The organism is Hymenobacter glacialis (genome assembly GCF_001816165.1).
In the GTDB taxonomy this organism is placed as follows: domain Bacteria; phylum Bacteroidota; class Bacteroidia; order Cytophagales; family Hymenobacteraceae; genus Hymenobacter; species Hymenobacter glacialis.
This window is the reverse complement of the sequence record NZ_MDZC01000133.1, coordinates 1-57671: the sequence shown is the minus strand read 5'-3', so window position 1 is coordinate 57671 and position 57671 is coordinate 1. Positions and strand designations below refer to the sequence as shown.

The window sequence follows — 57671 nt, the reverse complement described above, 5'->3', positions numbered from 1 at the left end:
CGTTTTCCAGCTTCTCAATGCTCAGGGCATCGTCAAAGTCCTTGGCGTCGGCCGGGTCGATGGTGAAGGTGGTGACGTTGCGGAAGTCGCGGCGGCGGGCAATTTCATCTTCCGAAATCACTTCGCTGATGCCTTCCGACTCAGTCTGCACTTCCTCAGGGAATTCAAACGGCAAGCCAAACTCGGCCATGATGGCGTTAATCTCGGCTTCGTTGCCGCCGGCCTGCCCGAAGTTGCGAATGACCTCGCCCACCGGCTGGCGGCCGCTGTCCTCCGGAAACTCGTTGATGCGCACCAGCACCTTGTCGCCGTTGCGCGACTCGTGTAGCAAGTGCGGCGGCACAAACACATCGAAATACACCTTGCGGTTGTCGGCTTTCACAAAGCCCAGCGTGCCCTGAATCTGGATGCGGCCCACTACCTCGGGGCGCACGCGCTTGAGCACTTCCACCACGTCGCCCATGGGACGGCCGTCGCGGGAGCCGCTGCGCAGCCGCACCCGCACCACGTCGCCCTGCAGGGCGAACTTGAGCTGGTCGGTAAACACGCGAATGTCGTCGCCGCCATCCACGCCCTCGGGCACCACAAAGGCAAAGTTGGGCGTAGCCAAATCCACGGTGCCGATGACCGTGTTAGACGGCGCGCGCTCGGGGCGGTCGTCGCCGTCCACGTAATCGAAGCCGGCCGCGCGGCGGCGGTGCACAATGGGGTCCTGGCCAAACTGGGCCTGCACCGAACGGTTGCGGGGTGGCTCCACTGGCGGGTTGGCTTTTTTGGTCGGTTTACGGGCCTTAGAAGGCACGGGGGCCGCCGCCACAGCTTCGGTATCAGCCAGCCGGTATTCGTCGTTCTGCAGCAGGGTAATAAGGCCTTGCTTGCGCAGCGTCTTGATGTGGGCGAAGATTTCCTCGCGCTGGCCCTTGGTCGTGACACCGAGGCGGCGCGAGAGCTGCCGGTAGGCGAGGACCTTGGTAGGGTTTTCGGTAAAGGCGCTCAGCACTTGTTCCTGGCTGATGGCGGTGGGTTCGGGCTTTTCGCGCTTGGCGCGGGGAGCCTTGGGGTTTTCGGGGGTATTCATGTAAAAAAAGCGGCCGCCGAAAGGTTGATTGGTCGCAGGCGGCGAGAGCGGAAAAATGAGGTTGGCGGCGGGGCCGCGCCACGTAGTGAAACGCGAGCCGGGCCGGGAGGTTATTTATTTGAAATGTGGCTGTATTCAGCTTCCCTTTCTCCGTCATGCTGAACGGAGCGTAGCATCTCTACCGTGCAAGTAATTAAATCGGCAGCAACGAAGCCGTAAAGCTGCTTCGGCTACGCTCAGCATGACGAGCTGCTGGCCCCGCCAGACGTTAGGCCCGACTGGCCACGGCGGCTTCGATGTCGGCCAGGCTGTCTTTGGGAATAGCGGCCAGCAAGCCCTGGGTGTATTCGTGCTGCGGCGCGGCGTAGATGGCCGCTGCCGGGCCGCTCTCCACGATGCGACCCTGGTGCATGACCAGCAGCCGGTCGCTCATAAACCGGGCCACCGACAGGTCGTGGGTGATGAACAGATAGGTGATGCCGAACTCGCGTTTGAGGTCGTTGAGCAGGTTCAGGACCTGCGCCTGCACCGAGACGTCGAGGGCCGAAACCGACTCGTCGCAGACAATCAGCTTGGGCTGCAATGCCAGCGCCCGGGCAATGCAGATGCGCTGCCGCTGCCCGCCGCTGAACTCGTGCGGGTAGCGCTGGAAGTGCTCCTCGCGCAGCCCCACGGTGCGCAGCAGCTCCAATACTTTTGCTTTTTGCTGCTGGCGGGTGCCGCCCACGTTATGCACGCGCATCGGCTCCCAGATAGCTTCGCCCACGGTCAGCATCGGGTTGAGGGCAGCGTAGGGGTCCTGAAACACCAGCTGCAAATCGCGCCGACGGTGGCGCAATTCCCCGCTTGACAGCTTCGCCAAATCGGTTCCTTCAAACAGGATGCTGCCCGCCGTTGGTTCCGTGAGGCGGAGCAGCGCCCGGCCGAGGGTGGTTTTGCCACAGCCCGACTCCCCTACCAGCCCAATGGTTTCACCGGGGTACAGCGTGAAGCTGACATCGTCCACGGCCCGCACGTAATCGGTGGCTCGGTGGAAGAAGCCCTTGCGGAGCGGGAAGTAGACCTGGAGGTTTTTTACCTCCAGCAAAGGCGCGGCCAAAACCTCACCCCCTGACCCCCTCTCCAAAAAAGAGGGGGCACCGGAAATGCTCTTGGATATTTCAATTGAAGATTCATCCTCACGAACCGGTGCCCCCTCTTTTTTGGAGAGGGGGTCAGGGGGTGAGGTGAACGCCTGCGCGGAACCGCCCACCCGTGGAACATCCCCCAAAACGCCATGTTCCACGGGGAACGTTTTGGTGGTTTCAGTTTTATCGGCTAACTGCTGGGCTTCCACTTCGGGCGAAGATTCCGCAAGTGCCTCATCTGGAAGCGAAACAACGGGCTCGGGCTGGGCCAGCAACTGCCCGCTGGCGTCTTCCCGCATGAAATCAGCCACCACGGGGAGGCGTTTTTTGCCCACCGAGAGGCGCGGACGGCACGCCAACAGGCCTTTTGTGTACGGATGTTGCGGATTTGAAAAAATATCCAGCACCCTCCCCTGCTCCACCACCTTGCCCCGGTACATCACCAGAATGCGGTCGGCGATTTCGGCCACCACGCCGAGGTCGTGGGTGATGAAGAGGACGGCGGTGTTGCGCTGGCGGCGCAGGTCGTCGATGAGGCGCAGCATCTGGGCCTGCACCGTCACGTCGAGGGCCGTGGTGGGCTCGTCGGCGATGAGCAGGGCCGGGCGGCAGGCCATGGCCATGGCAATCATCACGCGCTGCTTCTGGCCGCCCGAGATTTCGTGCGGGTAGCTGCCGAAGATGCTTTCGGGGCGCGGCAGTTGCGCCTCGCTGAACAGTTCGATGGTGCGGGCCTTGGCGGCGGCCGGGCTGAGGTCGGTATGGAGGTGCAGGGCTTCCACCACCTGGCTGCCGCAGGTGTACACGGGGTTCAGCGAGGTCATCGGCTCCTGGAAAATCATGCCGATGTCGTTGCCGCGCACCTGGCGCAGGTCGGTTTCGGAGAGTTTCAGCAGGTCGGTTTCGCCCAGCTTTTCGGATTGGAAGAGGGCCTGGCCGCTGGCAATGCGGCCGGGCGGCATTGGAATGAGCCCCAGCAGCGCCAGCGACGTCACGGACTTGCCCGAGCCCGACTCGCCCACAATGGCCAGCGTTTCGCCCCGGTGCAGCTCAAACGACACGTTGTCGACGGCCCGAACGTCGCCGCGGTGGCTGGAGAAGTCGATGGTGAGGTTGGAAACGGTGAGCAGCGGGTTGGGCACGGAGGGAATTATGGGCAGATTTGGGGGTGGTTTTGGATACGCAAGAACGTCATGCAGCGCATAGCGAGGCGCTATTATCTGAGATAAAGCGTGCTGAGCAGTATTGATTTTACTTTAAATGGTATTCGTTTAAAATCCTACTTACTTTGGCGGGGAACAACTTTTTAAAAAAGAAGCCATTGCATTATGAATAGCAATAAAATAATTATTTGTTTATCAGCCTTCTTAGTAGCCTGTTCTACCAATCGCAAGCCAGTCGATGATAACAGTCAACATGTAAAGCTTCTCTGGCGAAACCCCAAACTCAACTGGATAACCTCTTCGCTGCTTCTTAAGGATAGTCTGCTCTATTTTGGCAGCTTTAATAACGTGTTCTCCGCGGCGAATATAGCCAATGGCAAAATCAAGCTAACTTTTAAAACGGGTGATAACCCTTACTATCCGCCCATTATTTCCGGAAACAGAATTTACTTCTCCAGCTTTGATTTAAATGTGTACTGCCTAGACTCCTCAGGCAATCTGGTTTGGAAGCGGAAGACGGCTGGCCGCGTTAAGAATGCCTTACTCGAGCGAGACAGCATTCTCTATATTCCAGTTCGTGCTGATGGCTTATGGGCAATAAAGGCAAGCAATGGCGAGACCGTTTGGCACTTGCCGCAACCCGCAGTAAGCTTATCAACTAACCAGCCGCTATTACGAGCAAATAAGCTTTATGTAGGTATGTGGGGACTATCGGACAGCTTATTGGCAGTAGATAACAAGACAGGTAAGATAGATTGGGCTACTAGTTATCCAGACTATGCTAGTTCGGACCCTGTTGCCTCTCCCGATGGGCTGGTGGTATGCAATGATAAATATTACAAGGGCGGGAAGGTTAAACTACTCAACTATACTAACGGCAGAGAGATTTGGAGTACGGTTTTGAAGTGCGAGGCTCTGTTCCAACCACTCGTGCAAGCAAGTCAGGTTATCGTTGCTACTTATGATGAACAAGTAGTTTGCCTAAGTACTGGTACGGGACAAATTTTGTGGACTACCAAATTACAACCTAAGGAAGAGGTATCGACGCAATTTTGTCGCTTCCAGCAAGGCGTCTACTTTGGCACTACGGCTCGCAATCTGTACTGCCTAGATAGCCAGACAGGAAAGCTTCTTTTCAAAGAATCTTTTAACTACGGTATAGCGGACCCACTCGTGGCAAACAACACGCTATATATTCCTACTGGGGGCAACGAATTATGGTGTTTGAAATAATAGCTCTGACTTCGCCCAACTGAAGCGCTGCTCCTCCCCTACTACGCCAGCTTCTCAGCGTCTGGAGCGACTAAGGGCGCGCTTTCCTGGTGCGGGGCGGCTACTGGCTGCGATTCGTTGAAAAAGCGGCTCTGGTTGAGCAGAATCAGCGCTACGCCGATGAAGATGGAGGAATCGGCGATGTTGAAGATGGGGAAACCGCTGCTGTAGCTGCCGCCGATAAGGGGCCATGATTCGGGGAAATACCCCACGTACAGCGGCACGAAAATCATGTCGATGACCTGGCCGTAGAACCAGCGCGTGGGCGACCCTACAGGGGCGTTATCGTAGATAATTCCGTAGAAAACCGAGTCGATGAGGTTGCCGAGCGCGCCGCCCAGAATCAGGGCCATGCAGGCGATGTATCCTGCTGCCACGCGCTGGCGGCACAGGTGAATGATGTAGTACACCAACCCCACCACGGCCACGCTGCGGAAGGCGGTCAGAATCAGTTTGCCGTAGGGGGCGGGCAGTTGCGCACCGAAAGCCATACCGGGATTCAAAATGTAATTCAGCTTGACAAACTCTCCTAAAAGCGGGATTTCGCCGGCCGAACCGGGCTCCATGTAGGTATGCACAGCCCACTTCGAGAGCTGGTCGATGGCGATGATAAACAGGGCCAGCAGGAAGAACTTGACGGCGGAATGTGGACGGATGGTCAGGGCTGGGTGCATTGCAAGCGGGATGGGGCTGCAAAGAACGGTAGGAAGTGTCGCCCCCCGCGTCAACCTCACCCCCTGACCCCCTCTCCAAAAAAGAGGGGGCACCGGAAATGCTTTTGCGAGTTTTAAAACATAAAAAGAGCCCGACGCAATGCGCTGGGCTCTTTCTCTTTGTCACTCTTGGTCCGAACCGGTGCCCCCTCTTTTTTGGAGAGGGGGTCAGGGGGTGAGGTGAACGCGTGTGCAGCTACCCCAGATTCTCCGAATCCGGAGCTACCAGTGGCTCGCGGTGGGCAACCACCGGCTCGTCCTGCTTGAAAAAACGGTTCTGATTAAGCAGAATAAAAGCTACCCCAACAAAAATGGAGGCATCAGCAACATTAAATATAGGCCAGAGCGACACATACTTACCTCCCAGCAACGGCCAGTTTTGGGGCAGAAACCCTTCGTAAATGTCCACGTAGAGCATATCAATCACTTGGCCGTAGAACCAGCGCGTGGGCGAGGCAAAAGGGGCATTATCGTAGACGATGCCGTAGAAAATCGAGTCAATCAGGTTGCCCACGGCCCCGCCCAGAATTAGGGCCATGCAGGCGATGTAGCCGCCCGAAGCGCGCTGCTTGCAGAGGCGGATGATGTAGTAGCTCAGGCCAAAGACGGCCACCAAGCGAAAAGCCGTGAGCACCAGCTTGCCATAGGGCGCCGGTAGCTCGGCCCCGAAGGCCATGCCCGGATTAAGCGTGTAATGCAGCTTGAACCAGTTACCGAAAACGGGGATTTCGCCCGCCATACCGGGCTGCATGTAGGTGTGCACGGCCCACTTCGAGAGTTGGTCGATGACGATGATGAGCAGGGCCAGCAGGAAGAATTTAGCGGCGGATTGCTGGCGATTGGAGAGAGTTGGGTGCATTCAGGCGGTGCCAAAAGTAGCGGGAGCAACGGACTGTGTTATTACCATCTTTTTATACCTTTTATAACTGACTGTCTGTGGTTTTAGACCACCAAAGACGAGCTTATTGAGTGTTTGTGCGACCGAGGACTCGCTGGGAATTTTCACCCCCAGCGAGTCGTTCAGCATCAGGCAGTTGCGACCTCCAACAGAACCGGCACCGAGTATTCGTCGAATTCAAGCACCGAGCCACCATTCACGTCGGCGGCGAAGGTGAGGGCGAGGGCCTGCGTTTCGGTGCGGATGTAGTCGCCGAAGGCGGCCACGGCGGCCGTTAGCTCAGGCTGCTGGTCGGCCAGCGTGACGCGGATTTTGTCCTGCACTTCCAGGCCCGAGTCTTTGCGTAGGTTCTGGAGGCGGTTCACCAGCTCGCGGGCGAGGCCTTCCTGGCGCAGCGCGTCGGTCAGGGTCACGTCGAGGGCCACGGTGAGGGGGCCATCGGTAGCCACGAGCCAGCCAGGCAGGTCGTCGGTGCGGATTTCCACGTCGTCGGGCGCCAGCGTGATGGGTTGGCCATCCACTTCCACGGCGAGGCTTCCCTCCTTCTCCAGCGTGGAGATTTCGGCGGCCGTCATGGCCTGAATGCGGGCACCCACGGCCTTCAGGCGCGGACCGTATTGCTGGCCGAGGCGCTTGAAATTGGGCTTCACCGATTTTACCAGCACGCCGCTTTCGCTCTCGTCATCGAGGAATTCGATGTGCTTCACGTTGATTTCGGCACAAATCAGGTCCTCCACGAGGCCGACTTGCTCCTTGGTCGTGTCGTTCAGCACTGGCACTAGGATGCGCTGGAGGGGCTGGCGCACCTTCAGCACCGACTTTTTGCGCAGCGAGTGGGCCAGCGAGCTGATGCGCTGGGCCAACTCCATCCGCTCCTCCAGCTTGAGGTCGATGAGGTTGGTTTCGGCTTCCACCAGCAGCGTCAAATGCACTGATTCCGGGGCCAGGGGCGTGTTTTTGGCCACGGCCTCGGCGCGCATGCCGTCGGTCATGTTCTTATACAGCCACTCGGCGAAGAAGGGCGCGATAGGCGACATCAGCTGGGCCACCACCACCAAGCATTGCTGCAGGGTTTCGAAGGCGGCCTGCTTGTCGGCGGTCATTTCGCCCTTCCAGAAGCGGCGGCGCGAGAGGCGCACGTACCAGTTCGAGAGCTGGTCGGTCACGAAATCCTGGATGGCGCGGGCGGCCTTCGTGGGGTCGTAATTATCGAGGTGACCGCGCGCTTCCACAATCAGCGACTGCAGCTTGCTGAGAATCCAGCGGTCAAGCTCGCTCAAATCGGCCAGCGGAATCCGGTCAAATTCGCGGGTCTGAAACTCATCCAAATTCGCGTAAAGCGCATAGAATGAGTACGTATTGAAGAGCGTGCCGAAGAAGCGGCGCTGCACTTCGGTCACGCCGGCGGGGTCAAACTTGAGGTTGTCCCACGGTGGTGCGTTGGCGATAAGGTACCAGCGGGTGGCATCGGGGCCGAACTGCTTGATGGTGGCAAACGGGTCCACGGCATTGCCGAGGCGCTTGCTCATCTTCTGGCCGTCTTTGGCCAGCACGAGGCCGTTGGCAATCACGTTTTTGAAGGCCACAGAGTCTTCCAGCATCACGGCCAGCGCGTGCAGCGTGAAGAACCAGCCGCGCGTCTGGTCTACGCCTTCGGCGATGAAATCGGCGGGGAAATTCTTGGCAAAAACGTCGGCGTTTTCAATTGGGTAGTGCCACTGCGCGTAGGGCACGGCCCCGGAATCAAACCACACGTCGATGAGGTCGGCCTCGCGGTACAGGGGCTGGCCGGTGGGGCTGACGAGGAAAATATCGTCGACGTAGGGGCGGTGCAGGTCTACTTTTTCGCCGTTGGCGTAGGGGTTGTGGGTCATGACTTCGGCCGCTACGGCCTTGTCAATCTCCGCCTTTAGCTGCGCGATGCTGCCGATGCAGATTTCCTCGGTGCGGTCCTGGCTGCGCCAGATGGGCAGCGGGGTGCCCCAGTAGCGCGAGCGGCTCAGGTTCCAGTCTACTAGGTTCTCCAGCCAGTTGCCGAAGCGGCCGGTGCCGGTGCTTTCGGGCTTCCAGTTGATGGTTTTGTTGAGCTCGATGAGCCGGTCCTTCACCGCCGTGGTCTTGATGAACCAGGAATCGAGCGGGTAGTAGAGCACGGGCTTGTCGGTGCGCCAGCAGTGCGGGTAGGTGTGCTCGTACTTCTCCACTTTGAAGGCCGTGCCGTCGCCCTTCATCTTGATTACGATGCTCTCGTCCAGCGTCTTGTAGTCTGCCCCGGTCTCGTCGTGGCCGTCGTAGTTTTTCACCCAGCGGCCCGCAAACTCGCCCATTTGGGGCACGTAGCGGCCCGTCCGGTCCACGATGGGGCCAAGCGTGCCTTCGGCATCCGGCACCATCAGCGCCGGGATATCCGCCAGCTGCGCGGCCCGGAAGTCATCGGCGCCAAACGTGGGCGAGATGTGCACGATGCCAGTGCCGTCCTCCGTGGTTACGAAGTCGCCATTGATGACGCGGAAAGCCCGCTCCTCTCCTTCAAACGGCGTGAAATCAAACAGGCGCTCGTACTTGATGTCGATGAGGTCAGCACCGGTGAATTCGCCTTCCACACTCCAAGTCAATGCTTTTTTATAGTTGCCTGAAAGGAAATCAGCAGGCATGATAAACTTGCCAACCTTTTCCTTTTCCAGAAAATATCGGCCCACAAGTGACTTAGCCAGTACTACATGAATTGGCTCAAAAGTATAGGGATTGAACGTGCTGATGAGTTGGTATTGAATGTTCTTACCCACTGCCAAGCCCGTGTTAGCGGGCAGCGTCCACGGCGTGGTCGTCCAGGCCAGGATGTACACGTTCGCATCAGCACCAGCAGCGGCAAAAAGCTTCTCAGCAGCTTCGCCATGCTTCACCTTGAACTGCGCCACAACGGTCGTGTCCTTCACGTCCTTGTAGGTGCCGGGCTGGTTCAGCTCGTGCGACGAGAGGCCGGTGCCGGCCGCCGGCGAATAGGGCTGGATGGTGTAGCCTTTGTAGAGCAAACCTTTGTCATAGAGCTTCTTGAGCAGCGCCCAGCAGCTCTCGATGTACTCCGGCTCGAAGGTCACGTAGGGGTCGTCGAGGTCGACCCAGTAGCCCATTTTCTCGGTCAGGTCGTCCCACTGCGCCTTGAAGCGCATCACGGTTTCCTTGCAACGCTGGTTGTAGTCGGCGATGCTGATTTTGTGGCCGATGTCCTCCTTCGTGATGCCCAGCTCCTTCTCCACCTGCAGCTCGATGGGCAGGCCGTGGGTATCCCAGCCGCCCTTGCGGGGCACCTGCTTGCCCAGCAGCGTCTGGTAGCGGCAGAAAATGTCCTTCACTGTGCGCGCCATCACGTGGTGGATGCCGGGTGCGCCGTTGGCGGAAGGCGGGCCTTCGTAAAACACGAACGTGGGCTGGCCTTCGCGGCTGCTTACGCTCTTTTCAAAAATGCCGTGCTCCTTCCACCAGGCGAGGATGTCCTCGCCGAGCTGGCCGTAGTTGAGCGGCTGCTTGTATTCGGGGTATTTCATGAATTGGGTTGTTATCAATTCTTTAGCACGTCATGCTGTGTGTTAATTCTTAAATCTCATACGTGCCTACGTCGCCTTCCTTTCTCATGCGGGCCAGGTTCAGTTCGGCATCGTCGTCTTCTTCGTGGTACGACTCGTCGTAGTGGCGAATCAACGCGTTGTTGTCAATCAGGTTGCCTTTGCCGTGGTCGAAGGTGATGAGCATGGCGGGCAGCAAAATCAGGTTGGAGAAGTTGGTGATTAACAACGACGCCGACATTAACAATCCCAGTGCCTTGGTGCCCCCGAACTCACTGAAAGCGAAGATGCTGAAGCCCACAAACAGCACGATGCTGGTGTAAATCATGCTGGTGCCGGCCTCGCTCAGTGTCACCGACACGGCTTCGCGCACGCGGTTGCCGTTGAGGGCCATTTCCTGCCGGAACTTGGCCAACAGGTGAATGGAGTTGTCGCCGTCGATGCCCAGCGCAATCACGAAAATCAGGGCCGTGCTGGGCTTGAGCGGGATGTTGAAAAAGCCCATGATGCCGGCCGTGAGCACCAGCGTCACGGCATTCGGTATCAGGGCAAACAGCACCGTGCGGGCCGAGCGGAACAGGATGAGCACTACCAGGCCCACCAGCCCAAAGGCCAGAAACAGGCTTTCGCGCAGCGTGTGTATGATGTACTCGTTGCCCTTGGTGAAGATGATGGTGGTGCCGGTGGGCCGGATGTCCATGCCCGAACCCTTGAAAATGCGGTTCATCTCGGGCAGGATGCGCTTGTTCATCAGCGAATCGAGGTTTTGCGAGCCGATATCGGCGATTTTCAAACTGATGCGGGCCTTCTGGCCAGTGCTGTCGGCGAAGGAGCGCAGGAGCTTGCTGTTCATGCCCGCCTCGTTGCCGGCGCCCTTGGAGTTGGCCAGGGCAGTGAGGATAAAAGGCCGCTCCGAATTATCGGGCAGCCGGAAAAACTGGGGGTCGCCGTTGTAAAAAGCCTGCGTGCTGGCCTTGAGGAAGGTAACCAGGCTGACGGGCGGCGACAGTTCCGGCTGCGTCCGCAGAAACTTCTCGAACTGGTCGATTTTTTCCAGGTTCTTGAGCTTCAGCAGGCCGCGCTTTTTGTGGGTATCGACTTCAAATTCCAGCGGCATCACGCCGTTGAAGTGACTTTCGAAGAAGGCCAAATCGGCATTAACGGAGCTTTTCTTGGGCAGGTCGTCCACCATATACGACACGGATTCGATGCGCGAAATGCCGAAGGCCGCGCCCGCAATCAGCACCAATGCCGCCACGTACACGGTGGGCCGTCGGTCGAGCACAAGGTGGTCGAAAAACTCCAGCAGCTTGGTGAGCGGCTTGGCGTCGAGGTGCTCCAGCTGCTTGGGCGTGGGAGGCGGCAACATGCTGAACACGGCCGGAATCAGAATGAAGCTGATGACGAAGGCCGCGAAAATATTGACCGTGGCCACCAGCCCGAACTGGTAAAGAATGGCAATATCGGTGAAGGCAAACACGATGAAGCCCACGGCCGTGGTCGTGTTGTTCATGAGCGTGACGAGGCCAATTTTGCGGATTACCCGCGTCATGGCCAGCATCTGGTTGCCCGATTTTCGGTAGTCGTAGTGGTAGCGGCTCAGCAGGTAGGTGCAGTTCGGTATACCGATAACGACGATAATACTGGGAATCAGCCCCGTAAGTAGGTTTATTTTGAAGCCCAGCAGCACAATGGAGCCTATGCACCATACCACCGTGACGCCCACCACAATGAGCGGAAACACCACCGCCGACCACGTTCGGAAGAACACCAGCAGCGTGAGCCCCGTGACCACCATGGCCAGAATGGTGAAAAACTTCATTTCCGAGGCCACCTTGCTCGTCATGGTGGAGCGCACGTAGGGCAGGCCGGCGTAGTGTAGCTTGATGCCCGTCTTCTTCTCAAACTGCGTGGAGAAGCCCAGAATGTTGTTCATCACCGCCTGCCGGCGCGACGAATTCAGGTACTTCGGGTCCATGGTGAGGGCCAGCAGCGTGGCCCCGGTGACGGGGCTGATGAGCTGGCCCTTGTAGAATTCCACGCTGTTCACCACCCGCATCAGGCTATCCAGTTCAGCTTGGGTGCGGGGCGCGGTGCCAAAAATGGGCGTGGCCCGGAAGCTGTTGGTAGCCGTGTCTTTGCTGATGTTCAGCAGCTTGCTCACGCTAAGCACGCCGTTCACGCCTTCTATTCGGGCAAGAGTATCGGTGAGGCGACGGAACTCATTAAAGTTGCCCAGCTTGTACACGGAGCTGTCCTGCAGGCCCAGCACCAGCACGTTGCCGTCTTCCCCAAAAGTCTTCTTAAAGTCCTGGAAATAAATCATGTCCGGGTCGTTCGGACTCACCACCTGGGCAAAGTCGTAGGTCATCTCCACATCCTTGGCTTTCCAGGCCATGAACACGGTGATAACGGCCAACACCGCAATCAGCGACAGACGAAACCGGATGATGAAATAAGCGAGACGCTCCCACATAAAACCCTGCAAAAAGGCAAAGTTACATTAAGGGCCTGACGCGGGAACCTCACCCCCGGCCCCTCTCCAAAAGAGAGGGGAGCCTGACGTCACCCAAAATTTCCAGAATGCGATGTTATAATCACCAAAAAGCCCCAACTCTGGATTGAGTTGGGGCTTTGATAAAGGCTACCGCAAGATTCATTAGGCTCCCCTCTCTTTTGGAGAGGGGCCTGCCCCACAAGGGTCTCGTGAGGTTTCCGCGTGCGCCGGTCAACTTTCTACAGTTGCTCAAAAATCCGCTTGAAGCTCACGGCCTCGCCGATGTAGCTCTTCAGCTCCGAAATCGGCATGCGAGTTTGCTCGCGGGAGTCGCGGTGGCGCACGGTCACGGTGTTGTCTTCCAGGGTCTGGCCGTCTACCACAATGCAGAAGGGCGTGCCGATGAGGTCCTGGCGGGTGTAGCGCTTGCCGATGGCGTCGCGCTCCTCCAGCACAAGGCGGAAGTCGAACTTCAGGGCATTGAATATTTCCTGGGCCTTCTCGGGCATGCCGTCTTTGCGCACCAGCGGGAAAATGGCCGCCTTCACCGGGGCCACGGCGGGGTGCAGCCGCAGCACGGTGCGGGTTTTGGTGGTTTGGGCATCGCCCTCCCCTTCCGTAATGGTTTCCTCCTCGTAAGCATTGCAGAGCGTGGCCAGAAACAGGCGGTCGGCGCCCACCGAAGTTTCCACCACGAAGGGCACGTAGTTGCCGTAGGCCTTGCCGGTGGCGGGGTCAATGTCGGCGTCGAAGTACTGCTGCTTCTTTTTCGACAGCGCCTGGTGCTGGGTCAGGTCGAAGTCGCCGCGCGAGTGAATGCCCTCCATTTCCTTGAAGCCGAAGGGGAATTCGTACTCAATGTCCACGGCGGCCTTGGCATAGTGGGCCAGCTTGTCGTGGTCGTGGAAGCGCAGCTTGGCGGCGGGCAGGCCCAGCGCCTCGTGGAACTTGCGGCGGGCCGCCTTCCAGGTGTCGTACCACTCGCCTTCGGTGCCGGGGCGCACGAAGAATTGCATCTCCATCTGCTCAAACTCCCGCATCCGGAAAATGAACTGCCGCGCCACAATCTCATTCCGGAACGCTTTGCCAATCTGGGCTATGCCGAACGGCACCTTCATGCGGGCCGATTTCTGCACGTTCAGGAAGTTCACGAAAATGCCTTGGGCCGTTTCGGGGCGCAGGTACACGGGCGGCGCGTCCGAATCCACGGCCGAGCCCTGGGTCGAGAACATCAGGTTGAACTGGCGCACTTCGGTCCAGTTGCCGGTCTTGGACACGGGGCACAGAATTTTCTCGTTGAGGATGAGCTGGCGCACGCCGGCCAGGTCGTTGGCCGTGAGCAGGCGGCCCATCTCGGCGGTGAGGGCGGCCCCGCGGGCAGCATCGCTGGCATTCTCATACTCAGCGGCTTTTTCTTCGAGCAGCACGTCGGCGCGGTAGCGCTTCTTGCTGTCGAGGTTGTCAATCAGCGGGTCGTTGAAACCAGCTATGTGGCCGCTGGCCTCCCAGGTTTGCGGCGCCATGAAAATAGCGGCGTCGATGCCCACCACGTTGTCGTGCAGCTGCGTCATCGACTCCCACCACAGGCGCTTGAGGTTGTTTTTCAGCTCCACGCCGTTGGGGCCGTAGTCGTACACGGCGGCCAGGCCGTCGTAGATTTCCGATGACTGAAATACGAAGCCGTATTCCTTGGCGTGGGCCACTATATCCTTGAGCTGGGTGGTTTCGAGTGCTGGGTTCATGCCCACAAAAGTAGGCCGATGTGGCCCAAGCTGAAACTTGTGCGTACAAGGCGCGCCCACTTGTCATCCTGAGCGCGCGAAGGACCTTCTCACCGCCGCGCAATTTGCATCGAGCAGTGAATCACCCGTGAAAAGGTCCTTCGCGGCGCTCAGGATGACCACGCGTTTTATCAGTGGTCACAATTCGGTAACATAGCGTCCGTAAGCTACCGCCCTACCTTTGTCGTATGATTCAATTTAAGTACTCACTAATCCCTTCTTTATGTTTGGTTTAGAACCTCACGTGCTCTTGCTTCTTGGCGTATGCCTGCTGGCAGCCTGTGCGTTCGAGTTCGTCAACGGCTTCCACGACACGGCCAACGCCGTAGCCACGGTTATTTACACCAACACGCTGCGGCCCTGGGTGGCGGTGGTGTGGTCGGCGTTCTGGAACTTCATCGGCGTGTTTGCCGGCGGCATCGGCGTGGCCATGGGCATTGTGTACCTGCTCCCGGTCGAAAGCCTGGTCGATACCAATGTATACCACGGCATTGCCATGGTGGGCGCCCTCATCCTGGGCGCTATTATCTGGAACGTGGGCACGTGGTACTACGGCATTCCGGCGTCTAGCTCCCACGCGCTTATCGGCTCCATTCTGGGCGTGGGCATTGCGTTTTCGCTGCTGCCAGAATCCCGCGGCGCGGCCGTGAACTGGGGCAAAGCCGGCGAAACCGGCCTGGCCCTGCTGGTGGGCCCGCTGCTGGGCTTTGCCTTCACCATCGGCATGATGTTTCTGTTTAAGCGTTTTGTGCCCAACAAAGCCATTTTTAAAGAGCCGCACAAGCGCAAGCCCCCGCCCCTCTGGATTCGGCTTATGCTGATTGTGACTTGCACGCTGGTGAGCTTTTTCCACGGCTCTAACGACGGCCAGAAGGGTGTGGGCCTCGTCATGCTGATTCTCATCGGCATCGTACCCAGCTACTTTGCCCTCGACCAATCCAAGAACCCGCTCGACCTGCGCGAGTCCCTCGCGCAAGTGGAATACGTGATGACCCGCGTGAACCGCAACGAACTGAGCCCGGCCGACACCAAGATGCTGGCCGAAATCCAGATCCAGACCAACGACCTCGACCGCATCTTCGCCAATACCACCAACATTGAAGACCTGCCCCGGCAAACCCGCTTCGAGATTCGCCGCGACATCCTGCTCATTGCCAACCGCGCCAAAAAGCTGCTCGGCTCCGAAAAAGTAAGCCTAAGCACCCAGGACCGCAAAACCTACGACGCCTCCATTGCCGACATGCGCACCTTCACCGACTACGCCCCGTGGTGGGTGCTCTTGATGGTGAGCGTTTCGCTGGCCATGGGCACCATGATAGGCTGGCAGCGCATCGTTAAAACCATTGGTGAACGCATCGGCAAGGAGCACCTGAGCTACGCCCAGGGGGCCTCCTCGGAGTTGGTTACGGCCGCCATGATTGGCGTTAGTACCCAGTTTGGTTTGCCGGCTTCTACCACGCACGTGCTCACCTCGTCCATTGCGGGCAGCATGGTGGCCAGCCGCGGTGTGAAGAACATCAACCCCGGCATGGTCCGCAACATCGCCCTGGCCTGGGTGCTCACGCTGCCCGTTACCATGGTGCTGTCGGGCCTGCTGTTTCTGCTGTTCCGCGCCATCCTTGGCTAGCGTTCCCCACCACCCAAAACACAAAAAAGGCTGCCCTTCACCGGGGCAGCCTTTTTTATTCCCGGTTCATTAGCAAACGAGCGTTTGCTACTAAAATGGAAAATCTGGGGGATAACCCCACCGTTTTTAGTGACTTGTCCACTTATACACAGTCAAAACCGCGACAAATGTGGATAACCCGGCCTTATTTGGGCCACTGCACTTCCATGTCGTCGTTGATAAACACCCCGAAGTTCACGAACTGCAGCTCGCCTTCTTCGAAGTATAAGTCAATCATCGACTTCTCGTAGGACAGGCGCACTGCTCCTTCTTCCATGGTTTCCAGCTCGGGCTCAAGCTGGTTGTGGCGCTGCATAAGGGCCTTTATTTGGTCCACGCTCTGGCCGTAGATGGCCTCGCCGTAGAGGCGCATGCCGGGGTTGTCGGTCTCAATGCAGCTCAGGCGGAAGTCATCTTCGCGGTCGAAGTAGAGCGAGAGCAGGTAGTCTTCTTCGTGGTAATTCCAGGCCTGGTGCTCGAAGTCGTCGTCGTCGTCAGACTCTTCAATCTCCTCGGGCTCGCCCACCAGGGTGCGCACCTCGTCCATGGTGGCGCCAAAGCGCAGGGGGCCCATGCCGGTGCCCAGAATAATTTCGTTTTCCTCGATGCTGGAGGGTTGAGTAGTGCTCATGGGGTTGGGTTAAAAGGGAAGGTACAAAGGTAGGCAGTGTCACAGAACGTCATACGGCAGGCCGTCATGCCGAGCGCAGTCGAGGCATCTCGCGTGGGGCAGTAATTCAATCGTGATGACGAAGCGAGCAAGATGCCTCGGCTGCGCTCGGCATGACGTTCTACTTGCCGTACTTCTCCACAAATGCTTCTTTCTGTCGGATGTATTCGGGGTGGGCTTTGGCCTCGTCCCACTTCTGCTTGAAAATGGCCGCGGCTTCCACCTTGTCCACATCGGGGTGGGTGGTGCGCGGGAGTTCGGCGCGGCCGTGGGCACCGCTCTGGCCTTTCTTGTCGTCGGGCACGGGGCCGTCGTATTTCTTGCCGCCGCGGTGGTTGGCGTAGCGCCGGGCCCGCGTAAAGCCCATCTGGATAAATTTCCGGGCCATGTCGGCGCCCACGAAATCTTCGGCCTTCAAATACGCCTCAAACAAGCCGTAAATCGTCTCCGACGACTCGGTGGCTGCCGCGGCGTCTTTGAAGCGCCAGTGGGGCAGGATTTCGCCCTTGTAGGGCTGCACCAGCAGCACGCCCTGCTCGCCGCGGCCCACGCGGTATAGTTCGGGGTGTTTTCGGAAATCGAGGGTGTGGAAATCGAGGGTATAGTCGAAAGGCATGGACTACTATACGCAAAGTGCCCAGCGTGGGGATAACCACGCCAGCTTTCCACTTTTTCAGCTGGGTAGCGGCACTAGACCTTTTGGTGTACCGTTTTTTTTATTAACCCTTTACTTGGGACCAAACCCTTGAACCGGGTTTTCCCCAACCTTAATTTTTTGTTAAATCTTTTTTCTAAAAAACCCTTCTTATTCCCACTCATTAGGTCAGTTGATAAGTGGATAAGCTCGAGAGGTTATCCCCAGCGTGGAAAACGTGGGGGTAAGCAGAGCCTTATCCACGCGCTATACACCCCGATTGTGGAAAATAAAATATTTTATATCAGTTAGTTAACTATCTTTTCAACATATGGGCCCACTGTCCACATTTTCACTATCCCCCGGCAAATGGGCGTGTGGGAAGGCGAAATGAGGTGGAGAAGTTATCCACGGTTATCCCCGCGGCTTTTGCCCTGTACGGGTCCGGAAAGCACCAAAAAAACTTGTGCCCCACTTATCCCCGTGTGGCTGCCGTGTTTCCCCCGGGTTATCCCCGAAATTAGCCACAGCGCAAAATGGATGTGGAAAACCAGTGGAAAACTAGTGGATTACCCCTGTAAAAGGCCGTCAGTAACTGGATTCAATGATTAGTTATCCACGATTGGGGGTAACTGAGGGTAAAACGGTGGTTTTTGAGTGGCCAGTAGGGTTAAAGAGTAGCCGTGAGTAGAGGAGGCTGGCTTCGAGCCTGTGGCTCGGGAAGGCAGTTTTTAATGGCCCGAACGCGCGTAGTTCATCAGCGAGCCACAGGCTCGATACCAGTCGGCAGCGCGTCGCAGACGCGCGCCAGCCTACTGCTGCTACTACTGCCGCGTACTGCCGTTAAAACTGAATGGCTTCCACAATGTCGAAGCCGGCCCGCACCTGCTGGGGGCGGGGGTGCAGGTACACGGGCTCGGGGAGCACCAGCAGGTTGGGGTCGCCGCCGCGCCAGCGGCCGTCGCCGTTGCTATCTATCAGCACGCGGAGGCGGTAGGTACCGGGCGGGATGTTGGCAAAGGAATACGTGCCCTTGGGGCTGGCCAGCGTAGCTACCACCTGCAGCTTGTCATCAAGTAGCTGCAAATCAAAACTTTTGGCAGTAGTAGCGATGGTGCCCGACAAACTATTGGACACATCCTGCTCGCTGATGCCCAGGCGCAGGGGCTGCAGGCGCAGGGGCTGGCCCGTAACAGCGCTGATTACGGTGCTGTCGAGCACCACATCCAGCCGGTTTTTGGCCCGGGCATTGAAGCGCACAGTGAGCTGCGTGCGGTCGGGGCTGAGGGTGCGTCGGCGGGCAAGCGCAGGGGGCGACGCCGGATGGAGTCTTCCACGAGCGTACCGAACGGCTTGCCAGCTGCCAGCCGCACCGGCACCGCGAACTGAAACACCACCTGGCCCTTGGGAAACACCGAACGTGGCCCGCCCTCAACCGTGTACAGTGGCGGGGCGGCAGACTTCTTGGCCGTGGCCGGCGGGGCCGAGAATTTCACCTGCAGCGTGTCGCGGCCCACGTTGCCGGTGCTGTCGGTGGCGGTGAGCAGGTAGCGGCCATCGCCCACGTCCGGGGTTTTGAAAAGCACCACCGTCCGGCCGCGGTCGGTGAGTTGCAGGGCTTCGGATACGGCACCTGCGGCCTGGCTGGTGCCCAGCGGCGAGAGTCTGGCGTCGCGCAGGCCTTCGTTGAAACTCAGGCGAAGCTGCGTGGGACTGGCCTGCCGGGAGGTGGCCAAGGGGGCGCGCTGGTCGGGTTGGGTGAGCAGCAGCGCCACGGGCGGGCCGGCGGGGCTGCCCGCAATGGTGATGGGCTCGGGCAGGTAGGCAATTTTCTCGCCTTCGTCGTAGCGGCCGTTGTTGTTCTTGTCGGCCAGGGCGTAAATTTTGTAGGGCCCGGACTTCAGGAAGCTCAATTCAAACTTGCCCTCCTTGTCGGTGAGCACGCTGTAGTAGGGCCGGCCACGCTTCACCCCGGCAGTATCGGCCGCGCGGTACAGCCCCACGCTGGCTCCGGCCACGGGGGTAGCCGTGAGCAAATCAGTCACCACGCCGTTCACCTTGCCTGAGTCCAGCACGGCGCCGGTGCTGAAGTTGAGGTACGCATTCTTGGCAGGCAGGCTTTCGGTGATGTCCACCACCGCGTCGCGAAAATTGAAGCTGTAGGTGGTGTTTTCGTCCAGCGGCTTCTCAAAAAGCAGCGTGATGGTGTTGCGGTCTTCGCGGAGCTTGTAGGGGTTGTCGGGCGGGAGCTGGGGCGTAATGAGCAGGTTTTTGCTCAGCTCTTTGGTAATAACTGCCTCCGAAAACTCCAGCCGCACAAACTTCTGCTTCACGTTGCGGGCCGCGCTATCGGGCGAGCTCGCAATGAGGCGCGGGGGCGTGCGGTCGCGTGGCCCCCCCAGGGGCGGGGCCACGGCGGCGCAGCTTTCCAGCAAGGCAACCAGCGCCAGCAAAGCCAGCAGTTCAGCGCGAACGGACATTATACAACAACAACAGCGTGGTGAATAGAACAACAAACGACAGCCGCGCCGATGCGCAACACCCAACGACGGGACCCGCCCGGGCAGTATCGGCCACAAAGGTGGGCGGCATAGGTTATAGTACCAGCCGCCGCGTTCGGGGCTAAGCTACAAGTGCCGGCAACCCGCCCACTCGAACCAGCGCAACTGGCCGCCCGGTACAGGCAGCCCGCGCCGCATCAGGCCGCCGGGGTGCGGCGCCCGACCACGTACAGCAGGCTCGAATACTGGCCGGCGTGCTGCTGCGCGTATTGGTTGGATTTGTAGCCAGCTTTGAGCACTGTGAGCAGGCCACCGGCCCGCTCCGCCTTGTGCTTTTCGCTGAGCATGCTCACGTAATAGGCATCCAGGGGCATGGGCAGGGTTTGGCGAACCACCAGCTTGTGCTTTTTGAGCAGCTGGGCCATGGTTTTGGGCGCGAAATGGTAGAGGTGCCGGGGTACATCGTATGCCGCCCACAGCTCGCGGTAGTGCTGGGCATCCAGGCTTTCCACGTTGGGCACGGCAATGAGCAGCACCCCATCAGGCTTGAGCAGCGCCAGTAGTTGGGTCAGCGTTTCGTTGAGTGTATGCACGTGTTCGAGCACGTGCCAGAGCGTGATGGCATCAAACGTACCGGGCTGAAACGAAGTAAGGCTGCCCTGCCCAATGGGCTGGCCCAGGCGCTGGCTGGACTCTTCGCGGGCACGGGCATTGGGCTCCAGCCCCGCCACCTGCCAGCCCGCCGACTTGGCCGCCGCTAGAAAGTGGCCCGTACCACAGCCGTAATCCAACAGCTTGCCGCGCCGGGGCGCCAGCTTATTGAGCAGGCCCACCTTGCGGCGCATGGTGAAAAACCGCGCCACTTTGTAGGCCTGGTTGATGAGGCCCGCCGCCGCACTGTTGTGCGACACGTAAGCATCCGACTCGTAATACTTGCCAATTTCCGCCTCGCTCGGCCGCGGGTTGGTGAACTGGAAGCTGCACGCCGCGCACTGCACAATGGCGAAGCTTTCGTGGCTCACCGTGCGGTCTTCCACTACCAGCTTATTCTTGAAATCGGTTTTGCCGCAAACCGGGCAATTATCAATTCGTTCGTAGGACACAAATTCTAATTATAAATTATGAGTTATAAGTTATGAGTAATTGGCTACGAGCGGCAGATAGGCCAACTCATAATTTATAACTCATAATTCATAACTCACCTGCCAAGGTACACCATCAGCACCGACACATCGGCTGGGGAAATGCCGCTGATGCGCGAGGCCTGCCCAATGGTTTCGGGCTGAATCTTGAGCAGCTTTTCGCGGGCTTCGTGGCTGAGCGCGGGCATGGCCCGGTAGTCGAGCCGGCCCTGAATCACGAAGTTTTCCAGCTCCTGCTGGCGGGCGGCCTGCTGGTGCTCCTTCTGCAGGTAGGTTTCGTATTTGATGTTGATGATGGCCTGTTCCAGCGCCTCGGCATCAAAAGCTGCCAGGGCCTCGTCCAGGGTGGGCAGGGCCCGGCGCAGGTCGGCCAGTTCCACGTTGGGCCGGCGCAGCAGGTTCACGGCGCGGGTTTTCTCGTGAATTTCAGCCGAGCCAAGCTCCACCAGCAGCGGATTGATTTCAGTAATTTCGATAGCGAATTTTTGGAACAGCTCGGCCAGCTCGGCGGCCTGCGCTTCTTTCATCCGCACGCGCTCCAGCCGCTCATCCGAGGCCAAGCCCAGTTCGTGGCCCAGCGGCGTGAGGCGCAGGTCGGCGTTGTCCTGGCGCAGCAGGATGCGGTGCTCGGCCCGGCTCGTGAACATGCGGTAGGGCTCGTCGGTGCCCTTGTTCACCAGGTCGTCGATGAGCACGCCGATGTAGGCCTCGCTCCTTTTCAGGACGAAGGGCGCCTTGCCGTTGACTTTGTTGTGGGCGTTGATACCGGCCATCAGGCCCTGGCAGGCGGCCTCCTCGTAGCCCGTGGTGCCGTTTATCTGGCCCGCGAAGTACAGCCCCGCAATCAGCTTGGTTTCCAGCGTGAGGCTGAGCTGGGTAGGCGGGAAAAAGTCGTACTCAATGGCGTAGCCGGGGCGGAACATCTTGGCCCGCTCAAAGCCCGCTATTTCGCGCAGGGCACGGTACTGCACGTCCTCGGGCAGCGAGCTGCTGAAGCCGTTGATGTAGCATTCCACCGTGCTCCAACCTTCGGGCTCTACGAAAATCTGGTGGCGGTCCTTGTCGGCGAAGCGGTTGATTTTGTCCTCCACGCTGGGGCAGTAGCGCGGCCCCAGGCCCTTGATGCGGCCCTGGAACATGGGCGACTTCTCGAAGCCCTCGCGCAGGATGTCGTGCACCCGCTCGTTGGTGTAGGTAATGTAGCAGGGGCGCTGCTTGGTGAGGCGCGGCGTGTCGAGGTACGAGAATTTGGTGGGCACTTCGTCACCGCCCTGCATTTCCATTTTAGAATAGTCCAGGCTGCGGCCGTCCACGCGGGGCGGGGTGCCGGTTTTCATGCGGCCGGCTTCAAAGCCCAGCTCCAGCAGCTGCTCCGTAATACCGCGGCTGCCCTTCTCGGCGGCCCGGCCACCGCCAAAATTCTTTTCGCCAATGTGGATGAGGCCGTTGAGGAAGGTGCCATTCGTGAGCACCACCGACTTGCCCCGGAACTCAATGCCGAGCTGGGTTTTCACGCCCACGCAGGTGCCGTTTTCCACCACGATGCCGGTCACGGCTTCCTGCCAGAAATCCACGTTGGCGATGCCTTCCAGGGTCAGGCGCCAGGCTTCGGCAAAGCGCATCCGGTCGCTCTGGGCGCGGGGGCTCCACATGGCGGGGCCTTTCGAGCGGTTCAGCATCCGGAATTGAATCATGGTCTGGTCGGTGATGATGCCCGACTGGCCGCCCAGCGCGTCGATTTCGCGCACAATCTGGCCCTTGGCCACGCCGCCCATGGCGGGATTGCACGACATCTGCGCGATGGTGTTCATGTTCATCGTCACCAGCAGCACCTTCGAGCCCAGGTTGGCCGCGGCGGCCGCAGCCTCGCAGCCGGCATGGCCCGCGCCCACTACAATAACGTCGTATTCTTCTTGCTGAAACATAGAGCGCGAGGTTTCGCTAATTTTTAAAAATCAAGTTCCGCAAAAGCGACATGCGGAGCTAGGGTTGAACCACACTTAGCGAAACTTGATTTCATCTTAGCGAAACGCTGCGCAAAATTACGCCATTCCCCGCAAGTCTTCCGGCAGCCAGTCGGCCAGCAACTCAGCCGATTGTGCGGCCACTATTTCCCGCGAGAAAGGCACCCACAGGCCATTGACGCTGTCGTACACTTCGGTAGCGGCGGGGCAGGCAAAGAGCTTGTAGTCGAATTTTGGGTAATTGTGCACGACGTAGCCGGGGTAATAATAGTCGAGCCCTAGGCGGCGGGCATGGTCGGTTTTCAGCAGCAGCAGGTACTTGCCCAGGCTGAATTGGCGGCAAGCAGGGTCGTAAAAATTGAGGATGCCCGCCAGGGTGCGCTCACCGTGGTCGAAGATGCCGGCGGCTATCAATCGGTCACCGTCGCGCAGCTCAATGGTGTACGTGTTGAACACGTTGTGGGCCTCGCCACCCAGCAGCACGGCCTCAATGGTAGGCGCGGCATCAAAGGTGATGGCCGCCCGGTAGCGGGCATACAGCTCTTCGTACTCCTCGGTGAGGCGGAAGGGACGCACCGCGGCGCCAAACCGGGCATTGCGGCGCAGCAGCCGGCGCTGCTCCGGCCCCCACACAATGCGGGGCATGGCCAGGCGCAGCCAGTGGGCGCTAAAGAGGCGGCCGTCAAAGGGCACAAAGTGGCAGGTGAACAGCTCCTGCTGCATGCGGTAGTAGCCCTGAGCCAGGTAAAAATCCAGGGCGTCGCCCCGAATAATGGGTTGCGCAGATGAGGAGGCAGACATAAAGCTAGACTGGCAACAGCAGACGATAAAACGTCATGCTGAGCTTGCCGAAGCATCTCTACCGCAATACTAAATCAGATTAGTTGCGCGGTAGAGATGCTTCGGCAAGCTCAGCATGACGTTCTTTTATTTTGAGCAAATAGCTCGGGCTCACTCCTAAAACGTGCGCAGCGACAGGCAGTGGTCTTCTTTGGCGCGCATGGCCGTCTGGCTCAGCAAGTCCTTGTCGTGGTAGCCCAGCAGGTGCAGCACGCCGTGAATCATGACGCGGTGCAGCTCGTCGCGGAAGCTCACGCCCAGGTCCTGGGCATTGTCGCGCACACGCTCCACGCTGATGAAAATGTCGCCTTCCAACATGTCGGCATCGTCCGAATTATCGAAGGTGATGACGTCCGTCAGCGTGTCGTGGTCGAGGTACTCCACGTTGAGCCGGTGCAGGTAATCGTCGGAGCAAAAAATGTAGGTGAGCTGCACAATGCGGTGCTCGTGCACCGCCGCCACGCGCTCAATCCAGCCAATGAGGTCCTCGGCGTCGGAGAGCTCAAACTCGGGCACGTCTTCCACCATGAACTCGATGCCGGGGGCCTCGTGGTGCAGGTCGCCGGGCGGGGTTTCGTGGTGGGGAGGCCCCACCGGCGGGTGGCTGTTCATGCGGATTTAGGCGGCGATTTGTTCGGCAGTCGAGGTCTCGTCGGCCGGGGCCGGGGCAAGCTGGAAGGTGAGGTGCACGCAGCGCCCGTCTTTGCTGAACTCTACCTCATCGGCCAGGTGGCGAATGAGGAAAATGCCGCGGCCACCGGGGTTTTCCAGGTTTTCGGGTGCCGTAGGGTCGTCCAGGTCGTCGAAATTAAAGCCCGCGCCCTCGTCTTCGATTTCAAATTTGAGCTGCTGCGCTTCCACGAAGAGCGACAGGTAGACGTTCTTGTCTTTGTCGAACTTATTGCCGTGGCGAATGGCGTTGTTCACCGCCTCGGTCACGGCCACCATGATGTTGCCGTAGATATCGTCCTCAATCTGAAAGGTATCCTTGGAGTTATCGATAAAACTCTCCACCACGCGGATGTTTTCAACGAGCGACGGAATCTGAATTTTTACCTGCTTCATAGTGCGGTTTGATAGGAAGAACGGCGGCGAGTTCGGGGCGGCAAAAATAGTCTTTTAAATGGCAAAGCGCCACAATAATTTATGTTGCTCCCAGATGCCTGGTTTCGTTAGAACACAAAAGGCGCTAACGAAAAATGAACAGTTTTGGATGAACTACAACGCGCTGCTACTTGATTTTTTGAAAATATTCCCCCACTTCCCGTTGGTAGTAAGGGGTGAGGTTGGGAGGACTACTACGTAGTAATTCGGCCTGGCGTTCCTTGCTAAGGCGGTATTTATCAAAAGCTGGCGGAAACACCGGTGGTTTATACTGAGCCGATTGTGCTTCGCGCTTCGTGTCTTGGTCGCGTTCGCGGGCCGACTTCTCTACTTCGAGCAGGCGGGTGAGGATTTGCTGCTGGCGCATGATGGTTTCTTCGCTCAGGCGCTTATTTACGAGGTCGGTCTCGGTCTGTTCCATCATTTTTTTGATGTCGCCGGTGCCACCGCCGCCCTGTTCGCCCTTGCCGTCTTTGCCGTTCTGGCCTTCCTTGCCGCCCTCCTTACCATCCTTGCCCTCGCCGGCCTGGGCGCCGCCGGGCTTGCCGCCCTGCTGCATTTTGTCGAGCTGCTGCATGGCCTGGCGCAGCATCTGCTGCTGGCCGGCCAGCTTGGCCAACTCCTGCGACATCTCCCGGCCTGACTTCCCGCTCTGCGAGAGCTTCTGAATCTGCTCGTTGAGCTGCTGCTGCATCTTGCCCATATCGCCGGGGCCGGGCTTGCTGCCCTGGCCCTGCCCTTTGCCCTTGCCCTTTTTCTTGCCGGGCTTGCCCTTGCCGTCCTGGGGCTGGCCTTTGCCGGCCTGGGCCTCCTGCTGCATCTGGTCGAGGGAGCCTTGCAGCATCAGGGCCAGGTTGTTCATGCTGGTCATGGCCTGCTGCTGGGTGGCGGTGGCCCGGCTGGGGTCGCGCTGCTGGATGTGGGTGAGCGACTCGTCCATGCGGCCGTTCATCTCGCCCACTTCGCGGGTCACAAAGCTTTGTATTTTAGGCTCCTTCTTGGCCAGGGCGTACAGCGAATCCTGGATAATCTTGGCGTCGTCGCGCAGCTTGCGCTGGGTCTGGCCCAGCTGCACGAAGCGCGGGTCGCTCTGGTTCACCTTGCGGAAATCCTTCATCAGGTTTTCCTGGTCGAAGCTGAGCGTGAGTAGGTTTTCGAGGATGTCGCGCAGGTCGTCGATGTTCTGCTGGGCCTGGTCGCTTTCCTCCTCGCTCATCTGGTCGCGCATCTTCTGCGCCATCTTTTTCATGCGGTCGGCGGCGCTTTTTTGCTTGGCGGCAGCCTTGGAGTTCTTGTTTTTGCTGAGCTCCTGCTGGCTCTCTTCCATGTCCTGGTCGGTCTGTTCCTGGTCGGGTTTCTGCTCGTCCATGCCGTTCTGGTCGCCCAGCTCCTTGTCCATCTGCTTCAGCTCCTGCAGCTCCTTTTTCAGGTCCTCAAACTCCTTTTGGTTCTCAGCCTGCTCCTGCTTCAGCTGCTCCTGCCGGGCTTTCTGCTCCTGGTTCGAGAGCTTGTTGTCGGGGTTTTCCTTGTCGTTCTGCGCGGTTTTTTCAGCCAGTTTTTCTTCGTCCTTGGCTAGTTCGTCCAGCTTGTTGGCCGTTTCTTCCACCTTCTGCTCCAGCTGCATTTGCTTGAACATTTCGAGCGCGCGGTCCAGCTCCTTCTGCAGGGTGTCTTCCTTGTTTTCGAGCTGCTGCAGCAGTTTTTGCATCTCTGCATCGGGCTGTTTCTGTTCTTCCAGCAGCTTTCTCAGCTTCTCGTAAAGCTTCTTCGTCTCGGGGTCGAGCAGGTCGTTCATGAGCTTTTTAAGCTCCTCGGCTTTTTTAGCCAGCTCCTCGCTTTTAGGATTGAGTTGGTCCTGCTTCTGCTGTAACTGGTCAAACATTTTCTGCAACTGCTCTACCTGCTCGTTCATCTGCTGCTTCTGGTCCAGCATGTTTTCCAGCTGCTTGCGGTCCTGAAAGCTCAGGTCGCGCTTTGTTTTGAGCTTGTCCTGGGCCTTGGCCAGCTCGCGCTCCAGCTTCTCGCTTTGTTTGGCGGCCTTGCTCATCTCGCTGGCCACCGATTGTGCCTGGGCGGTGAGCTCGGCGCGCATTTCGCGCTTGCCAGGCAGGCGGAACTCGGCGGGCCGGGTCCGGGCCGACTTGGGGCCGCGCACGCCGTCGTTATCCCACGCCTCCACGTAATATTCGAGGCGGTCGCCGGGCTGCATATTCAGCGGGTTCAGGTTCCAGGTGTAGGCATAGGTGCCGGCGCTTTCGCGGGGCAAGGCCAGCGGGCGCGAGGCATAAGCCCCCGCCGCCCGGGCGTTGCCGCCGCGCAGCAGGCGGTAGTGCAACTCCAGGCGGGTGAGACCGTAGTCGTCGCGCACGGTGCCGCCCAGCGCCAGGTAGCGTCGCGTAACGGTGTCCGGAAAGGCTTCCAGGGTGAGGGTCGGCACCAAATCCGGCACCGCGGTCAATTGATAAGAAATGGGGTCCTTGTTCAGGCTGACGGGGTTTTTCAGGCGCAGCAGGTAGGGCTGCGACCGCAGGATGCGCCGCGAGGCCACGAAGGTGCCGGCCGTGCCGCTGGCCGTCAGGGTCTCATCGGGGTTCTGGAACACCAGGGCCAACTCGTCGGTGGCGGCCGTGGCAAATTCCCAGCGCACCGTGCTGCCTTCGGGCACCGTCAGGTTACCGCCGTTTTCGATGGTTTCGGCGGCCTTGCCGGTATAGGCCGGGTAGGTGATGTTGACCTTGAAGTCGCGCAAATTGGGCCGCTCCAGCACCGTGAGCTGGTACTCGGGCGAGTTGAATCCGGCGCCCTTCAGCTGAAATGTCACGTCCTCCTGCGGCTGCTCGAAGGTGTAGCGGAACTGGTCGCCCCGGCCGGCCACTTTGCTCAGCCGCCGCTCGCCCTCGCCGAAGGCAATGCTGACATCAGCAGGCAGGGCCGCGCCGGCCACGCCCACATCCAGCGTAAAATTCTCGCCCCGAAACGCCGTCAGCTTCGGATTTTTAATCACAAATTCAAACGGTGCCGGCGGCGAATAGGCCCGCTTGTAGTGCCAGATGCGCTCGGTGCCCTGCACCAGAAAGCTGGGATAAACGGCCAGCAGCGCCAGCAGCACTACCACCGGCACGGCGGCGTACTTCCACAGCGGCCGGCTTTGCTGCCTGATGTCGATGCCCTGGGCAAACGAAATGCTGCCCATCTGGGCGGCGCGCTGCTCCAGGCTGGCCGCCACCAACTCGTTTTGCAGGGCCTGGCCCTGCAGCTGCAAGGCGTTCAGCAGGCGGTCCTGCACATCGGGAAACAGCTCCCCTACCCTGCGGGCGGCCTGCTCGTCGCTCAGTAGCCGGCGCAGGTTGGTGAGGGCCGCCAGGGGCGTCCAAATCCAGCGCACAAAGCTGTAGGCCACCAGCGCCAGAAACCCAAACAACAGCCCCGCCCGCACCGCTGTGGGCAGGTACAGAAAGTACTCAAGCACGTTGAACACCACGAAGAACGTGAGCAGCAACCCACCGGCCACCAGCAGCCCGCGCACCAGCAGGTTGAGGTAAAACTTGCGCTTAAACGCTTCCAGCTCTGTTCGGACCCGCGCCAGGGCCGGGTATTGGCCGCCAGCGGCTCCGCCCTCCATCGTCATCTCCATAAGTGAGGTCTTAGTCAGGAAAGATACAACGTAGCACCGCTTTGGTTTGTGGCAGAACCACTCACTCAAACGATTGTAAGCCCAAGCGTAACGCCGTACCACAACCCTAACCGGCGAAGCGGGACAAGTAGTTTCCTGCTAGGCACCAGTTGGCGCTGGTTCTATTCCACCTCCACCCAGGCCGGACAGTGGTCCGAGTGCACCACGTCCGGCAACAGACCCGCCCCGGCCAGGCGGGGTTGCAGGGCACTGTCGGCCAGCCAATGGTCGAGGCGCCAGCCCACGTTGCGCTGGCGCGAGCCCGCCCGGTAGCTCCACCAAGAGTACTGCCCCACCGCCTCGCCGTGGTGGTGCCGGAAGGTATCCACAAATCCATCGGCCAGGAAGTCCCGGAACCACTGCCGTTCTTCCGGCGTGTAGCCGGGGCTGCTCTGGTTGGACTTGGGGTTGTGCAGGTCGATGGGCGTCTGGCAGCAGTTGAAATCGCCGCCGATAAGCAAGGGCGGCGCGCTGCCGTCGGCCCGCAATTTGGCTACGTAATCGCGGAAAAAGTGCAGCCATTCTACTTTAAACGCCTGCCGCTCCGGGCCGCTCGTGCCCGAGGGCATGTAGGTGTTCAGCACCGATACATTCTCGAAATCGAGCCGGAGCACGCGGCCTTCGTCGTCGTAGCAGCTCTGGCCGCAGCCGTGAATCACGGCCTTGGGCTCCACCTTCGTAAAGGTGGCCACGCCGCTGTAGCCCGGCTTTAGGGCCGGATGCAGATAAGCGCGGTACCCCAGGGCTTCAAAGCCCGAAACGTCCATCGCCTCGCGGCCGGCCTTTATTTCCTGTAGGCACAGCACGTCTGGCGCGGCTTCGGCCACCCATTCCAGCAAGCCCTTGCTCAGGGCCGAACGCAGGCCGTTGACGTTGTAGGAAATGATTTTCATGGGTGGGTTTAAGGAAGAAAGGCCGTCATGCTCATCTGGCGTCCGCGCAGCCGAAGCATCTCTACTGCGCAAGTGACTCATTTACAATTGCGGTAGAGATGCTTCGACTGCGCTCAGCATGACGTTACATCAACATTATGTGCATTCTGTTTGAATCACAAATCATCGCCTGGGTCCAGCAGGAAATACTCCAGCACGTGCCATTTGAGCATACGTTCCTGCTCCTTGAGGTTGGCGAAGGGCACGGGGCGCAGCAGCTTGTAGTGCGGCCAGCCGTCCTCGTCCACGCGCTCCAGCTCGTAGTGGCCGCTCAGGCTGAAAAGCCGGCAGGTGGCGATGTGCATCAGGTCCTGCTTCTGCTCTTTGGTGAACGTGGTGATGCCCTGGTTCAGCTCCTGAATGCCGATGAGAAGCAACAGCGCGTTTAAGTCGGGCCGCTTGCCGAAGCGGGCCTCCATCTCCTGCATCAGCTCGTTCCAACGGGCCTCAAAGTCGGCTTCCGATTCGTGGTTTTCGGCGGGAGCCGTGTGGTTAAGGTCCTCGCTCATGCGGCGTGCTCGGCGTGGGGTGGCGCGGGCGCTACGGCCTCGGTCTTCAGAATCTCCCAGTACTCTACCGCGCGGCGGAAGTGCGGAATCACAATGCTGCCGCCGATTATGTTGGCAATGGCAAACACTTCGTAAATCTCCTCGTCGTTGATTTTCACCTCAAAGCACTTGCCGAGGTGGTACTTAATGCAGTCGTCGCAGCGCAGCACCATAGAGCAGGCCAAGCCGAGCATTTCCTTAGTTTTTACGTCGATGGCACCGGCCGCATACGTGTTGGTGTCGAGGTTGAAAAACCGTTTGATGACCTTGTTATCAGCCGCCAGGATGGTTTCGTTCATCCGCTGGCGGTACTCGTTGAATTCGGTTACTTGGGACATTGATTGGAACAACTTAAAAGAACGTCATGCTGAGCTTGCCGAAGCATCTCTACCGCTTCGTTATGTTAATTCAGGCGAAGCGGTAGAGATGCTTCGGCAAGCTCAGCATGACGGCCACGTGAAGAGCAACGTACATTGCTCCTCCAAAATTACTTCCCAAATCCTCCCCTTTCCTTCTGCCGTGCTGCGCTCCCTAGCTGCCGATTTTGTGGGCCTGATTTTCCCGCGCCTGTGCCTGGCCTGCCGCGAACCTCTGGTGACGGGCGAAACCCACCTCTGCACCGGTTGCCGGGCCGAGTTGCCCTACACCGATTTCCACCTGCTGCCACCCGAACAGAACCCCATCGGCCGGCGCTTTTGGGGCAAGTTGCCCATTCGGCACGCCCTGAGCTACCTGCGCTTCGTGCGCCACGGCCGCGTGCAAAACCTGCTGCACGAGCTCAAGTACCAGGGCCAGCGCGACGTGGGCACCGCCCTAGGCCAGCTCTACGGCGCGGAGTTGCACGCCGCCGGCTTTGCCACCGACTTCGACCTCATCGTGCCCGTGCCGCTGCATCCCAAAAAGCTGGCCCGGCGCGGCTACAACCAGGCGGCGGCCTTCGCCACCGGCCTGGCTACCGGGCTCAAAGTGCCTACCAGCGCCACCGCGCTCCGACGCAATGCCAACACCGCAACTCAAACCAAAAAGAACCGCGCCCAACGCTGGGAAAACGTAGCCACGGTGTTCGAAGTAGAAAACCCCGCCGCCGTTATTGGCCGCCGCATTCTCGTGGTTGACGACGTGCTCACCACCGGTGCCACGCTCGAAGCCTGCGGGGCCGCGCTCCTGGCCGCCGGAGCCGCCGAAGTCAGCATCGCAACCATTGCCTGCGCCGACCGCTAGGACCACGGATTAGCTCGGATTTTAGCGGATTTCACGGATTTTGTGGACGGTGCTATTTCGAATTCGATACAGAAAAAAGGCCACCCAATTGGGTGGCCTTTTTGTTTTTCGGCGGGTTTTCACGTCCACAAAATCCGTGAAATTTGCTAAAATTCGAGCTAATCCGTGGTCTTACTTGTTGCTGCCGGCGTTAATCATGGCGCAACGGAAACCGATGGTAGCCGTGGCCGAATCCTCGTCCATGAAGCGACGGGTACCGGGCGAGAGCCAGTAGGCCACATCGCGCCACGAGCCGCCTTTGTACACACGCACGTGGTCGTCAATCAGCGACTGGTAGCCTTTCTTGTCGTACTTGTCGGCGGGGTCAGCCACGCCGTTGCGACGGAAAGGGTTCAGGTCTTCCACATCCTGGTACGAGAGGGGGCGGTACACGTCCTGCACCCACTCGTTCACGTTGCCGGCCATGTTGTAGAGGCCGTAGTCGTTGGGGGGGTACGAGTAGATGTACTCCGTAATCATGGCGCCATCGTTGAGGCTACCGGCGATGCCGGCGTAGTCGCCGCGGCCCCGCTTGAAGTTAGCTAGGAACTGGCCCTGCTTTTTGCCGTAGGCGTTACGGGTCGACTTACCATCCCAGGGGTAGATGCGCTTCTCTTCCTGGTTTTCGTTGCCCGTTTCCTGCGTGCCCACGAGGGCCTGAGCAGCGTATTCCCATTCAGCCTCGGTGGGGAGGCGGTAGTTGGGCAGGGTGTTGCCATTTTCGATAGAAGCAGCTGGTCTGCCATCGCCGGCGTTAGCCGTGCCTTCGGCGCCATCAGCAGCCTTGTTTTTTTTGCGGCCGAATAAACCTTTTTTGCCTCCCGACTTGCTGCTGCCGCCGCTAGCCAAGCGCTGGTTCACCTGCGCGGTGCGCCAGGTGCAGTAGTCGTCGGCCTGCAGCCAGCTCACGCCCACCACGGGGAAGTAGCGGAAGCCGGGGTAGCGCAGGTAGTAGGTTACGTAGGGGTCGTTGAAGGAAAGGTCGCGGGCCCACACGGTGGTGTCGGGCAGGGCAGACTCATAAAATTCCTGCACCGAGTCGGTGCGGATAAAGTGCAAGTATTCCAGCCAGTGAATGTTGGCTACTTCGGCTTCGTCCATGTAGAACGAGGCGATGGTCACCGTGCGCTCGATGTTGTCGTGCGTCATGGATACGTCTTCCGACTGCGAGCCGAGGACTGTGCGGCCGCCTTCGATGAAGATAAGGCCCGGACCCTCAGGTACGGACTTGAAGTTGGCGACGGCCATTCCCTTCTCGGTATTGTATTCAATGCCCGTAGTAGAAGAATATTTACCTGGCTTTTGGGCAGTGGGCGGTCCGCCTTTGCCGCAGCCGGCCAAGGTCACGAGGCCCACCGCGGCCAAGCATAGATAATTAGTTAATTTCATAACAAAGTTAAAATGAGTATGAGGGCTGAGGGGTTATCTAGGGCAATTAGGACACAATAGTACAAAAAATTAGAATGCCGGACAAGGGGCCTTTGGGTAAACACGCTTTTTTAGGCGACGATAGGCATTTTCTAATCGGTCAAATGAGCTAAGTGCAAGTGTGAGTTCGTGCGCGCCACCCAAATCGGAGCTCAGGGTGCTCAGGCCTACGTCGTAGCTGTAGCCCACGCGCAGGCCCCCCGCCTGAATGCCCGCCACCACGGCCAGCAGGTGCTGAGAACCAACGTTGCTAGGGGATAGAATATTGCGATACACGGCGCCCAATGTGACGGGCGAAGCCGTAAAATAGGCGCCCGTTTCGGTGCGCTGCGAGCCGCCCTGCCGCGTATAGGCCCCCACAGGCGTGAAACTCACTTCGCGCGCGTCAGTTCCTGTTGATGGCTGCACCAAAAAGAGCTTGTAGCCACCGGATATACTCAGCGAAACAGGCAGCTGGGCCTGCCGCCGAAAGCCCAGGTTGGGCTGGTTGAGGTGCTGGCCGGCCACACTGAGCCACGCCTGCTCGGTGTAGAGCACGGCCCCGGTACCCAGGCTCAGGTAGTTGACGGGCTGGAAATCCAACGATTCGGCGCTGGGACCAACGACGCTGCCGTCTTCCAGAATCTGGTCGCCGAACACGAAATTGTCATATCCCACACGCTGGCGGCCGTAGCTGGCCCGCAGGCCCCCGCTCAGGGCTACGGTTTGGGTGAGACGGGTGTGGTAGGCATAGAGCGCACCGGCTTCGAAGCGGGTGTAGCCCACGCTGCCGCTGCGGTCCTGGTTGAGAAGCAGGCCCAGGGCGTGGTGCTGGCCGGGGGTGTCCAATCGCACATCGGCCCCGAGTTGGGTGCTCACAAAGGAGCCCGCCAGGCTGGGAAACTGGTTGCGGTAGCTGAGCGTGACGCCGTAGTCGTCGAACAGGCCGGTAAACGCCGGGTTGGTATGCAGCCGCGTGGCAAAGGGCTGGGAAAAAAACACGTCCTGCGCCCGGGCCCCGGTTGCGGCGCCCAGCAGCAAGCAGGCCGCAAGGCCAAGGCGCATTTGGGCACGCAACGTAGGGTACAGCACTGGCATAGTGGATAGCATGGCGCCGCAGCCGCATGTGTAGCTAAAGGCCACGCAAAGGTACGGCCTGCGCTCAGCTACTGCCCGCCCCGGGCAACCGACGCATTATTTCTGCAGCACTTTCAGGCTCAGGCGGCGGTTCATGGCGCGGCCCTCTTCGGTGGTGTTGGGCGCAATGGAGTAGCGCGGGCCATAGCCCCGGGCGTCCATGCGGTTGGGGCTGATGCCCATGTCTACTAGCGTGGCCCAGGCGGTGCGGGCGCGGGCATCGCTCAGCTGCCGGTTTACATTGCTGGTGCCGGTACTGTCGGTGTAGCCGCCTAGCTTAATGCGGGTGTTGGGGAAGGCCTTAAGCACGGTGGCAATATTGCGCAGCTGCTCGATGGATTCTTTGGTGAGCGTAGCCTTGCCGGTGTTGAAAAACACACGGTCGAAATTGTACCAGCCCCGGGTAAGGTCTACGGTATCAACCTGCACCTTGGGGTTGGAGAGGAATTGGTAAAGGTTGCTTTCGGTGGAGCTGACGCCCACTCCTTGTATGGCGTCGCCGGAAGGCAGTCGCAGGGTGGTGGGAGTGCCGGTTTCGTAATAGTAATTGCCGCTCTTGGCATCGAAGTGGCCGGACACAATGGGGTCTTTGGCAGCGGGGCGGCGGGTGGAGGGGTACCGGCTGTAGCGCGCCGTGGGTGCTGGTGCAGGGCTAGCTGCAGGCCCGGCGGACGCTGGTGCCTCCGCAACCGGCGCTGGTGCGGCCGTGCGTGCGGACGGCACTGCGGACTGTCCTGCCCCAACCGACCGGGACTGACTGGAGACAGTGAGCACGGGACCGCCTGCTACGGCGTCATCGGCCAGCGCCAAGGCAGTTTCAGGCACTTGATTGTTGCGGCTTTTACCGGTAAGCTTGCCCAGGGTGACCGTGAAATTGGCGGTTTTGCCAGGTTTCAGAAAAATATTCTCCACCGTCTGGGGCTGGTAGCCGCCCTCTCCTACGCGGATGAGGTAGGGGCCGCCCACCATCAGGTTGGGCACCACAAAGCGACCGGCCCCGTCGCACGAAACGGCGTGGCGTACCCCCGACGGAACGTGAATAACGGTAATGGCTGCGCCGGGCAGGGGCTTGCGGTCGTCGCTCTGCACACGGCCCATAAGGCTCATGGCGAGGTTCTGGGCCCGGGCGGCCCCCGATGCGCCCAGCAGCCAGGCAACTAGCAGCAGGTGTAAAAAGTGCTTCATACTAATCGGCGTAAAAAGTAAATAGGACGGCACTGGGAGGTGGCTGGCAGGGGCATCGCAACCCTGGCAAAAAGTCCGCATTGCTGAGGGTTGCCATTGTATCGCGCCAAACAAAGCAGACCGGGGAATGAAAGCCGGATTTACTTGAGCAGGGGTCAAATATACTGATTAATCGGGTTTGTAATAATTCTTCAATAATTTATAATTAATCCAGCGTTGAAAATTGATTTATAGTAAGGGTAAAGCCGATACGACCTGCTACAGATGACTTGTGAATAGCACTCTCCAAAAAGAAAGCACTGCGTGAATGCCTCGCCATAATGCTGCCAACGGACGCACAAGGTGAAAAGACCGGGTCCATAGGGAAATTGTGGCGCCGCGTTTGGGGTTGTAGTCAAAGTAAGGCGCGGTTTTGGCCGTGGTGCCTGGAAAAATGCGGCGGGTAACGACTATACCTTTGCCAGTAACTAATTATATCCTGCTATGCGGAAATTTTTGTTGGGTTTCGGTGTTTTTTTGGTGGTGCTGGTAGCGGCCCTGGCCTTGGCGCCGGTGCTCTTTAAGGACAAGCTGCGGGCCCTGGCCGACGAGCAGATTGCCCAGCGCGTGCGGGCCACGGTGCAGTACGACCCCGCCAACATCGACGTGAGCCTGCTCCGCTCCTTTCCCGACATGACGGTGAACATCCGCGAGCTGCGCGTGATTGGCCTCGATTCGTTCCGCCGCGACACGCTGGCCTACCTGCCCAACCTGCGCGTGGGCCTCGACATTATGAGCGTGGTGCGCGGCGGCCGCATAGACATTAAAACCATTGAGCTGGAACAGCCCAACCTGAGCCTGCGGGTGCTGAAAAGCGGCCTGGCCAACTGGGACGTCCTGATTTCGGATTCGGCAGCCGCTGCCAAAGGGCAAGACACCAGCCAGGTGCACCTCGCCATTAAGAGCTGGAAGATGACCGACGGCCGCCTGCGCTACGAAGACCTGACCCTGCCCTTCTCCATGCAGGCCGCTGGCGTGAACCACCGCGGCAGCGGCGACTTTGCCAGCAACGTGTTCGATATGGTTTCGCAAACCACCGCCACCGACCTCGACATGACCTACGACGGCGTGGCGTACGTGAGCAACAAGCAGCTCGACGCCGATGTGACGATGGAAATGGACCTGACCAAAAGCATTTACACCTTCAAGGACAACAAGGTAAAGCTCAACGACTTTCCCTTCAGCTTTGCGGGCGCCATTGGGCTTCCTAATGAGAAGGATATTACTTACGACCTGACGTTTAAGGCGCTCGAAACAGATTTTAAGACCTTGCTGAGTTTGGTGCCGGGGGCATACACCGATAAATTTAAGGACATTAAGACCAGCGGGGCGGTGGCTTTTGATGGCTACTACAAAGGCACGCAAAACGACTTGGTGATGCCCGGCTACGGCGTGAACCTGGTAGTGACCAACGGCCAGTTCAAGTACCCGGATTTGCCGCAGGCCGCCAAAAACATCAACCTTAAAATGAAGGTCGATAACCCCTCGGGCTTCACCAACAACGTGAAGGTGAGTATTCCGCAGTTTCATCTCGACCTGGGGCCCAACCCCGTGGACGGCAACGTGACCATTGACGGGCTGGCGCCGATGCGTGTAGATGGCCGCGTGAAAGCCAACGTGAACCTGGCCGAGGCCCTGAAAGTGTATCCGGTGAAAGACCTGGCCATGCGCGGGCAGCTGTTTGTGGACGGCACGGCCAAGGGCATCTATTCCAAAACCCGGATGCCGGTGGTGAACGCGGCCATTCGCCTCACCAACGGCTTCGTGAAATCGGCCCAGTTTCCGGCGCCCATCGAGAACATCAACCTGAGCGGCACGGTGGTGAACACCACGGGCCAGGTGAACGACACGCAGATTAACCTGCCGCAGTTCCGGATGGTGTTGGAGGGCGAGCCGCTGGAAGGCCGCCTCACGGCCCACAACATCGACAAGCCGGTGTTTGATGCCAACGTGCGCGGCACGGTGGACCTGACCAAAATCACCAAAATTTTCCCGCTGGAGGGCATGACCGTGACGGGCCGCGTGGCCGGCAACATTGCCGCCAAGGGCAACATGGCCGACGTGGACGCCGGCCGCTATCAGAACGTGGTGGCCAGTGGCACCGTGAAGGCCACCAACGTGACTTACAAGAGCAAGGACCTGCCGCAGGGTGTAAAAATCAGCACCGGCACAGCCACCTTCAACAACAACCAGATTGTGGTGCAGAGCCTGAACGGCACGGCTGGCAGCTCCGATTTTTCGGCTTCGGGCACGGTGAGCAACTACCTGGGCTACCTCTTCACGCCGGGCCAGTCGCTGAAAGGCAACATGGACGTGAACTCGCGCAACTTCAACGTGAACGAGTGGATGGTGGACGAGGTGAGCGCCAAGCCCACCGCCACCGGCGGCAAAGCCCCATCCAAAGCCGAAGGCGTGCTTCAGATTCCCAAGTACTTCGACCTCGTGCTGAACAGCAAGGTGGACAACGTGACCTACGACAACCTGAAGCTGACAAATGCCAAGGGCACCGTGACCGTGCGCGACGAGACAGCCAGGCTCAGCAACATGACCTTTAACACGCTGGGCGGCACCTTTGGCACCACGGGCAGCTACAGCAGCAAGAACCTGGCGCACCCCACGTTCGACTTTGGGCTGGATATCCAGAACCTGAACATTCAGAATGCTTTCTCGGCCTTTACTACCATTAAGAAGCTGGTGCCGCTGGCGGGACAAGTCGAGGGCATCTTCGGCACCAAATTCAGCTTGAGCGGCGAAATGGGCCCCGACATGTTCCCAAACCTGGCCACGCTCACGGGCAAGGGCGTAATTGACGTGGTGAAGGCAGCCATCAACCAGTCGGAGGTGATGAGCAAAATTGCCAGCCTCACCACGCTGCCTGAGCTGAAAACCCTGCTGGTGGTGAACAAGGCCATTCAGGCCAATATCGTGAACGGCAACCTGGTGGTGCAGCCCTTCGATCTGACCGTGGGCGACGTAAAAATGACCTTCGGCGGCTCCAACAGCCTGAGCGGCGCGCTGGCCTACGTCACGGCCCTCAACGTGCCCACCGGCAAGCTGGGCAATGCCCTGAACAGCAAGCTCACGCAGCTCACGGGCGTGAAGGACATTCAAGGCACCGAGCGCGTGACGCTGGGCCTCAACATTGGCGGCACCATGGCCAACCCCGTTGTGCAGCTCACCAGCGGCAGCGTGAAGGACCAAGGCAAGGCCATTGTGACCAACGTAGTGAAAACCAAGCTCACCGATGCGCTTATGGGGCTGGCCACCAAGAACAAAGCCAAGCAGGACAGCACGCAGGTGGTGACTGATGCCGCCGACCAGACCGCCGAGGAAAAAGCCCGCATTGCCACCGAAAAAGCCAAGCTCGAAGCCGAAGCGCGCTTGCGCAACCAGGTGGGAAAAGGGCTGAACAGCCTGTTTGGCAAACCCAAGCCCGCACCAAAGCCCACCCCCAAACCGCCGGTTGATTCGTCGCCTGCCGACACTACTAAACCGTGAAAACCCACGGTTTCATCGAAAGTCAGGCTGCACCACTGAACTGCTTGGTGAAGCTGAGCGTACATTAGCCTAACTGTTTTACAGCCTGTTATTCATCATAATCATTTCCTCATGTCCTTTAATCGTTTATTCCCATTTGCCTGCTTCGCCCTGCTGGGGCTGGCCAGCTGCTCTAAAGAGTCCGATTCGAACGGAGCTGAGTCGTCGAAGCTCGAAGTGCGGCTGATGGACGCTCCCGGCGACTTCCGTAGCGTGGTGCTCGACGTGCGCCAGATTGAGGTGCACCTGAAAAAAGAGAAAGACGCGGAAAAGCTCCGCCTCCTCACCTTCACGCCGCAGGCCATCAACGTGTTGGACTACGTGAACGGCAAGTCGGCCCTACTCGTGAGCGAGGACTTTGCTCCTGGCGACCTGGATGAAGTTCGCCTCCTGTTGGGACCGAATAGCTACGTTATTGGCCGCGATGGCCAGCGGTACGACCTCAAAACCCCCAGCGGGCAGTCGTCGGGCGTCAAACTAAAGCTGGACAAAGCCTCCCTGCGCGAGCGCGAGACGTTCCAGCTGCTGCTCGATTTCGACGTGGCCAAGTCCATTAAAGAGCGCGGCAATTGGAAGTCCGGCGACGACAAAAAAGAGCGTTACTTGCTGAAGCCCGTTATTCGGGTGGTGGCCCAGGACCTGCGCGCTGGCATTCGCGGCACCGTGAGCCCGGCTGCAGCCCTGCCCCAGATTCTGGCCATCCGCTCCACCGTGCTCGGCCCCGATACGGTAAGCACTTCGGCTGACGCTTCGGGCGCCTACCAGATCAACGGCCTAGCCGCTGGCACCTACCGCGTGGAATTTTTCCCCAGCACCACAGCACCTACTACCCTGCCCGCGTACCGCAACAACGTGCGCACCGGTGTGGTAGTAACCAACGACAACGTGACCGACCTCGGCACAACTTCGCAGAACTAATCGGCCAAGTTGGAACACAAAAAAGGCCCAACCTCGCAGGAGGTTGGGCCTTTTTCATGCACGATGTGGCGACTACAGTTGCTGAAGCAGCGCCAGCAGTTCGCGCTGGGTGCTCAGGGTGCGGTCTTTGGAATACCAGCCATGGAGCTGGGTGGCGAAGTCCTCGTACGACACGCCTTCCTGCTTGAGGCGCTTGAACAGGTCTATGGCAGCTTCGGGGCGGGGGCCCCAGGTAGCGGCTTCGGTGAGGGTGTCGGCGTGAAGCACCACGAGCTTCGGGATGGAGCGGCCGCCGTTGGTCAGGTAGCGGTCCATGAGGTCGAGGTTTTCGTCGCGCAGCACATAGCGGGTCGCGATGGTGCCGTTGCTGGCTTGCGCCGCTGCTTCGAGCACCGGCACCACCTGGGCCGCATCGCCGCACCAGCCTTCGGTAATGATGAGCCACACGTAGCGTTGTGCGTTTTGGGCCAGGGCCTCTTTGAGTTCGGGCAGGAGCTGCACGGTCTTGTCCAGGCGCTGCATGCGCTGGATGTTGAGGCGAGCGTACTGAACAAGATGCTCGTCCTGGTTGGGGCCAGTGGTGCGGTTCTCGGCCATCAGCTGGTTGATGAGCTGGCGGTAGCTGGCGTAAGTATAGGCGTTGTCGAGGCGCTCGGCAGTAAGTACCGGCACAGCAGCAATTGATTCTGACATAAGATAAAATCTTCAATGAGAGGAAGCAGCCGAAAACCCTCTTCAGGCCAAAAGAGTTTTCATGCGTTCATGCGGGCCGGGTTGCTTACAAGCTGGGCACTGCCCGCCGGGCTGCCGCCGACAATTCACGGCAGTAGGTGATGAAGTCCGAATTGACGGGCTCCAGGCCGTGGTCGCGCAGGCGGGTAGCCACCTGGGCGCGGTGGTAGCTGGCGTGCACCACGGCGTGGGTCAGGATGTCGTGCACCTGGCTTTCGTAGCTGTCGCCCAGGGAGTTGGTGTAGGAAATAAGGCGCTGCAGCTCGGTCTCGTCAGCATTCACCATAAGCTGGTGCAGGGGCTCCGAGGTTTGGGCATGCAGCTGGTGGCAGGCGGCGAGGCCGTGTTCCTGCCACACCTTCACGGGGCTGGCCGTGCCGCCAATGCGCGAAATCCAGATGGCCTGGGCGTTGAGCACGTGGCTGAAGAGGCGCATCGCCACAGGCGGAATTTCCTGGCCGGTAGCGGCCACTTCGTCGAGTCGCTTGAGCACGGTGGTATTGGCCCACACATTAAAAGCACCGAGTTTTTCTAAGGTATTCATAAAGGAGTGTTGAGTTATAAGTTACGAGTTACGAGTGTTGGGTTATGAATTGGCAGAATAGCAACTCATAATTCAACACTCAACACCCATAACTCCTTCACCGGGGGTCTTGCCAGACCAGTTTTTCGTTGGTTTTCTTTTTTTCAAAATCACGGCATTGGCCGTCGCCTTTGCCGGTAATGCCGCCGTCGGGCTGGCACACCAGCTTGCCGCGGGTGTCGTACACCTGCGAGTATTGGTCGCAGCACGGGGCCGAGATGTAGTACACCGTCTGTCCGCCGTAGTCGTAGCGCAGAATGCGCGTGATGGGATTGCGCTTGCGTTCGGCCAGCACTTCAGCAATGCGGGCCTTGAGCCACGCCGGCCGGGCCGTGGTGTCGGACTCCACGATGCGGGCCGATGCCGGGCTGGTGGTGCTGCCGGGAGTGCTGACGGGGGTAGAACGGTTGTTGGAGGGGCCAACGTCTGGCATCGTCTTCGACGGACGTGCGGGCGTGGTCACGCTCACCTGCTTGGGGGCACAGGCCGTAGCCAGCAGCAGCGAAACGGTAACGGCAAGGGAAAGCGGGTGCATGGGGCGGGGGAATAGGAAGCCGGGCCCGCCGATAGGCCAGTGGGCTGGCTATGGGTACGCCCACCACGGGCAATGGTTCCGATGAGGGCGTTTCTTACTGCGGAAAAAGCTTCGGGCCGAACACCAGCGCCCCCACCACCAGCGCGCCCAAGGCGGCCAACAGCACGGCGCCGGCGGCCACGTCCTTGGCTTTGCCCGCCAGTGGGTGGTAGGCCGGCGAAGCCAAGTCGGTGAGGGCTTCAATGGCGGTGTTCACCAGCTCGGCGGCCCACACGCCGGCCACGGCCAGGGCCACCAGGGCCCACTCCAGGCGGGCCAGGTGGTAGTAGAACCCCAGCCCAACCACCACCACCGTAGCCACGGCATGTACTTGCAGGTGCACTTCGGAGCGCAGGGCGGCCCATACGCCGCGCACGGCGTGCCCAAAGCTGGCCACGCGCCGGCGCCACAGTCCCTCCGGTGGCCGCAGGCGCGGGGAGGTGGGCGAGGCCGGCTCAGCCATGGTATTCAAAGGGATGAAAAACCGACTGCCGCAGCTCCGACCACTCCGATTTGAGCACGCTGAAAATGACGGTATCGCGCCGGAAGCCGCCCTGCGTGATGCGGTGGCTGCGCAGCGTGCCCTCTTCGGTGGCGCCCATGCGGGCCATGGCGGTGCGGGATTTGTGGTTGCGCGCATCGGTTTCCAACTCCACCCGCTCGTGGCCCAGCTGCCCAAATGCGTGGCTGAGCAGCAGGTGCTTACAGGCCCGGTTCAGGCCCGAGCGCTGGAAGGCCCGGCCCACCCAGGTGTAGCCAATGCTGATGCGCTGGTCGGCTTCTGCCTCGCTGTAGTAGCTGGTGCAGCCGGCGAGGTGGCCCGTTTCGCGGTCGATGATGACAAACGGGTAGCGCAGGCCCTGCTCCCGCGCCTCCAGGGCCTGGCGGATGTAGGCAGCCAGGCTCACGGCGTCGTCGCCGCGGGTCAGGGTGTACTGCCACAGGTCGGCATCGAAGGCCACCAGCTTGAGGGCTTCGAAATCACCAATTTCCAGGGGCCGCAGGCGAACACGGTTGTTTTCGAGAACGATGTTAGAAGAGAAGTCCATCGGCGCAAAGGTGCTGGTGAAAAAAGGAAAGGACTGCTTTTTAGGGAGATTTTGCCCAATTAGAAGAACGTCATGCTTATCTGGCGTCCGCACAGCCGAAGCATCTCTACTGCGCAACTAATCAATTTTAGTGGTGGCGGTAGAGATGCTTCGGCTGCGCGAACGCCAGATAAGCATGACGTTCTTTTATGATTGAGCCTTACCGGCCCACCATTTCTTCGGGCTTCAGCCACTCGTCGAACTCGGCCTCGGTCACGTAGCCCAGCTGCAGGGCGGTTTCCTTCAGCGTGGAGCCGTTTTTGTGGGCGGTTTGGGCTATTTCAGCGGCTTTGTAGTAGCCAATGTGCGGGTTGAGGGCCGTCACCAGCATGAGGCTGCTGTCGACGTGCTTTTTGATGTTGGCTTTGATGGGCTGGATGCCCGAGGCGCACTTGTCGGTGAAGCTCACGCACACGTCGCCGATGAGGCGGGCTGAGTGCAGGAAGTTGTAAATCATCATCGGCTTGAACACGTTCAGCTCGAAGTGGCCCATGGAGCCGCCCACGGTGATGGCCACGTCGTTGCCCATTACCTGGGCGGCTACCATGGTCATGGCCTCGCACTGGGTGGGGTTCACCTTGCCGGGCATGATGCTGGAGCCGGGCTCGTTGTCGGGAATGTCGATTTCGCCGATGCCGGCGCGCGGGCCGGAGCTGAGCATGCGGATGTCGTTGGCAATCTTCATCAAACTCACGGCTACCGTTTTGAGGGCGCCGTGGGCTTCCACGATGGCGTCGTGCGCGGCCAGGGCCTCAAACTTGTTTTCGGCCGTGATGAAGGGTAGGCCAGTGAGGTCGGCAATGTGCTTGGCCACGCTCACCGAGTAGTTGGGCGGGGTGTTGATGCCCGTGCCCACGGCCGTGCCGCCCAGGGCCAGCTCGCTCAGGTGCGCCAACGTGTTTTTGATGGCGCGCAGGCCGTGGTCGAGCTGCGACACGTAGCCCGAAAACTCCTGGCCCAGCGTGAGCGGCGTGGCGTCCATGAAGTGGGTGCGGCCGATTTTCACGATGTCCATGAACTCCTCGCTCTTGGCTTTCAGCGCGTCGCGCAGCTTCTCGATGCCGGGAACGGTGTTCTCGGTCAGGATTTTGTAGGCCGCGATGTGCATGGCCGTGGGGAAGGTGTCGTTGCTGCTCTGGCTCTTGTTCACGTCGTCGTTGGGCGCCAGGGCTTTCTTTTCGTCGGCGAGCTGGCCGCCGTTCAGCACGTGGCCGCGGTAGGCAATCACCTCGTTCACGTTCATGTTGCTCTGCGTGCCGGAGCCCGTTTGCCACACCACCAGCGGGAAGGCGTCGGCGAGGCCGCCGGCCAGAATTTCGTCGCACACCCGGCCAATCAGCTCGGCCTTTTCGGCGGGCAGCACGCCCGCGTCGCGGTTGGTGAAGGCGGCGGCCTTTTTCAGGTAAGCGAAGGCAGCGATAATTTCCTTGGGCATCTTGTTGATGTCCTGAGCAATGGGAAAGTTCTCGATGGAGCGTTGGGTTTGGGCGCCCCAATATGCGGTGGCGGGCACTTGCACGGTGCCCATGGTGTCCTTTTCGGTGCGGAAATCCATCGGTTCTTTAATGTGGAGAATGTGAAGAATATGAAGAGGTGTAAATACAACGGGGCGGGAGCGTCGGGCGCAAAAGTACGTTAGCGCCGAAGCACGGATTTTGTCGCGACCAGCACAGCCACCCGCGCCCGGCTGGCGTACACACAGCAAACAGAACCGACGGCCCCACGTTTTTATTCTCCCATTTTCACATTCACCACCTTTTTACCCTTAAAAAGCATGTCCTCCATCAAACAAGTTATTGAAATCCTGGCTTCCTCCGAAAAAAGCTTCGAAGACGCCCTGCAGCGCGCCATAGAAAGTGTCAGCGCGTCGATACCCAATATTTCGTCCATTTACATAAAGGACCAGAGCTGCAAAGTGCGCAACAACCGCATCGTGGAGTACCGCGTGACGGCCAAAGTGAGCTTTGGCACCCCCACCGACGGCCCGGCCAACTTGGACCTCTCCGAACTGGAGCGCACCTTTGTGGAAGCCCCCGTGCCCGCTGGCAACGGTGCCCCCGACTACAGCCACGTGGCCGTGAAAACCGAGCCCGAGCTGCCCCGCGAAGTAGAGCCCGGCGGCAGCGCCACCGAGCCCGAGAGCGGCGGCGGATACAGCGGATAGCAGCACCCACCGGCTCCTCTTCCGCGTAAGGGCGAGCGAGATGTATTTATCAACCAAAGAAGGCTCCCTGCTATTTGGCAGGGAGCCTTCTTTGCAAAACATCAGTGTCCGGGATACATCTGATTTGCGCTACCTTTCACACGCCCAACGCGGCTACTTGCGCGGCCCGGCCCAACCCCGCACCTCGTTTCCTCATTCTCACTCATGAAAAAACTTCTCCTTGGACTGCTGTGCTGCGTAGCCGCCAGCCCGGCCTACGCCCAGCAAGGCCCCGAGCCGGTGAAAGTAACCGACTTGCTCAAAATCAAGCAAATTGGCAACATCACCCTCACCCGCGACGGGCGCAAGGCGGCCTTCACCGTGCTGGGCATCGAGCCGGATGAAAAAAATAAGGCCGATTACAAAAACGTAACCCAGCTATATGAAATAGGCACCGAGGCGGGCGCCAGGCCCCGGCAGCTGACCGCCGCTCGGGAAGGCGCTTCGCAGCCCGCCTGGAGCCCCGACGGCCGCCAGCTGGCCTTTGTGCGGACCGTGGACGAGAAGCCCCAGGTGTTTGTGATGGCCGCCAACGGCGGCGAAGGCCGGCAGCTCACGCGCTACAAGCACGGCGCCGGCAGCCCCAAATGGTCGCCCGATGGGCGGCAGGTGCTGTTTTCGGCGGCTATTCCGCTGCGCGAACTATTGAATGACTCCCTGCTGAACGCCGCAAAAAGCCTGCCCCGTTGGCCCTTCGAGAAGCCGGGATTCGATAAAAACGACCAGCTGGCCGCCACCACCGCCAAGCCCAACGCCGACGGCAGCCTAGCCGAAATCCGGGCCTACCTCGACAAAAACGAAACCGACAAAAAGGCCAAGGTGCTCACCAAGCTCAACTTTCAGGACGAGCGCGACGTGTCGGCGGAGCAAAGCTTTTCGCAGTTTTTCCTGATTGACGCCTCGGCCCCGGAGGCCAAGCCAGTAGCCGTCACCAACGGTTTCTACCGCTTCAACCAAGCCGCTTTCACCCCCGATGGCAAGCACCTGCTGCTCTCGGCCGACATCGACTCGCTGCAGCATCCCGACCGCTCGCTGGAAAACGAAATTTACTTGGCCGACCGCGACGGCCGCCGCCCCCGCCTGCTGCTGGGCCAGGACAACACCGTGTATTCCAGCCCGGAAGTATCGCCTTCCGGCAAGTGGCTCGCCTTCCAAATGAGCCCCGCCACCGGCGTGAATGTGCCCGAGCTGGCCGTGATGCCGCTCAACGGCACCGCCAAGGACATTGTCATCATTCCGTTTGACCGCAGCAAGGGCAACCTCACGTGGAGCGACGACGACAAGTACCTCTACTTCACGGCCCAGAGCAACGGCGGGGCGCCCCTCTACCGAGCCAATATTAAAACCCGGAAAGTAGAAAAGCTCTCGGCAGCCGACACGGGCATCACGAGCTTCGACGTGGCCCGCGACAAGGTGGTGTTTTCCCAGACCGGCGTGCTCAACCCTTCGGAGTTGTTGGTGGCCGATGCCGGACTGAAAAAGGTGCAGCCCGTGGGCAATTTCAACGACTGGGTGAAAACCAAGCGCCTCTCGCTGCCCGAAAAGCACTCCTTTGTGAACGAAAAAGGCCTGGCCGTGGAGTACTGGGTAATGAAGCCCACCGGCTACCAGGCCGGCCAGAAGTACCCGGTGGTGCTCGAAATCCACGGCGGCCCTTCGGCCATGTGGGGGCCGGGCGAAACCAGCATGTGGCACGAGTTCCAGTATTTCGCGGCCCAGGGCTACGGCGTGGTGTACAGCAACCCGCGCGGCTCGGGCGGCTACGGCCAAGACTTCCTGCGGGCCAACGTGCTGGACTGGGGCACCGGCCCGAGCAGCGACGTGCTCACGGCCCTCGACAAAACCGTGGCCGAAGGCTGGGCCGACCCCGCCAAGCTCACCGTGACCGGCGGCTCCTACGCCGGCTACCTCGTGGCCTGGATTATCAGCCACGACCAGCGTTTCAAGGCCGCCTGCTCGCAGCGCGGGGTGTATGATTTGGCCACGTTCTTTGGCGAGGGCAATGCCTGGCGTTTGGTGCCCAACTACTTCGGCGGCTACCCCTGGGAGCCCGCCGTGCGGCAGGTGCTCACCCGCGAGTCGCCCATCAGCTACGTCGATAAAATAACCACGCCCTACATCCTGTTCCACGGCGACAACGACCGCCGCACCGGCTTTGTGCAAAGCGAAATGATGTACCGCAGCCTCAAGGTGCTGGGCCGCCCCGTGGAGTACGTGCGCCACCCCGGCGGCACCCACGAGCTCACGCGCTCCGGCGACAATCGCCAGCGCATCGACCAGATGCTGCGCACGTTCGAGTTTTTCGAGCGCTACATCAACACCAAAGGCGAGGTGAATTAGGCCGCCCCATCTCGCATGTCTGCCTCGCCCGCCTAACCTGTCATGCTGAGCTTGCGAAGCATCCTCTCACCGCAGAACGAAGCGTTCCAGAATTTCTCGGCGAGGCGTTCAGACGTGATAGGATGCTTCGCAGGCTCAGCATGACAGGTGGTGCAGGCGGCGTTAGTGTCAAGTGAAGCAGGACGGTTCTCCATTTACAACTTCTCATTCTTCAGGTCAATGAAAAAAATCTCCTCCGTCTTAGCAGCTACGCTGTTGGGAGCTGCCCTGTTCACCGGCTGCAACACGCCCGACACCACCACTGCCGGTGCCAGCACCACCGCTTCGGCCGGTGTGCCAGCCAGCTACTTCGAGCCCACCGAAACCGGCGTGCAGGACGGCGGCGTGCGCGTCATTCCCATCACCACGCCCAAGGGCAAGTTCAACGTCTGGACCAAGCGCTTTGGTAATAATCCCAAAATTAAAGTGTTGCTGCTCAACGGTGGGCCGGGCGCTACGCACGAGTATTTCGAGTGCATGGAAAACTTTCTGCCCAGGGAAGGCATCGAGTTTATTTATTACGACCAGCTGGGCTGCGGGCTTTCCGACAACCCCAAAGACACCGCCATGTGGAGCCTGCCGCGCTACGTGGAAGAAGTGGAGCAGGTACGCCAGGCCCTGAACCTCACCAAGGACAACTTCTACCTGTTGGGCCATTCCTGGGGCGGCATCCTGGCCGCCGAATACGCCTTCAAGTACCAGCAGCACCTTAAGGGCCTCATTATTTCCAACATGATGATGAGCTGCCCTGCCTACGGGCGCTACGCCGACGAAGTGCTGGCCAAGCAAATGAAACCCGAAGTGCTGGCCGAAATCCGCGCCATAGAAGCCAAAAAGGACTTCGCCAACCCGCGCTACATGGAGCTCCTGATGCCCAATTTCTACGCCGAGCACGTGCTGCGCCTGCCCCTCGACCAATGGCCCGAGCCCGTGAACCGCGCCCTGGGCAAAACCAACCAATCGCTCTACGTGACCATGCAGGGTCCCAGCGAGTTCGGGGTTTCGGGCAAGCTGGAGAACTGGGACCGTGTGGCCGACCTGCCCAAGCTCAGCGTGCCCGTACTGTCCATTGGCGGCAAATACGATACCATGGACCCCGAGCACATGCGCATGATTGCTGCCAAGGTGCAGAACGGCAACTCCCTCATCTGCCCCCAGGGCAGCCACATGAGCCTCTACGACGACCAGCAAACCTATTTTACGGGCCTCATCAAATTTCTGAAATCAGTGGACGCAGGCACGCTCAAGCCGGGCGCGGAGCTGTAGTGCAGGTGGCCGGCCCGCCACTCCGTTGCTTCAACAAAAAAAAGGCAGCCATGCGGGGCTGCCTTTTTTTTGTTGAAGCAACGGAATGCCTTACAAATGGGCAATTGGGTCAATCACACCATCGGGGTCGTTCTTCACGCTGCCGCTGGTGGTGAAGGACTTGCCGCGTAGCAGCAGCACGCCAGCCATGTGGGGCGTGGCCATGGAAGTGCCGCTGATGGTGTTGTAGCCATCTCCTATCCAGGTTGAGTGGATGCTCACGCCGGGCATGCAGTAGTCTACGGGTGGGTTGCCGAAGTTCGAAAACGAGGCCCAGGTATCGGTGTTGTCCATGGCCGAGATGGTGAAAACATTGGGCCCGTTCACCCGCGCCGGCGAGTTGAGGGCCGCGTTGCCGCTGTTGTTGCCCGCCGCAATGGCAAACAGGATGCCTTTGTTGGAGGCGTTGAGAACGGCATCGTCGAGGGCTTGCGAAGCGCTGCCACCCAAGCTCATATTGGCCACGTCCCCGGCCCGGGCGTTGGCGCCCACGTAGTCGATGCCCGCAATAACGCCCGAGGAAGCGCCGCTGCCCGAGGCATCAAGCACCCGCACGGCCACCACGGTGGCGTTGGCGGCCACACCCACCACGCCATAGGTGTTGTTTTTGGCTGCAATGGTACCGGCTACGTGCGTGCCGTGGCCGTTGCCATCCTCAGGGGAGGTACTGAGGCCCAGAAACGAGCGGCTGCGATTCACGTCCACCAGCAGGTCGGGGTGGTTCAGGTCGATGCCCGTGTCAATGACCCAGGCGGTTTTGCCGGTGCCGTCGCCCTGGCCCACCCGGGTAACGCCATAGGGCACGGTTTGGGTGCTGGTGGTGGGCGTATTCCCACCCTTCACAGGCTTGCCCAACGAAATAATGCGGTCAGGCTCCACATAGCTCACCCGGCCATCGCGGGCCAGTTCGGCTGCTTCCTTGGGAGTGAGCACGGCCGCAAACCCTTTCAGAACGTGGCCATAGGCCACGCCCACTGCCTCGGCCCGCAATCCCCGGCCACGCAACAAGCCCTGGGCCGCCGTTTTCACCTTCCGTACCTTGTCATCGTAGCTATCCGTTGTAGTCGTAGCCACGGCTCCGTCATTCAGTACCACAATGTATTGGCCCGGAATTACGTCGTTAAGCCGCGAATCGGCTGCTACGAACGTTGGTTGCACAGAGCTCGATGGGGCAACCGTTTCACGGGAGCACCCCACGAACAGCAAGCCTGATGCGAGCAAAGCCCCATTCAAAAACAAAGAATTGAAGCGGATACTGGAAAAGCGGTTTTGCATACAGGAACGAAAGATGGGAAAAAGGAAAAAATGGATGATAAGAATTCCGACAATTCAACAGCCGAGGCTGCTAGGAAATACACAATATTCGGTGCGCGGTTAAAAATTCGGAAAAAGCGCGCAAATCAAAAAAATGCCGCATAAAACCTTATTAATTGTTCGATGGCTGGCAAACTGTACCTGTAAAAGAATGATTCATTATAGAATAGCTGTACCGTTATTTTTCCTGGAGTATAGCATATAAAATCAATTTAATGCTATTTTTGGTTGCTGAGCCAGAGCGAGCAGTGGGGCACCGTCATCTGGGCCGCCACCGAGCAGCTAGCCAACGGCGCCCGCGCCGGTGAGCCTCGTGCGCCTGGCGCAAGGCCTGAGTCACAGCAATCCCGTAGGCGTGCGGTGACAAGCGGGGAGTTGAAGCAAGGGCCAAAAGCCACCTGTTTACAACCAAAAAGGCCCCTCCGTTGCAGCGGTGGGGCCTTTTGATAATATAGCTAGGATACTTGCGCTAACAATAAGTGAAAATAGATAAGTGGACTAGAATGGCTGATAATCAGCTTAAAAAGAGAAGTTTGCGCCTATTTTAATCACCCGGTTCTGGGCGTCGAAGCGGTTGTTGTTGTCCAGCGAGGTCAGGCCGTAGTCGTAGCCCGCGCTCAGGCCGAAGCCGTTTTCAAACTGGTAGCCCAAGCCGCCCACGGCCGAAAAGTCGACTTTGCGGAGCTGGTTGGAGATGTCAAAATCGTCCTGGTAGGCGTTGATGCCGAGGGCACCGGCCTGCACCCGCGCCTTGCCGCTCACCAGGAAAGAGGCCTGCGGACCGGCGTAGAGGTAGAAGCCAGGCGTCACAAACACTTTGGCCAGCACGGGCACATCCACATATGCCAGGCGGGCGGTACCCGTCACCCTCGCTTTTAGGAAATCGAGTTTGGGGAAGGGCAGGGTGCCTTTTAGCACGGTGCCTTTTTCGGAGTAGTTGATACCAGGCTCAATGGCGAAACCGGGGCCCAGCGGCAGCGTGGCATACACACCGGCGTAAAAGCCGGGACGCATCTGCTTGGTAATGGCGCCATCGGGAACGAAGCCGGCCAGCTCAGTGAAGCTTTTCACGGCGTCACCTTGTACATCGGCCAGGTTGAGGCCACCCCGGAAGCCGAAGCGAACCGCCGAGTTGGCACCGGCCGACACTGTATTAGCCGATTGGCTGCGCACCGGAGCGCGCTGGCCCTGAGCCGAGCGGGGCGAAGGCGCCGCTTTGGGGTTGCCGTAAGCGTCGCGTGCACCCTGGGCCGAAGCAGTGGTGGCAGCAGCAGAAATCAAAAGGCAAGCCGCGGCCAGGCCGCCCGAAAGGCGTGAAAATTTCATGACCAAAAGAATTGGGAAGTGTGAAAGAAACCGGCCCCGTGAGTGCCGGGCCAAACGCCCGGCTGGTAGGCCGATGCAAGGGTATGATGCAAAACCGTGCCAAACTTTAAGGCGTGCCCGCGCCACCGCCGCTTTCACCACCGGCAAACCATTGCAAAAGCCTTTTCTCGCCTCCGGATGCGGATTTCCCAGACCCGGCACCTGGCTGGGGAAGGGGGGTTATTCCCCCACGCGGTAGCGGTTCATGAGCCGCAACAGCACCCCGTTGGTCCACCCGAAGCCGTCCTGCAGCGGGTACTCGCCGCCGCCGGCCTTGCGGTTGGGGTGCAGCACGTCGTACTTCTCCAGCAGCTGGCCGGTTTGAGTGAATACCCGCTGGTTCAGGCCCATCCAGCGGCGGGCAATGGTGTCGGCCAGCGGTTGCTGCTGGTAGCGCATGAGGCCCTCAATGGCGAGGTACTGCAGCGGCGCCCAGCCGTTGGGCGCGTCCCACTGCTGCTTGGTTTCAGTGAGGGTAGTTACCAGACCACCGGGCTTCAGGAAGCTGGCTTTGATGGTGGTGCCCACGCGCGCCGCCTGCGCCGCCGAGGCCAGCCCGAACGCCAGCGGAAACACGCCCGCCAGCGTGCGCACCGGGGAGCGCTGCCGCAGCCGCCAGTTGTAGTCCTGGAACCAGCCGGCTTTGGTGTCCCAGGTCAGGGCCATGAGCGCCACTTTGCGCTGGGCGGCTTTGGCGGTGTAGAGCCGCGCCTCGGCCGGCTGGCCGGCCAGCTTGGCCGCTTCGGCCAGGGTCAGCTCCAGGTGGTAGAGCAGGCAGTTCAGGTCCACGGGCACCATGTCGGTGGTCTGGATGGTGCCCAGGCCGCCCCCAGGCCGGAACCAGCGGCTGCTGAAGTCCCAGCCCGATGCGGCCGCCGCCCGGATGTGGCGGTAGAACTGCGCGGGCGGCTGCTTGCTGAGCCTGGCGGCGGCCACGTCTTCGGCGTAGGACTCTTCGCGGGGCTGGTCGCTGTCGTCCCAGTAGCGGTTGAGCACGGCGCCGGTGGGCAGGCGCACGGCCCGGCGGGCGGCGGTGCCGGGCTTCAGCTGCTCGGCGCCGCGCATCCAGTAGCGGTACTCGGCGGCCAGGGCACCGCGGTAGCGCAGCAGCTCGCCGTTGCCGCGCTCCTGGGCCAGTAGCATTACCATGCTGGCAAAAAACGGCGGTTGCGAGCGGGTGAGGTAGTACGTGCGGTTGCCGTTGGGAATGAAGCCGTAGCGGCCTATCAGGAAGGCAAAATTATCGGTAATGTCCTTCAGCAGCTGCCCTTTGCCGGCTTCGGCCAGGCCCAGCATCGTGAAGTAGGAGTCCCAGTAGTACACCTCCCGGAAACGGCCGCCCGGCACCAGGTAGGGCTTGGGCAAGGGCAGCAGGGAGCGGTAGGCGGCCAGCGAATCAGCGGGGTCCACGGCCGGGGCGGCGGGGCGCGCCAGCACTGTCCAGAGCGTGTCGAGGTGGTGGCGCAGGCCGGCTTGCACGTCGCTCTTGAAGGGAACCCCGCCGTCAGCCGGCAACTCGAAATAGCGCGCTACAAAGGCTTTGAGCTGAAAGCCGGGCTGGGATTTCTCCCGTTTCCAGGCGGCGAGAATGGTGGTGGGCCGCTGCCGGGGCACAGCGTCCACGAAGGTCTTGCCATCGGCGAAAACGCGGCCCAGCTGCACGGCTTCGAATAAGCCCGGAAACAGCTGCCGGGGCGACGCGGGCCGGGCAAGTACCTGCGGGGCAGTAGCGACTGGTGGCTGGGTTGCGGGAGCCGTCTGGGCACTGCTCATCAGGGGCAGCAAGGCCAGCAAGCAGCAGAAGTAGTAGTTGAGCATGAGGGGAGGAAATGAAAGCTGGCATTTAGACGGGGCCAGCCACTGCTTACGTGGCTCGTGGGCTTTTCGCTTCGTGGCTGGGTGCCGGGGAGACAATGCGGTGCATTATGGGAGGAAGAAGTGAAAATAAAAAAGGGTGTTATCCTGAGCGGAGTGAAGAACCTTATCGCACTTGATTTTCATCGAACGAATGCAGCTCAGGCATGATAAGGTCCTTCGCTCCGCTCAAGATGACAGACAGTTAGAAATAATTATTACCTGAAACTAATTGATTAGTCGTAAAACTAAAATTTTAGTTATACGTTTGCAATATCCTGACACCATTGCTCCTAACCCATGGACCCTTCCTTTCCCGAACTCACCCGCGCCGAAGAACAGGTGATGCAGGTGCTCTGGCGCCTCGGCCCGTCCTTCGTGAAGGACGTGCTGGCTGAGCTGCGGCCCCCGCACCGGCCTACAACACGGTTTCGACCATCATCCGCATCCTCGAAACCAAGGGCTTTGTCGACCACGAAGCCTTTGGGCGCACGCACCGCTACTTCGTGCTGGTGGAACAGGATGAGTACCGCCGCTTCTCGCTGCGCAAGCTGCTGGGCGGCCATTTCGGCAACTCCTTCAGCCGCCTGGTTTCCTTCTTCGCCAAAGAAGAAAACCTCGACGCTGCCCAGCTCGACGAGCTGCTCCGCCACGCCTCCGAACCCCAAAACCCTACTTCCGATGAACCCAATCAGCCTGCTTAATTGGATGCTGCTCAGCACGGTGCTGCTGGGGGCGTGGTGGCTCTGCTACTGGTTTCTGCTGCGCGGCGAGCGCGGCTTTGCCTACAACCGCGCCTTTCTGGTGCTGGGGCCGGTGCTGGCGGCGGGCCTGCCGCTACTGCCGCTGGCGTGGCCCACGGCCTGGGGCGCGCAGCCAGTGGCGCTGAGTGGGGTATCGGCGGTGCTGCTGCCCACGGTGGTGGTAGGGGCCAATGGCGCCAGCCAAGCCGCCAGCATAGATTGGGCGTTCTGGGCGCTGGCGCTGTACCTGAGCGGTGCCGTGTTTATGCTGGTGCAGCTGGGCTGGGAGCTGGGCCGGCTGTGGCAAAGCACGCGCCGCCTGGCCCGCGAGCCGGGCGATGGTTACACCCTGGCCCGTACCCACGGCACGCTGCCCACCAGCTCCTTCGGCCGCACCGTGTTTTGGGACGAAACCCTGCCGCTGAGCGCCGCCGAAGCCGACCAGGTGCTGCGCCACGAGCTGGCCCACGTGCGCCAGGGCCACACCTACGACCGCCTGCTGCTCGAACTACTGCGCGTGGTGCTCTGGTTCAACCCCTTCGTGCACCTGAGCGGCCGGGCCCTGGCCCTCACCCATGAGTACCTGGCCGACGAAGCAGCCCTGTGGGGCGCCGCCTCGGCTCCGTTTTCCTCCACCCGTTCCTACGCTCACCTATTGGCCCGGCAAGTGGCCACCCGCCTGGGTTTCTCCGTCCCGCTTGCGCATGCTTTTTCTCATTCCCAAACCTTACGTCGCATTGCCATGATACATAAAACCTCTCCTGTTCGCCGCTGGAAACAGTGGCTCGCGCTGCCGCTTGTGGCTTCGCTGTTCATTGTTGTTGCCAGTGGGCGCACGGCTGCCCAGGGCGGCCCGGGCCCCAAGCCCGCTGCCGTGCTGCGGCAGGGTACCCCGCCGCCGCCGCCGCCGGTCCCGATGGGTCAAACACCACAACCTGTGTCGTCGCCACCGGTGTATACGTATGTTGAGAACATGCCGCAGCTACCTGGTGGAGGTGGCAACAAGGCCATTGTAGAAGCTATCCAGCGCAATGTGATTTATCCCAAATCAGCTTTGGCTAACCATACAGAAGGACGGGTATTCGTTTCTTTCTACGTCGACAGCGAAGGGCAGGTAAAAGGGGCAAAAATTGTGAAAGGGCTGGACCCTGCAATTGATGCTGCTGTAATTGCTGCAGTGCAAAAGCTGCCTCGCTTCACGCCCGGCACCCAAGGCGGCAAAGCTGTGGCCGTCACTTTCACTGTACCTATAATGTTCAAAATATAGGCGCGATTTGTAAATACAAAACTGCTGTTCGCCTGTAAGCCAGAGCCAACGCCCACAGCTTTTTGGCCCGTTGACCCGAGAAACCGCCCGAAAAGCTCCGCCGTTGGCCGGGGCCTTTCTGCGTTTGCTCCGGCACCAACCGCTCGGAATGAAGTAACTTGCGGGTAGTATTGACCTTTTAATTGCAGTTCCTTCCGTGTTATTTTCTTTCCTTCCGCGCCATGCCGTAGTGGCGGCATCCCTGAGTTTACTGGCTTTTGCAGGCCTCCCCGCCTGCCAGACCCGCTCTGCTGAGGGCGAAACCCCCACCGGTGCCACCGCCGAAGCTGCCGCCAAGCCCGTGACCCTCGATTCGGCGCAGCTGCATGCCATGGTCATGCGCCGCGACTCGCTGCTGGCCGATTCCATAATGAAGAAAAGCGGGCAGCTGCCGGGCGCCATTCTGCCGGGCAAGCGCATTGTGGCCTTTTATGGCAACATCCGCTCGAAGGGCATGGGCATTTTGGGCCGCGAGCCCAAGGAGCAGATGTTCCGCAAGTTTGAGAAGGTGCTGGCCGAGTGGCGCGCCGCCGACCCCAGCCGGGGCGTGCAGGCCGCCCTGCACAACGTGACCATCACAGCCCAGGGCACGCCCGGCAAAGACGGCAAATGGCGCCTGATGAACTCCAAAGCTACTATTGAGGAAGTAATCAGCTGGGCCAAGGAGCACAACTGCATTATTTTCCTGGACGTGCAGCCCGGCCACAGCACCCTCGCGGCCGAGCTGCCCAAGCTGGAGCCCTACCTCAAAGACCCCATCGTGCACTTGGGCATCGACCCCGAGTTCTCGCTCTCCACCATGCCCGGCGTGCGCCCCAACCAGAAAATCGGCACCCTCGACGCCAAGGACATCAACTTCACGGTGAGCTTCCTGGCCCGCATCGTGAGCGAAAACAAGCTGCCGCCCAAGGTGCTCACCGTGCACCGCTTCACGCGTAAAATGGTGTCCAACTACAAAAACATCAAGCTCGACCCCCGCGTGCAGATTGTGATGCACATGGACGGCCACGGCGACCCCACCCTCAAGAAGGACTCCTACCAGCACTACATCGTGAACGAGCCCGTGCAGTACACCGGCTTCAAGCTGTTCTACGAGTACGACGCCCGTCCCAAGCCCCACCACATCATGACGCCTGAGGAAGTAATCGCCCTCAAGCCCGCGCCGCTGTACATTCAGTACCAGTAAACGGTACCGCGTTAGATAAAAAAAGGTCGCTGGATGTTCCAGCGACCTTTTTTATTGGCTCCAACCCTGGAAAACGTGACGGCCATAGCCAGTGTCCGGCGACAGCAACACGGTGCACCGGCGCGGCACCGAGCCCCAAATCAACAGTGCCGGCTAGGGAAACACTATAGCGAAAGCCGAGTAAAGAGCGCCGTTCGGGCGTTGCCGTTCACCGACTCCGTGCAACGCAGATACGCAGGACGTTGCGTCTCTTCACCGCCCCAAAAATTGTCAGCAGGCTATTCCCAGTCCTTCAACAGGCGCCGTATCAGCACGATTTCGCCGACGTGGTAGGCGTTGTGGTCGGCAATGAGGAGGGCTTCGCGCAGAATGGTTTGACCGGTGCCGTGCGGGATGGGGGCCAGCAGGTCGGTGCCCGGCGCGTGCAGCAGGTGCAGGAACCGCTGCCGCTGCTGCCGGATGTGGTCCAGGGCGGCCTGCCATTGTTCTTCATCGGCGGTGGCATCGGGGGCTGGCCAGTAGCCCTCCGGGAAGGTTGGCGATTGGTGTTCGGGGTCGATGGAGAACTCCACAATATCCCACTGCGCGATGCGGATGTGCTCGACCAGCTGCCAGATGGTGTAGGGCACATCGGGCAGGCGCTGGTTCCAGATTTTAGGCGTGAGGCCGTCGATGGCTTCTTCGAAGGTGGCGTGGGCGTTGCCCTTTGTGAGCAGGCTGGTTAGCTCCGCCAGCAGGGCTTTTTGACTAGGTCTGTCCATTGAATGCCAACTGCTATTTCTGCTTTTTGTGTAGTCGTTAAGAACCGGACTATACGGATGCTACTAGCCTGGAGGCATCCTTACGGAAAATAGTATTGAAAATAAAGTCTCTGTCATTATATGTTTGTGGTGGCATCCTTTTGGGCCACGCCGAGGTTGGTCATTGGTTTTGGAGACCGTTCAGCATGCCGGCACCCGTTGGGTCGCCCGCCCGTAAGCCCGGACAGTTCAGTGGTCGTCACAGGCCGAATGAATGATGGTGGGAGACGGGGCGGGAGCGCCACTATTTCGTGTGGTTTCACGCTTATCCCCCTCCCCTTTTTTATGGACTACATTGGCCTTGATATCAGCCAGGCGTACGTAGACGCCGACCTGCCCGGTGGCGTGCAGCGCCTGGCCCAAACCCCGGCCGGGTACCCCGCCCTGCTGACCGACGTGCCGGCCGGGGCCGTGTGCGTGCTCGAAGCCACCGGCCCCTATGGGCTGCGCCTGCTCGCCGCCCTGCACCAAGCCGGCCAGGCCGTGTGTGTGGTCAACCCGCTGTCCGTGCGCCGCTTTGGCCAAAGCCAGCTGCGGCGCAGCAAAACCGACCGCACGGACGCGCAGCTGCTGAGCCAGTTCGGTCGGGTCTTCGCCCCAGTCCTGCACCAGCCCACGGCCCGGTGGTTGAGCCAGCTGCAGCAGCGCCAAGCCCTGCTCGACTTGCTCCGGGGCCAGCGCACGGCCTTGAGCAACCACCAGCACACGCTGGCCCAATCGCCCTGGCCCGACCCGGTCAGCACCCAGGCCCTCGACGCGGAGCTGGCCGGGCTGGACCAGCAACTCGCCGCGCTGGAAAAGAGCCTGCGCGAAGATGCCCAGGCCCAGTGCGGGGCCGACTACGCCCGGTTGCAAACCATTCCCAGCGTGGGAACGCGCATCGCCCTTTCGCTGCTGCTGGCCGGGCCCGGGCTGCGCGCCTTTGCCGGCTGGCGCCAGGCCGTGGCCTACGCCGGGCGCGCACGCTGCTGCCCGCGCCACTTCGAGTCG

At 59.9% G+C, this 57671-nt stretch carries 45 protein-coding genes (1 of these 45 running past the window's edge); 12 read left to right on the top strand and 33 right to left on the bottom strand.

Annotated features, from left to right (window positions below):
• Together rnr and BEN48_RS17425 are read right to left on the bottom strand one after the other, a co-directional pair.
• Positions 1-1078: the start of a ribonuclease R gene (rnr, locus tag BEN48_RS17430; RefSeq protein WP_070736479.1), read on the bottom strand. It extends 1412 nt beyond the left edge of the window; 1078 of the gene's 2490 nt are visible here — the first part of the coding sequence; the start codon lies at positions 1076-1078; its stop codon lies off the left edge, out of view.
• Positions 1079-1346: 268 nt separating this feature from the next.
• Complete coding sequence (locus tag BEN48_RS17425; protein ID WP_070736478.1) at positions 1347-3347, bottom strand: ABC transporter ATP-binding protein; 2001 nt, start codon at positions 3345-3347, stop codon at positions 1347-1349.
• A gap of 186 nt (positions 3348-3533) precedes the next feature.
• Between BEN48_RS17425 and BEN48_RS18365 the strand changes: the two genes are divergently transcribed.
• The gene (locus tag BEN48_RS18365) at positions 3534-4601 is read left to right on the top strand and encodes an outer membrane protein assembly factor BamB family protein (RefSeq protein ID WP_083321186.1); all 1068 of its coding nucleotides are present in this window, start codon (positions 3534-3536) and stop codon (positions 4599-4601) included.
• Between the two features lie 41 nt (positions 4602-4642).
• On the opposite strand, the gene BEN48_RS17415 is transcribed toward BEN48_RS18365, so the two are convergent.
• From BEN48_RS17415 to BEN48_RS17395, 5 genes are all read right to left on the bottom strand, one after another.
• Positions 4643-5314, bottom strand: coding sequence for a lipoprotein signal peptidase (locus BEN48_RS17415; RefSeq protein WP_070736476.1), 672 nt, complete (start codon positions 5312-5314; stop codon positions 4643-4645).
• A gap of 235 nt (positions 5315-5549) precedes the next feature.
• The gene (locus tag BEN48_RS17410) at positions 5550-6212 is read right to left on the bottom strand and encodes a lipoprotein signal peptidase (RefSeq protein ID WP_070736475.1); all 663 of its coding nucleotides are present in this window, start codon (positions 6210-6212) and stop codon (positions 5550-5552) included.
• 167 nt (positions 6213-6379) lie between these two features.
• Positions 6380-9796 carry an isoleucine--tRNA ligase gene (gene ileS, locus BEN48_RS17405; RefSeq protein WP_070736561.1) on the bottom strand — a complete coding sequence of 1139 codons (3417 nt, stop codon included), beginning with the start codon at positions 9794-9796 and terminating at the stop codon, positions 6380-6382.
• 49 nt (positions 9797-9845) lie between these two features.
• Positions 9846-12290 carry an efflux RND transporter permease subunit gene (locus BEN48_RS17400; RefSeq protein WP_070736474.1) on the bottom strand — a complete coding sequence of 815 codons (2445 nt, stop codon included), beginning with the start codon at positions 12288-12290 and terminating at the stop codon, positions 9846-9848.
• A 260-nt stretch (positions 12291-12550) separates the two neighbouring features.
• Positions 12551-14053 carry a glycine--tRNA ligase gene (locus BEN48_RS17395; protein WP_070736473.1) on the bottom strand — a complete coding sequence of 501 codons (1503 nt, stop codon included), beginning with the start codon at positions 14051-14053 and terminating at the stop codon, positions 12551-12553.
• A 262-nt stretch (positions 14054-14315) separates the two neighbouring features.
• On the opposite strand from BEN48_RS17395, the gene BEN48_RS17390 reads away from it, so the two are divergent.
• Complete coding sequence (locus BEN48_RS17390; protein ID WP_070736472.1) at positions 14316-15719, top strand: inorganic phosphate transporter; 1404 nt, start codon at positions 14316-14318, stop codon at positions 15717-15719.
• 184 nt (positions 15720-15903) lie between these two features.
• Here BEN48_RS17390 and BEN48_RS17385 read toward each other — a convergent pair whose 3' ends face one another.
• From BEN48_RS17385 to BEN48_RS17325, 13 genes are all read right to left on the bottom strand, one after another.
• Entirely contained in the window at positions 15904-16389 is a 486-nt protein-coding gene (locus tag BEN48_RS17385; protein WP_070736471.1) for a hypothetical protein, read from the bottom strand.
• A 160-nt stretch (positions 16390-16549) separates the two neighbouring features.
• Entirely contained in the window at positions 16550-17044 is a 495-nt protein-coding gene (locus BEN48_RS17380; protein WP_070736470.1) for a DUF4385 domain-containing protein, read from the bottom strand.
• 861 nt (positions 17045-17905) lie between these two features.
• The gene (locus BEN48_RS17375) at positions 17906-18322 is read right to left on the bottom strand and encodes a hypothetical protein (RefSeq protein ID WP_125932712.1); all 417 of its coding nucleotides are present in this window, start codon (positions 18320-18322) and stop codon (positions 17906-17908) included.
• Positions 18265-19542 (bottom strand): Ig-like domain-containing domain, encoded by a 1278-nt coding sequence (locus BEN48_RS17370; protein ID WP_070736468.1) that lies wholly within the window; start codon positions 19540-19542, stop codon positions 18265-18267. Before BEN48_RS17370 ends, BEN48_RS17375 begins: the two co-directional genes overlap by 58 nt.
• A gap of 218 nt (positions 19543-19760) precedes the next feature.
• Positions 19761-20666 (bottom strand): class I SAM-dependent methyltransferase, encoded by a 906-nt coding sequence (locus BEN48_RS17365; RefSeq protein WP_070736467.1) that lies wholly within the window; start codon positions 20664-20666, stop codon positions 19761-19763.
• A 95-nt stretch (positions 20667-20761) separates the two neighbouring features.
• Entirely contained in the window at positions 20762-22630 is a 1869-nt protein-coding gene (gene mnmG, locus BEN48_RS17360; protein WP_070736466.1) for a tRNA uridine-5-carboxymethylaminomethyl(34) synthesis enzyme MnmG, read from the bottom strand.
• 117 nt (positions 22631-22747) lie between these two features.
• Entirely contained in the window at positions 22748-23470 is a 723-nt protein-coding gene (locus BEN48_RS17355; RefSeq protein ID WP_241502318.1) for a GNAT family N-acetyltransferase, read from the bottom strand.
• A gap of 156 nt (positions 23471-23626) precedes the next feature.
• The gene (gene ybeY, locus BEN48_RS17350; RefSeq protein ID WP_083321185.1) at positions 23627-24121 is read right to left on the bottom strand and encodes an rRNA maturation RNase YbeY; all 495 of its coding nucleotides are present in this window, start codon (positions 24119-24121) and stop codon (positions 23627-23629) included.
• A 6-nt stretch (positions 24122-24127) separates the two neighbouring features.
• Entirely contained in the window at positions 24128-24574 is a 447-nt protein-coding gene (locus BEN48_RS17345) for an ATP-binding protein (protein ID WP_070736465.1), read from the bottom strand.
• 166 nt (positions 24575-24740) lie between these two features.
• Positions 24741-28247, bottom strand: a complete 3507-nt coding sequence (locus BEN48_RS17340; RefSeq protein WP_241502317.1) for a DUF4175 family protein — start codon at positions 28245-28247, stop codon at positions 24741-24743.
• A gap of 161 nt (positions 28248-28408) precedes the next feature.
• A complete protein-coding gene (locus BEN48_RS17335; RefSeq protein WP_070736463.1) occupies positions 28409-29179 on the bottom strand; it encodes an exodeoxyribonuclease III in 771 nt (256 codons plus the stop codon).
• A 155-nt stretch (positions 29180-29334) separates the two neighbouring features.
• Entirely contained in the window at positions 29335-29727 is a 393-nt protein-coding gene (locus BEN48_RS17330) for a hypothetical protein (RefSeq protein ID WP_070736462.1), read from the bottom strand.
• A complete protein-coding gene (locus BEN48_RS17325) occupies positions 29724-30104 on the bottom strand; it encodes a carboxymuconolactone decarboxylase family protein (RefSeq protein WP_070725105.1) in 381 nt (126 codons plus the stop codon). Before BEN48_RS17325 ends, BEN48_RS17330 begins: the two co-directional genes overlap by 4 nt.
• Before the next feature lie 181 nt (positions 30105-30285).
• On the opposite strand from BEN48_RS17325, the gene BEN48_RS17320 reads away from it, so the two are divergent.
• Positions 30286-30987: a ComF family protein gene (locus BEN48_RS17320; RefSeq protein ID WP_070736558.1), complete on the top strand. Its 702-nt coding sequence runs from the start codon at positions 30286-30288 to the stop codon at positions 30985-30987.
• 171 nt (positions 30988-31158) lie between these two features.
• Here BEN48_RS17320 and gldJ read toward each other — a convergent pair whose 3' ends face one another.
• The 3 genes from gldJ to BEN48_RS17305 form a co-directional block, all read right to left on the bottom strand.
• Positions 31159-32415 (bottom strand): gliding motility lipoprotein GldJ, encoded by a 1257-nt coding sequence (gene gldJ, locus BEN48_RS17315; RefSeq protein ID WP_070736461.1) that lies wholly within the window; start codon positions 32413-32415, stop codon positions 31159-31161.
• 69 nt (positions 32416-32484) lie between these two features.
• Positions 32485-33531: a PorP/SprF family type IX secretion system membrane protein gene (locus BEN48_RS17310; protein WP_158010237.1), complete on the bottom strand. Its 1047-nt coding sequence runs from the start codon at positions 33529-33531 to the stop codon at positions 32485-32487.
• A 96-nt stretch (positions 33532-33627) separates the two neighbouring features.
• On the bottom strand, positions 33628-34755 hold the full coding sequence (locus tag BEN48_RS17305; RefSeq protein ID WP_070736460.1) for an OmpA family protein: 1128 nt from the start codon (positions 34753-34755) through the stop codon (positions 33628-33630).
• Positions 34756-35238: 483 nt separating this feature from the next.
• Here BEN48_RS17305 and BEN48_RS17300 point away from each other — a divergent pair, with 483 nt between their 5' ends.
• Entirely contained in the window at positions 35239-38292 is a 3054-nt protein-coding gene (locus tag BEN48_RS17300; protein ID WP_070736459.1) for an AsmA family protein, read from the top strand.
• A gap of 111 nt (positions 38293-38403) precedes the next feature.
• Complete coding sequence (locus BEN48_RS17295; RefSeq protein ID WP_070736458.1) at positions 38404-39249, top strand: DUF4382 domain-containing protein; 846 nt, start codon at positions 38404-38406, stop codon at positions 39247-39249.
• A 72-nt stretch (positions 39250-39321) separates the two neighbouring features.
• On the opposite strand, the gene BEN48_RS17290 is transcribed toward BEN48_RS17295, so the two are convergent.
• The 6 genes from BEN48_RS17290 to fumC form a co-directional block, all read right to left on the bottom strand.
• Entirely contained in the window at positions 39322-39942 is a 621-nt protein-coding gene (locus BEN48_RS17290) for a thioredoxin family protein (protein WP_070736457.1), read from the bottom strand.
• A gap of 85 nt (positions 39943-40027) precedes the next feature.
• A complete protein-coding gene (locus BEN48_RS17285) occupies positions 40028-40525 on the bottom strand; it encodes a DinB family protein (protein WP_070736456.1) in 498 nt (165 codons plus the stop codon).
• A gap of 97 nt (positions 40526-40622) precedes the next feature.
• Positions 40623-41099: a DUF6970 domain-containing protein gene (locus tag BEN48_RS19870; protein WP_241502316.1), complete on the bottom strand. Its 477-nt coding sequence runs from the start codon at positions 41097-41099 to the stop codon at positions 40623-40625.
• Between the two features lie 94 nt (positions 41100-41193).
• The gene (locus tag BEN48_RS17275; RefSeq protein ID WP_070736455.1) at positions 41194-41601 is read right to left on the bottom strand and encodes a diacylglycerol kinase family protein; all 408 of its coding nucleotides are present in this window, start codon (positions 41599-41601) and stop codon (positions 41194-41196) included.
• Positions 41594-42187 (bottom strand): GNAT family N-acetyltransferase, encoded by a 594-nt coding sequence (locus tag BEN48_RS17270; protein ID WP_070736454.1) that lies wholly within the window; start codon positions 42185-42187, stop codon positions 41594-41596. The genes BEN48_RS17275 and BEN48_RS17270 overlap by 8 nt, the downstream gene beginning before the upstream one ends.
• 199 nt (positions 42188-42386) lie before the next feature.
• The gene (gene fumC / locus BEN48_RS17265; protein ID WP_070736453.1) at positions 42387-43781 is read right to left on the bottom strand and encodes a class II fumarate hydratase; all 1395 of its coding nucleotides are present in this window, start codon (positions 43779-43781) and stop codon (positions 42387-42389) included.
• A gap of 219 nt (positions 43782-44000) precedes the next feature.
• On the opposite strand from fumC, the gene BEN48_RS17260 reads away from it, so the two are divergent.
• The 3 genes from BEN48_RS17260 to BEN48_RS17250 all read left to right on the top strand — a co-directional run bounded on the left by BEN48_RS17260 (position 44001) and on the right by BEN48_RS17250 (position 48074).
• Positions 44001-44390 (top strand): dodecin family protein, encoded by a 390-nt coding sequence (locus tag BEN48_RS17260; protein ID WP_070736452.1) that lies wholly within the window; start codon positions 44001-44003, stop codon positions 44388-44390.
• A gap of 204 nt (positions 44391-44594) precedes the next feature.
• Positions 44595-46769 carry a S9 family peptidase gene (locus tag BEN48_RS17255; RefSeq protein ID WP_070736451.1) on the top strand — a complete coding sequence of 725 codons (2175 nt, stop codon included), beginning with the start codon at positions 44595-44597 and terminating at the stop codon, positions 46767-46769.
• A gap of 219 nt (positions 46770-46988) precedes the next feature.
• On the top strand, positions 46989-48074 hold the full coding sequence (locus BEN48_RS17250) for a proline iminopeptidase-family hydrolase (protein ID WP_070736449.1): 1086 nt from the start codon (positions 46989-46991) through the stop codon (positions 48072-48074).
• 90 nt (positions 48075-48164) lie between these two features.
• On the opposite strand, the gene BEN48_RS17245 is transcribed toward BEN48_RS17250, so the two are convergent.
• From BEN48_RS17245 to treF, 3 genes are all read right to left on the bottom strand, one after another.
• Positions 48165-49271, bottom strand: coding sequence for a S8 family serine peptidase (locus BEN48_RS17245; protein WP_241502315.1), 1107 nt, complete (start codon positions 49269-49271; stop codon positions 48165-48167).
• 675 nt (positions 49272-49946) lie between these two features.
• Positions 49947-50753, bottom strand: a complete 807-nt coding sequence (locus BEN48_RS17240) for a porin family protein (protein ID WP_083321180.1) — start codon at positions 50751-50753, stop codon at positions 49947-49949.
• Between the two features lie 219 nt (positions 50754-50972).
• A complete protein-coding gene (gene treF / locus BEN48_RS17235) occupies positions 50973-52610 on the bottom strand; it encodes an alpha,alpha-trehalase TreF (protein WP_070736446.1) in 1638 nt (545 codons plus the stop codon).
• Positions 52611-53083: 473 nt separating this feature from the next.
• Between treF and BEN48_RS17230 the strand changes: the two genes are divergently transcribed.
• The 3 genes from BEN48_RS17230 to BEN48_RS17220 all read left to right on the top strand — a co-directional run bounded on the left by BEN48_RS17230 (position 53084) and on the right by BEN48_RS17220 (position 55881).
• A complete protein-coding gene (locus tag BEN48_RS17230; protein ID WP_317043718.1) occupies positions 53084-53350 on the top strand; it encodes a BlaI/MecI/CopY family transcriptional regulator in 267 nt (88 codons plus the stop codon).
• Positions 53328-54656: a M56 family metallopeptidase gene (locus tag BEN48_RS17225; protein ID WP_083321179.1), complete on the top strand. Its 1329-nt coding sequence runs from the start codon at positions 53328-53330 to the stop codon at positions 54654-54656. Before BEN48_RS17230 ends, BEN48_RS17225 begins: the two co-directional genes overlap by 23 nt.
• A gap of 196 nt (positions 54657-54852) precedes the next feature.
• Positions 54853-55881, top strand: a complete 1029-nt coding sequence (locus BEN48_RS17220) for a hypothetical protein (RefSeq protein WP_241502314.1) — start codon at positions 54853-54855, stop codon at positions 55879-55881.
• 278 nt (positions 55882-56159) lie between these two features.
• On the opposite strand, the gene BEN48_RS17215 is transcribed toward BEN48_RS17220, so the two are convergent.
• Entirely contained in the window at positions 56160-56642 is a 483-nt protein-coding gene (locus BEN48_RS17215; RefSeq protein WP_070736442.1) for a DinB family protein, read from the bottom strand.
• A gap of 324 nt (positions 56643-56966) precedes the next feature.
• Here BEN48_RS17215 and BEN48_RS18360 point away from each other — a divergent pair.
• On the top strand, positions 56967-57671 hold a 705-nt coding region (locus BEN48_RS18360), incomplete at its 3' end, for an IS110 family transposase (protein WP_070736440.1).

Bases quoted from the DNA above. Each gene is read 5' to 3' on its own strand.
- ileS (WP_070736561.1), bottom strand. From the start codon at position 9,796: ATGAAATACCCCGAATACAAGCAGCCGCTCAACTACGGCCAGCTCGGC.
- BEN48_RS17240 (WP_083321180.1), bottom strand. From the start codon at position 50,753: ATGAAATTTTCACGCCTTTCGGGCGGCCTGGCCGCGGCTTGCCTTTTG.
- mnmG (WP_070736466.1), bottom strand. From the start codon at position 22,630: ATGTTTCAGCAAGAAGAATACGACGTTATTGTAGTGGGCGCGGGCCAT.
- BEN48_RS17380 (WP_070736470.1), bottom strand. From the start codon at position 17,044: ATGCCTTTCGACTATACCCTCGATTTCCACACCCTCGATTTCCGAAAA.
- BEN48_RS17260 (WP_070736452.1), top strand. From the start codon at position 44,001: ATGTCCTCCATCAAACAAGTTATTGAAATCCTGGCTTCCTCCGAAAAA.
- BEN48_RS17390 (WP_070736472.1), top strand. From the start codon at position 14,316: ATGTTTGGTTTAGAACCTCACGTGCTCTTGCTTCTTGGCGTATGCCTG.
- BEN48_RS17225 (WP_083321179.1), top strand. From the start codon at position 53,328: ATGAACCCAATCAGCCTGCTTAATTGGATGCTGCTCAGCACGGTGCTG.
- BEN48_RS17305 (WP_070736460.1), bottom strand. From the start codon at position 34,755: ATGAAGCACTTTTTACACCTGCTGCTAGTTGCCTGGCTGCTGGGCGCA.
- BEN48_RS17250 (WP_070736449.1), top strand. From the start codon at position 46,989: ATGAAAAAAATCTCCTCCGTCTTAGCAGCTACGCTGTTGGGAGCTGCC.
- BEN48_RS17415 (WP_070736476.1), bottom strand. From the start codon at position 5,314: ATGCACCCAGCCCTGACCATCCGTCCACATTCCGCCGTCAAGTTCTTC.
- gldJ (WP_070736461.1), bottom strand. From the start codon at position 32,415: ATGAAATTAACTAATTATCTATGCTTGGCCGCGGTGGGCCTCGTGACC.
- fumC (WP_070736453.1), bottom strand. From the start codon at position 43,781: ATGGATTTCCGCACCGAAAAGGACACCATGGGCACCGTGCAAGTGCCC.
- treF (WP_070736446.1), bottom strand. From the start codon at position 52,610: ATGCTCAACTACTACTTCTGCTGCTTGCTGGCCTTGCTGCCCCTGATG.
- BEN48_RS17330 (WP_070736462.1), bottom strand. From the start codon at position 29,727: ATGAGCGAGGACCTTAACCACACGGCTCCCGCCGAAAACCACGAATCG.
- BEN48_RS17385 (WP_070736471.1), bottom strand. From the start codon at position 16,389: ATGAGCACTACTCAACCCTCCAGCATCGAGGAAAACGAAATTATTCTG.
- BEN48_RS17270 (WP_070736454.1), bottom strand. From the start codon at position 42,187: ATGGACTTCTCTTCTAACATCGTTCTCGAAAACAACCGTGTTCGCCTG.
- BEN48_RS17370 (WP_070736468.1), bottom strand. From the start codon at position 19,542: ATGTCCGTTCGCGCTGAACTGCTGGCTTTGCTGGCGCTGGTTGCCTTG.
- BEN48_RS17325 (WP_070725105.1), bottom strand. From the start codon at position 30,104: ATGTCCCAAGTAACCGAATTCAACGAGTACCGCCAGCGGATGAACGAA.
- BEN48_RS17345 (WP_070736465.1), bottom strand. From the start codon at position 24,574: ATGAAGCAGGTAAAAATTCAGATTCCGTCGCTCGTTGAAAACATCCGC.
- BEN48_RS17215 (WP_070736442.1), bottom strand. From the start codon at position 56,642: ATGGACAGACCTAGTCAAAAAGCCCTGCTGGCGGAGCTAACCAGCCTG.
- BEN48_RS17355 (WP_241502318.1), bottom strand. From the start codon at position 23,470: ATGTCTGCCTCCTCATCTGCGCAACCCATTATTCGGGGCGACGCCCTG.
- BEN48_RS17395 (WP_070736473.1), bottom strand. From the start codon at position 14,053: ATGAACCCAGCACTCGAAACCACCCAGCTCAAGGATATAGTGGCCCAC.
- ybeY (WP_083321185.1), bottom strand. From the start codon at position 24,121: ATGAACAGCCACCCGCCGGTGGGGCCTCCCCACCACGAAACCCCGCCC.
- BEN48_RS17340 (WP_241502317.1), bottom strand. From the start codon at position 28,247: ATGGAGATGACGATGGAGGGCGGAGCCGCTGGCGGCCAATACCCGGCC.
- BEN48_RS17255 (WP_070736451.1), top strand. From the start codon at position 44,595: ATGAAAAAACTTCTCCTTGGACTGCTGTGCTGCGTAGCCGCCAGCCCG.
- BEN48_RS17285 (WP_070736456.1), bottom strand. From the start codon at position 40,525: ATGAATACCTTAGAAAAACTCGGTGCTTTTAATGTGTGGGCCAATACC.
- BEN48_RS17400 (WP_070736474.1), bottom strand. From the start codon at position 12,290: ATGTGGGAGCGTCTCGCTTATTTCATCATCCGGTTTCGTCTGTCGCTG.
- BEN48_RS17290 (WP_070736457.1), bottom strand. From the start codon at position 39,942: ATGTCAGAATCAATTGCTGCTGTGCCGGTACTTACTGCCGAGCGCCTC.
- BEN48_RS17300 (WP_070736459.1), top strand. From the start codon at position 35,239: ATGCGGAAATTTTTGTTGGGTTTCGGTGTTTTTTTGGTGGTGCTGGTA.
- BEN48_RS17335 (WP_070736463.1), bottom strand. From the start codon at position 29,179: ATGAAAATCATTTCCTACAACGTCAACGGCCTGCGTTCGGCCCTGAGC.
- BEN48_RS17310 (WP_158010237.1), bottom strand. From the start codon at position 33,531: ATGCCAGTGCTGTACCCTACGTTGCGTGCCCAAATGCGCCTTGGCCTT.
- BEN48_RS17275 (WP_070736455.1), bottom strand. From the start codon at position 41,601: ATGGCTGAGCCGGCCTCGCCCACCTCCCCGCGCCTGCGGCCACCGGAG.
- BEN48_RS18365 (WP_083321186.1), top strand. From the start codon at position 3,534: ATGAATAGCAATAAAATAATTATTTGTTTATCAGCCTTCTTAGTAGCC.
- BEN48_RS17295 (WP_070736458.1), top strand. From the start codon at position 38,404: ATGTCCTTTAATCGTTTATTCCCATTTGCCTGCTTCGCCCTGCTGGGG.
- BEN48_RS19870 (WP_241502316.1), bottom strand. From the start codon at position 41,099: ATGCACCCGCTTTCCCTTGCCGTTACCGTTTCGCTGCTGCTGGCTACG.
- BEN48_RS17410 (WP_070736475.1), bottom strand. From the start codon at position 6,212: ATGCACCCAACTCTCTCCAATCGCCAGCAATCCGCCGCTAAATTCTTC.